The 57,671-nt window shown below is 54.5% G+C and carries 46 protein-coding genes and 1 riboswitch (2 of these 47 cut by a window edge); of the genes, 14 read left to right on the top strand and 32 right to left on the bottom strand.

Annotation, left to right across the window (positions count from 1 at the left end; translation table 11 throughout):
• Together pyk and MKZ15_RS01965 are read right to left on the bottom strand one after the other, a co-directional pair.
• Nucleotides 1–113 carry the 5' end (the start) of a pyruvate kinase gene (gene pyk, locus MKZ15_RS01970; protein WP_339819422.1) on the bottom strand. It extends 1,303 nt beyond the left edge of the window, so the window shows 113 of its 1,416 coding nt (coding positions 1–113); its start codon is at nucleotides 111–113; the stop codon falls past the left edge of the window.
• A gap of 56 nt (nucleotides 114–169) precedes the next feature.
• On the bottom strand, nucleotides 170–1,987 hold the full coding sequence (locus MKZ15_RS01965) for an APC family permease (RefSeq protein ID WP_155606832.1): 1,818 nt from the start codon (nucleotides 1,985–1,987) through the stop codon (nucleotides 170–172).
• A 158-nt stretch (nucleotides 1,988–2,145) separates the two neighbouring features.
• Nucleotides 2,146–2,321, bottom strand: a riboswitch (cyclic di-AMP (ydaO/yuaA leader).
• A gap of 261 nt (nucleotides 2,322–2,582) precedes the next feature.
• Between MKZ15_RS01965 and MKZ15_RS01960 the strand changes: the two genes are divergently transcribed.
• Complete coding sequence (locus tag MKZ15_RS01960) at nucleotides 2,583–2,915, top strand: metalloregulator ArsR/SmtB family transcription factor (RefSeq protein WP_155606843.1); 333 nt, start codon at nucleotides 2,583–2,585, stop codon at nucleotides 2,913–2,915.
• A 55-nt stretch (nucleotides 2,916–2,970) separates the two neighbouring features.
• On the opposite strand, the gene MKZ15_RS01955 is transcribed toward MKZ15_RS01960, so the two are convergent.
• The 4 genes from MKZ15_RS01955 to MKZ15_RS01940 all read right to left on the bottom strand — a co-directional run bounded on the left by MKZ15_RS01955 (nucleotide 2,971) and on the right by MKZ15_RS01940 (nucleotide 7,748).
• Nucleotides 2,971–3,315: a DsrE family protein gene (locus MKZ15_RS01955; RefSeq protein WP_155606844.1), complete on the bottom strand. Its 345-nt coding sequence runs from the start codon at nucleotides 3,313–3,315 to the stop codon at nucleotides 2,971–2,973.
• Entirely contained in the window at nucleotides 3,312–4,427 is a 1,116-nt protein-coding gene (locus MKZ15_RS01950) for a beta-eliminating lyase-related protein (RefSeq protein ID WP_339819418.1), read from the bottom strand. The genes MKZ15_RS01955 and MKZ15_RS01950 overlap by 4 nt, the downstream gene beginning before the upstream one ends.
• 112 nt (nucleotides 4,428–4,539) lie before the next feature.
• Complete coding sequence (locus MKZ15_RS01945; RefSeq protein ID WP_193416837.1) at nucleotides 4,540–6,258, bottom strand: methyl-accepting chemotaxis protein; 1,719 nt, start codon at nucleotides 6,256–6,258, stop codon at nucleotides 4,540–4,542.
• A gap of 209 nt (nucleotides 6,259–6,467) precedes the next feature.
• Nucleotides 6,468–7,748: a methyl-accepting chemotaxis protein gene (locus tag MKZ15_RS01940; RefSeq protein WP_155606847.1), complete on the bottom strand. Its 1,281-nt coding sequence runs from the start codon at nucleotides 7,746–7,748 to the stop codon at nucleotides 6,468–6,470.
• Nucleotides 7,749–8,002: 254 nt separating this feature from the next.
• On the opposite strand from MKZ15_RS01940, the gene MKZ15_RS01935 reads away from it, so the two are divergent.
• Nucleotides 8,003–8,755: an SDR family oxidoreductase gene (locus MKZ15_RS01935; RefSeq protein ID WP_339819416.1), complete on the top strand. Its 753-nt coding sequence runs from the start codon at nucleotides 8,003–8,005 to the stop codon at nucleotides 8,753–8,755.
• A gap of 201 nt (nucleotides 8,756–8,956) precedes the next feature.
• Here the strand turns inward: MKZ15_RS01935 and MKZ15_RS01930 are convergent, their stop codons facing one another.
• On the bottom strand, nucleotides 8,957–9,841 hold the full coding sequence (locus MKZ15_RS01930; RefSeq protein ID WP_193416840.1) for a LysR family transcriptional regulator: 885 nt from the start codon (nucleotides 9,839–9,841) through the stop codon (nucleotides 8,957–8,959).
• A gap of 131 nt (nucleotides 9,842–9,972) precedes the next feature.
• Between MKZ15_RS01930 and MKZ15_RS01925 the strand changes: the two genes are divergently transcribed.
• A complete protein-coding gene (locus MKZ15_RS01925) occupies nucleotides 9,973–11,067 on the top strand; it encodes a putative sulfate exporter family transporter (RefSeq protein WP_339819413.1) in 1,095 nt (364 codons plus the stop codon).
• On the opposite strand, the gene MKZ15_RS01920 is transcribed toward MKZ15_RS01925, so the two are convergent.
• Together MKZ15_RS01920 and MKZ15_RS01915 are read right to left on the bottom strand one after the other, a co-directional pair.
• Nucleotides 11,057–12,766 (bottom strand): methyl-accepting chemotaxis protein, encoded by a 1,710-nt coding sequence (locus MKZ15_RS01920; RefSeq protein WP_339819410.1) that lies wholly within the window; start codon nucleotides 12,764–12,766, stop codon nucleotides 11,057–11,059. The two genes, MKZ15_RS01925 and MKZ15_RS01920, sit on opposite strands and share 11 nt — an antisense overlap.
• 185 nt (nucleotides 12,767–12,951) lie before the next feature.
• Complete coding sequence (locus MKZ15_RS01915; RefSeq protein WP_339819407.1) at nucleotides 12,952–15,585, bottom strand: cation-translocating P-type ATPase; 2,634 nt, start codon at nucleotides 15,583–15,585, stop codon at nucleotides 12,952–12,954.
• Between the two features lie 178 nt (nucleotides 15,586–15,763).
• Between MKZ15_RS01915 and MKZ15_RS01910 the strand changes: the two genes are divergently transcribed.
• Both MKZ15_RS01910 and udk read left to right on the top strand, forming a co-directional pair.
• Nucleotides 15,764–17,866, top strand: coding sequence for a methyl-accepting chemotaxis protein (locus MKZ15_RS01910; protein WP_339819404.1), 2,103 nt, complete (start codon nucleotides 15,764–15,766; stop codon nucleotides 17,864–17,866).
• 151 nt (nucleotides 17,867–18,017) lie between these two features.
• The gene (gene udk / locus MKZ15_RS01905; protein WP_213623149.1) at nucleotides 18,018–18,641 is read left to right on the top strand and encodes a uridine kinase; all 624 of its coding nucleotides are present in this window, start codon (nucleotides 18,018–18,020) and stop codon (nucleotides 18,639–18,641) included.
• A 247-nt stretch (nucleotides 18,642–18,888) separates the two neighbouring features.
• On the opposite strand, the gene MKZ15_RS01900 is transcribed toward udk, so the two are convergent.
• From MKZ15_RS01900 to MKZ15_RS01845, 12 genes are all read right to left on the bottom strand, one after another.
• Entirely contained in the window at nucleotides 18,889–19,500 is a 612-nt protein-coding gene (locus tag MKZ15_RS01900) for a DUF2812 domain-containing protein (RefSeq protein ID WP_339819402.1), read from the bottom strand.
• A 13-nt stretch (nucleotides 19,501–19,513) separates the two neighbouring features.
• Complete coding sequence (locus MKZ15_RS01895) at nucleotides 19,514–19,834, bottom strand: helix-turn-helix transcriptional regulator (RefSeq protein WP_155606857.1); 321 nt, start codon at nucleotides 19,832–19,834, stop codon at nucleotides 19,514–19,516.
• Between the two features lie 108 nt (nucleotides 19,835–19,942).
• The gene (locus MKZ15_RS01890) at nucleotides 19,943–21,052 is read right to left on the bottom strand and encodes a GerAB/ArcD/ProY family transporter (RefSeq protein ID WP_339819399.1); all 1,110 of its coding nucleotides are present in this window, start codon (nucleotides 21,050–21,052) and stop codon (nucleotides 19,943–19,945) included.
• Between the two features lie 18 nt (nucleotides 21,053–21,070).
• The gene (locus MKZ15_RS01885; RefSeq protein ID WP_339819396.1) at nucleotides 21,071–22,171 is read right to left on the bottom strand and encodes a Ger(x)C family spore germination protein; all 1,101 of its coding nucleotides are present in this window, start codon (nucleotides 22,169–22,171) and stop codon (nucleotides 21,071–21,073) included.
• The gene (locus MKZ15_RS01880; protein ID WP_155606860.1) at nucleotides 22,161–23,657 is read right to left on the bottom strand and encodes a spore germination protein; all 1,497 of its coding nucleotides are present in this window, start codon (nucleotides 23,655–23,657) and stop codon (nucleotides 22,161–22,163) included. Before MKZ15_RS01880 ends, MKZ15_RS01885 begins: the two co-directional genes overlap by 11 nt.
• A gap of 90 nt (nucleotides 23,658–23,747) precedes the next feature.
• Nucleotides 23,748–26,720, bottom strand: a complete 2,973-nt coding sequence (gene pgmB, locus MKZ15_RS01875; protein WP_339819393.1) for a beta-phosphoglucomutase — start codon at nucleotides 26,718–26,720, stop codon at nucleotides 23,748–23,750.
• A 52-nt stretch (nucleotides 26,721–26,772) separates the two neighbouring features.
• Nucleotides 26,773–28,152, bottom strand: a complete 1,380-nt coding sequence (locus MKZ15_RS01870; RefSeq protein ID WP_339819390.1) for an FAD-dependent oxidoreductase — start codon at nucleotides 28,150–28,152, stop codon at nucleotides 26,773–26,775.
• Nucleotides 28,153–28,158: 6 nt separating this feature from the next.
• The gene (locus tag MKZ15_RS01865; RefSeq protein WP_339819388.1) at nucleotides 28,159–28,989 is read right to left on the bottom strand and encodes a carbohydrate ABC transporter permease; all 831 of its coding nucleotides are present in this window, start codon (nucleotides 28,987–28,989) and stop codon (nucleotides 28,159–28,161) included.
• A gap of 19 nt (nucleotides 28,990–29,008) precedes the next feature.
• Nucleotides 29,009–29,911 carry a sugar ABC transporter permease gene (locus MKZ15_RS01860; RefSeq protein ID WP_213623141.1) on the bottom strand — a complete coding sequence of 301 codons (903 nt, stop codon included), beginning with the start codon at nucleotides 29,909–29,911 and terminating at the stop codon, nucleotides 29,009–29,011.
• Nucleotides 29,912–30,124: 213 nt separating this feature from the next.
• Complete coding sequence (locus MKZ15_RS01855; protein WP_339819385.1) at nucleotides 30,125–31,465, bottom strand: extracellular solute-binding protein; 1,341 nt, start codon at nucleotides 31,463–31,465, stop codon at nucleotides 30,125–30,127.
• A 113-nt stretch (nucleotides 31,466–31,578) separates the two neighbouring features.
• Nucleotides 31,579–33,177: a response regulator gene (locus MKZ15_RS01850; protein WP_213623139.1), complete on the bottom strand. Its 1,599-nt coding sequence runs from the start codon at nucleotides 33,175–33,177 to the stop codon at nucleotides 31,579–31,581.
• On the bottom strand, nucleotides 33,174–35,006 hold the full coding sequence (locus tag MKZ15_RS01845) for a sensor histidine kinase (RefSeq protein ID WP_339819381.1): 1,833 nt from the start codon (nucleotides 35,004–35,006) through the stop codon (nucleotides 33,174–33,176). Before MKZ15_RS01845 ends, MKZ15_RS01850 begins: the two co-directional genes overlap by 4 nt.
• A gap of 307 nt (nucleotides 35,007–35,313) precedes the next feature.
• On the opposite strand from MKZ15_RS01845, the gene MKZ15_RS01840 reads away from it, so the two are divergent.
• From MKZ15_RS01840 to MKZ15_RS01830, 3 genes are all read left to right on the top strand, one after another.
• Nucleotides 35,314–37,068, top strand: a complete 1,755-nt coding sequence (locus tag MKZ15_RS01840) for an ABC transporter ATP-binding protein (RefSeq protein ID WP_339819378.1) — start codon at nucleotides 35,314–35,316, stop codon at nucleotides 37,066–37,068.
• The gene (locus MKZ15_RS01835; RefSeq protein WP_339822251.1) at nucleotides 37,058–38,893 is read left to right on the top strand and encodes an ABC transporter ATP-binding protein; all 1,836 of its coding nucleotides are present in this window, start codon (nucleotides 37,058–37,060) and stop codon (nucleotides 38,891–38,893) included. Before MKZ15_RS01840 ends, MKZ15_RS01835 begins: the two co-directional genes overlap by 11 nt.
• Nucleotides 38,894–39,011: 118 nt before the next feature.
• Complete coding sequence (locus MKZ15_RS01830; protein WP_155606863.1) at nucleotides 39,012–39,680, top strand: SGNH/GDSL hydrolase family protein; 669 nt, start codon at nucleotides 39,012–39,014, stop codon at nucleotides 39,678–39,680.
• Between the two features lie 58 nt (nucleotides 39,681–39,738).
• Here the strand turns inward: MKZ15_RS01830 and MKZ15_RS01825 are convergent, their stop codons facing one another.
• Nucleotides 39,739–39,951, bottom strand: coding sequence for a DUF378 domain-containing protein (locus MKZ15_RS01825; RefSeq protein WP_155606864.1), 213 nt, complete (start codon nucleotides 39,949–39,951; stop codon nucleotides 39,739–39,741).
• Between the two features lie 201 nt (nucleotides 39,952–40,152).
• Between MKZ15_RS01825 and MKZ15_RS01820 the strand changes: the two genes are divergently transcribed.
• Both MKZ15_RS01820 and MKZ15_RS01815 read left to right on the top strand, forming a co-directional pair.
• The gene (locus tag MKZ15_RS01820; RefSeq protein ID WP_339819375.1) at nucleotides 40,153–40,746 is read left to right on the top strand and encodes a hypothetical protein; all 594 of its coding nucleotides are present in this window, start codon (nucleotides 40,153–40,155) and stop codon (nucleotides 40,744–40,746) included.
• A 120-nt stretch (nucleotides 40,747–40,866) separates the two neighbouring features.
• Entirely contained in the window at nucleotides 40,867–41,856 is a 990-nt protein-coding gene (locus tag MKZ15_RS01815; protein ID WP_339819372.1) for an arginine deiminase family protein, read from the top strand.
• A 52-nt stretch (nucleotides 41,857–41,908) separates the two neighbouring features.
• Here MKZ15_RS01815 and MKZ15_RS01810 read toward each other — a convergent pair whose 3' ends face one another.
• The gene (locus tag MKZ15_RS01810; protein WP_155606867.1) at nucleotides 41,909–42,097 is read right to left on the bottom strand and encodes a hypothetical protein; all 189 of its coding nucleotides are present in this window, start codon (nucleotides 42,095–42,097) and stop codon (nucleotides 41,909–41,911) included.
• Nucleotides 42,098–42,302: 205 nt separating this feature from the next.
• Here MKZ15_RS01810 and MKZ15_RS01805 point away from each other — a divergent pair, with 205 nt between their 5' ends.
• Complete coding sequence (locus MKZ15_RS01805) at nucleotides 42,303–43,214, top strand: helix-turn-helix domain-containing protein (RefSeq protein ID WP_339819369.1); 912 nt, start codon at nucleotides 42,303–42,305, stop codon at nucleotides 43,212–43,214.
• Between the two features lie 57 nt (nucleotides 43,215–43,271).
• Here MKZ15_RS01805 and pflA read toward each other — a convergent pair whose 3' ends face one another.
• Complete coding sequence (pflA, locus tag MKZ15_RS01800; protein WP_339819367.1) at nucleotides 43,272–44,012, bottom strand: pyruvate formate-lyase-activating protein; 741 nt, start codon at nucleotides 44,010–44,012, stop codon at nucleotides 43,272–43,274.
• Nucleotides 44,013–44,026: 14 nt separating this feature from the next.
• Nucleotides 44,027–46,255 carry a formate C-acetyltransferase gene (pflB, locus tag MKZ15_RS01795; protein WP_339819364.1) on the bottom strand — a complete coding sequence of 743 codons (2,229 nt, stop codon included), beginning with the start codon at nucleotides 46,253–46,255 and terminating at the stop codon, nucleotides 44,027–44,029.
• 230 nt (nucleotides 46,256–46,485) lie between these two features.
• Here pflB and adhE point away from each other — a divergent pair, with 230 nt between their 5' ends.
• The 3 genes from adhE (at nucleotide 46,486) to mscL (ending at nucleotide 50,876) form a co-directional block, all read left to right on the top strand.
• Nucleotides 46,486–49,113, top strand: coding sequence for a bifunctional acetaldehyde-CoA/alcohol dehydrogenase (gene adhE, locus MKZ15_RS01790; RefSeq protein WP_339819362.1), 2,628 nt, complete (start codon nucleotides 46,486–46,488; stop codon nucleotides 49,111–49,113).
• A gap of 184 nt (nucleotides 49,114–49,297) precedes the next feature.
• Nucleotides 49,298–50,206, top strand: coding sequence for an EamA family transporter (locus MKZ15_RS01785; RefSeq protein ID WP_339819360.1), 909 nt, complete (start codon nucleotides 49,298–49,300; stop codon nucleotides 50,204–50,206).
• 274 nt (nucleotides 50,207–50,480) lie between these two features.
• Nucleotides 50,481–50,876, top strand: coding sequence for a large conductance mechanosensitive channel protein MscL (mscL, locus tag MKZ15_RS01780; RefSeq protein WP_213623131.1), 396 nt, complete (start codon nucleotides 50,481–50,483; stop codon nucleotides 50,874–50,876).
• 84 nt (nucleotides 50,877–50,960) lie between these two features.
• On the opposite strand, the gene MKZ15_RS01775 is transcribed toward mscL, so the two are convergent.
• The 7 genes from MKZ15_RS01775 to MKZ15_RS01745 all read right to left on the bottom strand — a co-directional run.
• Entirely contained in the window at nucleotides 50,961–52,526 is a 1,566-nt protein-coding gene (locus tag MKZ15_RS01775; protein ID WP_339819357.1) for an MFS transporter, read from the bottom strand.
• A 33-nt stretch (nucleotides 52,527–52,559) separates the two neighbouring features.
• Nucleotides 52,560–53,651 (bottom strand): TetR/AcrR family transcriptional regulator, encoded by a 1,092-nt coding sequence (locus tag MKZ15_RS01770; protein ID WP_339819356.1) that lies wholly within the window; start codon nucleotides 53,649–53,651, stop codon nucleotides 52,560–52,562.
• A gap of 84 nt (nucleotides 53,652–53,735) precedes the next feature.
• On the bottom strand, nucleotides 53,736–54,248 hold the full coding sequence (locus MKZ15_RS01765; RefSeq protein WP_193417164.1) for an NAD(P)H-dependent oxidoreductase: 513 nt from the start codon (nucleotides 54,246–54,248) through the stop codon (nucleotides 53,736–53,738).
• A 2-nt stretch (nucleotides 54,249–54,250) separates the two neighbouring features.
• Entirely contained in the window at nucleotides 54,251–54,739 is a 489-nt protein-coding gene (locus MKZ15_RS01760; RefSeq protein ID WP_339819351.1) for a flavin reductase family protein, read from the bottom strand.
• 28 nt (nucleotides 54,740–54,767) lie between these two features.
• On the bottom strand, nucleotides 54,768–56,078 hold the full coding sequence (locus tag MKZ15_RS01755) for a hypothetical protein (protein WP_204801132.1): 1,311 nt from the start codon (nucleotides 56,076–56,078) through the stop codon (nucleotides 54,768–54,770).
• 5 nt (nucleotides 56,079–56,083) lie between these two features.
• The gene (locus MKZ15_RS01750) at nucleotides 56,084–56,701 is read right to left on the bottom strand and encodes a cysteine hydrolase (RefSeq protein ID WP_339819348.1); all 618 of its coding nucleotides are present in this window, start codon (nucleotides 56,699–56,701) and stop codon (nucleotides 56,084–56,086) included.
• 28 nt (nucleotides 56,702–56,729) lie between these two features.
• A protein-coding gene (locus tag MKZ15_RS01745; RefSeq protein ID WP_213623125.1) for an LLM class flavin-dependent oxidoreductase crosses the window boundary here: on the bottom strand, nucleotides 56,730–57,671 show its 3' portion. 135 nt of this gene lie beyond the right edge of the window; 942 of the gene's 1,077 nt are visible here — the last part of the coding sequence; the start codon falls outside the window, past its right edge; the stop codon is at nucleotides 56,730–56,732.

Genomic DNA, 57,671 nt, shown 5'->3' with positions numbered 1-57,671 from the left:
CCGTGGGCCATATTCAGTCGGCCGACCGTCATCCCGCCCTTAATCATTTCCTTCAGCACGGAAACTGAGTCGCAGGCGGGGCCTAACGTGCAAATGATTTTTGTCCGCAGCACCTTGAAACCTCCTTAGGTAACGTTTAGGTTAGTATGCGTCAAGCCGCCGAAACGAATTATTTTTGCAGATGGTAAGGAACGGTTGCAATGACAATGTCCTTTTTATTGAATAAATAGGCCCGAAGCAAAAGGCTCGATTGGTTATGCAAAATATTCTGCCACCAGTGCCGGGTAATAAACTGCGGAATCAGGACGGTAATATGGTCGGTTTCTGCAGTTTTCCATTCCACCGTATCGATGAACTTCATGATGGGCCGGATGATGCTGCGGAAGCTGGAACGGAGCGTGATTAACCGAACCCCAGGGTTCCACTCCTCCCACTTCTTCTCCATGCGGTCTATTTCTTCGTCATCAAACCCGACATACACGGCAACAACGTTGTTCGTCAGCGATTTGGCGTAGCTCAACGAGTTCATCACGACGCGAGTGACGCCCGCAACCGGCACGACGATGGTGCTGCCTTTGATGCAGGGTTTTTCCGTATCCATCTGGATTCGAAGCTGGTCGGCAATATTTAAATAATGACGATGAATTTGGTAAAAGATAAACATCACCAGCGGTAAGAAGATAAATACGACCCATATATGCGAAAATTTAGTGATGATGAAGATCAGCGTAATCCCCAGTGTTGTCAGCATCCCAATCGTGTTGATGACAAACCGGAACACCCATCCTTGCGGCTTCAGCTTCAGCCATCGAATCATCATCCCGAGCTGTGACAAGGTGAACGGAATAAATACGCCAACTGCGTATAACGGAATCAAGCTCTCCGTGTTGCCATGGAACCCGAGAACCAGCAACGCCGAAGCCACGCCAAGGAAAATAATCCCGTTCGAAAAACCGAGCCGGTCCCCGCGCACCATAAACGCATGCGGCATGTACTTGTCTTTGGCCAGCATAAACGCCAGCAATGGAAAGGCTGAGTAGGCCGTATTGGCGGCCAGGAACAGGATCAGCGCCGTAATCGCCTGGATGACGTAGTATAAAGCACCCCGGCCGAAGGTCGACTCGGCTATCTGCGAGACAACGGTTGCTTTCGGATCAGGAGCGATACCGTACCAATAGGCCAGCGCACTGATTCCGATAAACATGGTGCAGAGAATGACACCCATCATCACCAGCGTAGCTGCAGCATTACGTTCGGCCGGCTGCTTGAAGTTCGGGATGGCGTTGGAAACCGCCTCAACCCCGGTTAAGGCCGAACAGCCGGAACTGAACGCCTTGAGCAGCAGGAACAGACTAATATCGGAAACCGCCGTCCCCATCTCGGGCACGCTCGCGTGAATTCCACCAGTCAAATATTTAAACAACCCCGACAGGATCAGAACAAAGATGGACGCGACAAACAGATATACCGGAACAGCCAATACGGATGCCGACTCCGTTACCCCTCGAAGATTCATTAGCGTTAATAAGGTGATCATTAGCAGCGCAATCAACACCCGTTGATCATGCAGCGCCGGGAAGGCGGATGTAATGGCATCCGTTCCCGCCGACGAGCTGACCGCCACCGTCAGAACATAATCGACCAGGAGCGAGCCGCCGGCCAGCAAACCTGTCGATCGCCCAAGGTTATCCATCGCCACGATATAAGCCCCGCCCCCGGCGGGGTATGAGAAAATCGTTTGCCGATACGACAAAATCAGAATAAGTAAAAGCCCAAGAACCGCAAACGAGATCGGGATGGAATACCAAACGGCCGAAAATCCCGCCGCCATCAAGACGATCAGAATCTGTTCCGTCCCGTAAGCCACAGACGATAACGCGTCCGAGGACAGTACCGCCAACGCCTTGAGCTTGCTCAGTTTCTCCCCTTCAATTTCGGCACTTTTCATCGGTCTGCCGATCAGTACTCGCTTAATTTTGTTCACCATGGTGATTTCCTCTCTTCTTCCCCTAAATAGCCCTATGTCTCTATCCATTCGTGGTTCTATAGGCTCCCCATTCCCGCAGAGAACAACACAAAAAGGCCGCAGGAAAGTTGGACCTTCCCGCGGCCGCTTTTTTGAAACTCAAGCGAATATCCGCGACAATTCCCTCTTTCGGACGCTTACGGAGTTAGCTGACGGATTCGGGCACGAAAGCAGCCCTACGCTCATAGCCAGGATGGCCAAAACAAGCGATTCACCCCAGAAACGAAGCCTCAAAGCCCCGTTTCGGTTGGTTCCCCCGTTTCTTACTGAATAAAGAATTCAGCGATCAGGTATTTGCCATATAAAAATTACCACTGATGAATCATACTCCCCGCCCTAAAAAGTGTAAAGATGAGTTTAAGGCGGATTGGCAACGAAATGCGATCCGCATTGTCGAGGTAAGCGTATACATCGCTCTTCTACGCTAATTATTTCGTACGGACTTGAAATTACGAGGAAATAAGACGATGGCCGATAGTGACGTGAATTATTCATATTCCCCTACTGGAATATTTGCGGCTAAATAAGTTATACTCGAAACAAGGAAGTGAGACCGATGAACACTGCAACTTTGAGCGCGCTTGCCGAACCCCATCGACTGGAAATGGTTGAACTGCTGCGATACGGCCCCCTAACCGTAGGAGAAATCGCGGATCGGCTCCAAGTCCGGCAGCCGCAGGTATCGAAGCATCTCAAGGTGCTGAATGAAGCCCGCATCGTCGAGGTTCAACCTGTTGCGAATCGCCGGATTTACCGGCTTCGGCCGGAACCCCTGCAGGAGTTGGACGAGTGGATCGCCTCGTTCCGAAACTTGTGGGAAGAGCGGTTTAACCGGCTTGACGAATACTTACAGGAAATTCAAAGCCCGGATCAACAAAAAACACCGTAAGAAAACGGCAAATGCCGTATTTCTTACGGTGTTTCTTTGATGATTTCAGCCGAGATCAAGCCAGCGTCAAGACCTCATATTGCGCAGCCAGTTCCATAAAACGCCCCATACTGGACACCTCGCCAGCTGCGAGTTGATCCTGGATGCCGTAATAGTTAACGCAGGTCCCGCAAGCCAATACCGGCACACCGCGATTCGCCAGCTCCTTCAGGTGCAACGAAGCAAACGACTGCTCCGTTAGGGCAAGAACACCCCGATTTACGCAAAATACCGCCGCCGGAAGCTGCTCCTGTTCCCGCTGCTTCAACAACGTTAGGAACGTTTCCAACAGCTGCACCCCCAGCTCCCGATCACCGTCCCCGAAGCTGTCGGTCGTTAGAAAAATAACTTTTCGGTTCAAAGCGATTCTCCTCTCAGCTTCTGATCGAGCAGTTCAAACGTCAACTGTAGCCGGTCTTTCGGCACCTCGCCATAACGGTCTCCAAGACTCACCTCGAAGGAACAGCCTCCATCCGCCTTCTCCTTGAGGCCGGCGGTTAACCCAACGCCGGTTTCCCGGTACACTTCAACAAGAGTATGCTCCAGCCGGTCCTTGGGGACATCCGCATGGACGTGGAACATGTTCGAAACCGGGACGGCCGGGACCGTCTTCATCTGATGGCATCGGTTATACCACCCTGCCAGCTCTTGCGCCTGCCGATAATATAAATCCATTTTCCCAACGCGCTGCTCATAGTAGTAATCTGCGCTGAGATAATACGGATACAAGCTGATCAGGTCACCGCCGTGACGTCTCTTCCACACCTTGGATTCCTTTGTAAACTCCGGCTCTCCGGCCAATATCGCTCCGGCGATCCCGCCGATGCCCTTGTAGAAGGAGATATAGACGCTGTCGAACAGGACGCACACTTCCGCCGCGGTCTTTTGATAGTAGGGAAGAACTTCGAACAACCGGGCTCCGTCCAGATGGAGCTTGATGTCTTTCTCCCGGCAGAACTCGGAAATCGCCACGAGCTCCTCGAACGGCGGCAACTGGCCGCCGATCTCGCGCTGGGGCAGTTCCAACAACAGGCACGAAACGTCCTCGCCAAGTTGCTGTACGTCCTCCAATCCAATAAGCCGGTCCTTGTCCGCCAGAAGAATCGGTTCGATTCCGTGCAGTTCCTTCAAGCCGTCTTCCTCATGAATCTCCAAATGGCATAAGGGGTGATAGGCTACGCGTTTCGTCCCCTTGCGATCGCACCAGATTCGCAAGGCGATTTGCTGGGCCATCGTACCGCTGGGAAAGAACACCGCCGAGGCTTTGCCCAGCACCCCGGCCATTTTTGCTTCGAATGCTTCCAGGGACGGTCCCATACCGTACATGTCGCTGTCCAGCTCACCATCGATCCCGGAAAAAGCCTGCTGCAGCACCCCCACACTTCGTTTACCGTGGCCCACCACTTGATAGACCGTCCGGTCGAAAGCCGCCTTTAACGATTTCTTATCCGATGATCCTTCGTTTCCATACATCGTTCTTCGCCGCTCCTCTCTCCAAGCTGTCTGCATAAACTGTGAATTCATGCTTATTATAGCTCGATTCGGAGCAGGAATCGATGATCGCCCAGTAGGACTTGTCTCTTCTTTACACCAATTTAAATTTCTCCACTTCTTGAATCATTTCAATCGAAAGCGATTCAAGCTCTTTAATCGCCTGGGCAATATCCTGGGTGGTGCCGTTCAACTCGATGGCCGAGGCGGAGATTTCCTCTGAAGAGGCTGAGTTTTGTTCTGCTACGGCAGAAGCCGAGCTCACGGTCAGAAGAACCCGGTTCTTATCCTCGTTGACGGTGACCACAGAACCGGTGATATCTTCGATCTGCGGCATCATTTCCCGAATGGAACGGATAATCTCCTGAATAACCTCCATCGTCGTCATGACGACCTCTGACTGCCGAGCCAGTACTTCGCCCGTTCTGGCCGAAGTTGCCGATACTCCGTCCATTTCCAATCCGATCTCCTGCAGCAGCTCGTCGATTCCTTGTGAAGAATGCTGCGTTTGTTCCGCTAATTTGCGAATTTCTCCAGCTACCACGGCAAACCCCCGGCCCGCCTCACCTGCGCGCGCAGCTTCGATAGACGCATTCAGCGATAACAGATTGGTTTGCGTGGAGATGTCGCTAATCAATCGAGTAATTTCCGTCACGCGAGTCAGGCTCCCCGTCAAGTTATGAACCTTGCTTTGCGTCTCCTCGAACGAATCGGCAATCCCCCTCACGGAGGTGACCAACTCGGCCAGTTTGCCACTGCTGTTCTGTGCTTTATCGTTCACTTGCTTTGCTGCCCCATCTACCGTCTCCAAGGAGCGGGTGATTTCGTCCAATCGGTCTCCGAATGCCTGGAAGGACTCTGTCATCGAAGCCAATTCCTCCGCTTGATTGACGGAGCCGAGAGAAACCTCCTGGATGGCCGTTGAGACTTCGCCAACGCTCGTTTTCATCGCCTCGGAGGAGGCGGTCAGCGCAATGGTTTGCTGGGTTAACTTCTGTGAATCTTGCCCAATGATTTGCAAAATCGTGCGAATCGAGCTAATCGTCTTGTTTAAAGCCCGGTTCATCATCCCGAATTCATTGCTGAGTTTGCCGTTAAATTGTATGGTTACATCGCCTTCCGCAACCCGTTCGACCCTGGAGATGAAGTCCTTCATGGAGGAGCGGATCATCAGGACGACGAGAATGGAGATGGCGCTAACGAGTAGAAGTGCCACGCCGAAAATCACGACAAAAAACCGGATACTCGCTTCATAGAGCTGTTTCGAAGCCTCGCTTTTCTCTTCAGCCACGCGTTTCTGGTAATCGACGATATTTAGAATATCCTGGGTCAATTGATTGCCTGCCTCGGCCATTTCCACGTTCGTCAAGTTCCGATCGGCGACAAGACCTTGCTTTCGTTGTTCGATCAAGGTAGGAAGATACGATACGTATTTTTCATAACTTTGAGCAGCTTTCTTCGCCAACTCTCCTTCTTCCGGGTTATCTTGGGAAGCCGCCACATTCCGATCCAGGATGGCCGAGATTTGACCGTTCAAATCCTCATATGTTTGGATCATGGCCTCATCGTAATCGCGGTCGATGATTTTCGTCACCGTATTGCGCAAGTTGCCCATGTGACCGTTCACGTCCTCCCAATCCTTCAGCTTGGGAATAATCTCAGAGGTAATCTCCTCCGTCGTGGAATTCATTTGAAAAATCGAGTTGATCCCTACAACCCCAATTGCCGTAGTGGCTAGCAGAGACAACACCCACAACATCACGACGCTATGCACGATCTTGATGTTTCTTAATCGATGGATCCAGGCGCTCAATATAACCCCTCCTATTTATTTATTTTCTGTAAAATCAAGTAGGTTGATTACTATATCGGCTAAAATCCCGAGACAATATAGACACAAAACGCCTTATTTCGACATAAAATTCATTTTATCTCCGCTATTTTCTGACACTATTCGACATTTTGCATATAAAAAAGAACGCCTGTCATCTACAAGCGTTCTTTTCATATGGTTGTTAAATATTAAAGCTTAAACACGTTCGTTAATCCGTTCATATTCTCGGACAATTCTACCAGCTTACCGGAGGTTTTCCCGATATCGCCGAAGATCTTCTCCTGTGTACCCAGCTGCCCTTGAATCTCGCCGGATACCTCTAGCCCCGACTCGATGGTGCCATTCACATCCTCCAACGTTGCGCTCATTTCCTCGAGCGAAGCCGCCTGGGTGGTCACTCCATCGGAAATCTCGGTCAGCATGGCAAAGGTGTTCTCCATGTTGTCCATGATCTGTTCGATCATCGTCTTGACGTTTCCTGATTGCGTTACGCCCTGTTGGACCTTCTCCTCGGTCTGGGCGACTGCAACCACGACGCTGCCGGTTCGAACGGTCATATCTTCGACCAAGCTGCCGATTTCCTGTAAGGATTGATTCGTATCCTCCGCCAGCTTTCGAATTTGTCCGGCGACGACCGCAAATCCTCTCCCCTCTTCCCCGGCCCGGGCTGCCTCGATGGCCGCGTTGAGGGCTAACAGATGCGTTTGTTCGGAAATTTGCTTAATAATGCTAACGACCTCGGTAATTTTCTGGCTCTGTTCTTCTAACCCGAGCACTTCGCCGCTGACGTGCTTCGTATTCGCCGCCAGATCATTAATGGCTTCAACGATGGAGTCCACCGAATTCTTTCCGTCTTCCGCGGAATCTATGACCAACTGGGCTCGCTCTGCAATTTGGTTGGCCAGTTCTGCCGTCGTCTGCGAATGGTTCGTAATCTCTGAAATGGCAACGGCGGTTTGCTTCATGCTTTCCGCGTTTTGGGTAAATACGTTCAGCAGGAGCTTGACCCCTTCGTTGATTTCATGCACTTGCCCATTGGCCTGCTCAATAATCTGGTTCAGCTCTTCCGAAGACAACGTCACCCGTTCAGAAGAGGACTGGATCGTTGCAATCAGGTGCTTCAAGTTATCTCTGGCTTTCTGAAGCGACTGAATCATCTGGCCCGCTTCTCCTTGCTGGGTCACCCGAATCTCAGCGGACAAATCGTTCTCGGCCATCGAATTAGCCAGCTTCGCCCCTTGTTTGAGCGGACGAACCAACAACACTTCGGAGATGATTACCGCGAAAATTTCAAAAACAATAAAAATGATCAATGCCTTTAACCCTAAGGATGGCGTAATCAGCTTGAAAAAATCATGATGTTGGCTATAGGATAACGTTACGACTAGAGCGGTATTTGAGACGAACATCGCCAAAAAGACGAGCACCATGATCCGCGTACGGATAGAAATGTTACGAATTCGATTCATCTTAGCATCACCTGTCTTGTTCGTAGTAGGGTATAATTGAAACTTCCTCTAGCAAAATTTGAAGCGATTCAGGAATCTCCTCCTAGTATTTAGATAGGTCATAAGTTCCAAATATTACATGTGTTGTCCATTATATAGTCCCAAATCACTACAGTCAAATAAGAGTGGATGATGGTAAACCGCTTTCAATTCTAGTAAAATGAGATGGGTTATGACATCAACGTAGAAGAATCGCAAACAGGGAGGATATCGGAATGGTCAATATGAAAGGAAAATGGGCGCTCATTACCGGAGCCAGCCGCGGAGTAGGTTATCAAACGGCGATGTTTATGGCCGAGCAGGGATGTAACCTGATCCTGCACAGCCGCAACCAGGAGCATACCCGGCAGATGGAGCAGGAGATCCGGGCATTCGGTGTCCAAGTCTACTCCGTTCAAGCTGAGCTGGCCAACCACCGAGAAGTCGTGGCGATGCTGGATGAAATCGAAGCCAACGGCACGCCGGTGGACATCGTCTTCAATAATGCTGCAGTCCAAATCGCCTACCGTACCGATTATTGGCAGACCCCGGTCTCGGATTTCGAACAAAGCTTTCTAATTAATTTCATTTCCATCGCGACGATTTGCAACCGCCTGATCCCCAAGATGGTCGAACGCGGCTTTGGCCGAGTCATCAACACCACCAGCGGGATCAAAAACGAGCCGGAGCAAGCCGGCTACGCGGCTAGCAAAGCAGCGCTCGATAAGTTCACCAAGGATTTGGCCTCTCGCCTCGAAGGCACCGACGTCATGATCAATTTGAACGATCCAGGCTGGTGCCGGACCGATTTGGGTGGCCCGCAGGCCCCGAACTCAGTGGAAAGCGTGCTGCCGGGGATCGTGGTCGGCGCTTTCGTCGACGACAAGAAGAGCGGACGCTACTTCCCGGCGCAAAGCTTCACCGGCCTGTCGCTGGAGGAAGCTATCGCGAAGGCAGAGACGTTCGAAGCGGTACCCTATACGATATAACAAGAACATCCCGCGGCGGCCCGCGGGATGTTTCTTAATTAAAGACCATTTATCGTTTACACAGGCTCAAGCTTCATATTGCCTAGAACCGGCGGCGTTCATCTCGCCGGACGTTTCCGCCGCCGTTTCGAGAAAGACCCGATGGGATGGATATGCCAACTTAATGCCTTCCTGCTCCAGCACATGCCTGTATACATTGTTCTAAAATGACCGCAGTTCCTGCGCCAGTTCCATAAACACTTCCATTGCCTTGGTGTAAAAGGGAGAGGCCTGTGTAACTAGAGAAAATTGACGGGAATACGGCAAGCCTTCCATCTCCAATAGCCTCAGTGTTCCAAGTGCCATTTCCTTTCGCACCGCCGCTTTGGACAACAGGCTAATTCCAAGCCCCGCCTCTACCGATTCCTTAATGATTTGTGTACTGCCGAATTCCATTAATCGCTCCGGGTGAAAACGATGCTGAGCAAACAGATGATCTACTGCTTCGCGTGTCCCCGAGCCAGCTTCCCGGACGATCCAGGTTTCCTCGCGCAAGTCGATAAGGCGAAGATCCCTACGCTCGGCGTAACGGTGTCCGGCAGGGACAACTACATACATCGCGTCATCGGCAATCGGCACGATCCGGTAGCGTTCATCCCGAACCTCCCCTTCAATGATGCCGACGTCCAGCCGACGGCTTCCCACCAACTCCACGATTTCCTTGGAATTACCGATGGTGATCGTCGGTTTGATTTCCGGATACCCCGCCATCATCACAGCCAACACATGCGGCAGCACGTACTCCCCATACGTATAACTGGCACCGATCGACAAATCCCCTCGCGCCGCGTGTTTCATGTCGTCGATGAGATACTGCATCCGCGCATACAACCCGGAAATTTCCCGGGCATGATGATATACGATTTGTCCCGCCGGGTTCAAGCGTACGTATTTATTACTGCGGTCAAGCAGCTTGGTTCCCAGCGCCTGTTCCAGGGAACGGATATATTGGCTAACCGCCGGCTGCGTCATATGCAACATTTCGGCCGCTCGGGTAAAACTTTGCTTCTCCGCGACAGTAATAAATACCTCAAGAGCCGGATCCATTTTTGCTTCCTCCTTATGATCAATCATCTCATTTATAATCAAATACTTATCATAATAATATATATGATTTATTTTACTTATTATTAAAGCGGATTTAAGCTAAAAGGGCAAATCAACGGAGGTGAAATCACATGTCAACTTCCTTATTACCCTCTAAAACAGTCTTGCCGACAACACCCGAAACCGCAAAAAAAGCCGAGCTCCTGTTCGGAGGCATCGGCTTTACGCTTGTGATCGCCATGCTTGGCTTTGGACTTGCTCAACTACCCGGCTTCAACCGGATCGGACAGCTTGGTTGTTCGATCTTGCTAGCCGTCCTCTACCGGCAATTCGTCGGATACCCGGAATCCTTGCGTCCAGGCATCCGGTTTGCTTCCCAGCAGCTGCTCCGTTCAGCAATCGTTTTGTTTGGGCTGAAACTGAACCTGGACGTCGTGTTGCAACAAGGCCTGCCTCTTCTGGCTCGAGATGCCGCAACCATCGCCTTTAGCATGATCGCCACTCTGCTGATCGGCAAATGGCTAAAGGCGGATCTCTCCCTCTCCTTGCTGCTGGGGATCGGCACCGGGGTGTGCGGAGCGGCAGCGATCGCCGCCGTTTCACCGATTCTCAAAGCCAAGGAAGACGATACCGCCATCAGTGCAGGATTGGTGGCTTTCGTCGGCACGCTATTCTCCTTGGGATATACGCTACTTCGACCGTTGCTTCCGATGTCCGAGCTTCAATATGGAGTTTGGAGCGGTGTCAGCCTTCACGAGATCGCCCATGTGGTGTTAGCCGCTGAGCCGGCCGGGCCAAACGCTCTGGCCGTCGCTATATTAGCCAAATTGGGCCGTGTATTTCTGCTCATTCCGCTTAGCTTCCTGCTGATGTATGGCATGAAGCGTACCGCTGGGACATTGTCGCTGAACCCAAGCGCAGCAGAAACGGCTGCCGGATTCGGACTTAAACCGAAGGCCGCCATCCCGTTCCCCTGGTTCTTGCTGGGTTTCATCTCGGCCAGCGTGATTGGCACCTATGCGTTGGGTACCTGGATCCCTGTGAAGGATGCTTTTCTTGGCGATATCTCCACTCTGACCGGATTTCTCCTGACGATGGCCATGGTGGGTCTGGGACTGAACGTCAACCTGCGCGAGCTCCGATCCAAAGCGCTTCGGCCTCTGATCGCGATGCTGATCACGTCATTACTGTTGTCCGTCGGGACCTGGATATCGCTTATACTTTAAATTTTCCGATCAGCGCCTGCAATTCCTCGGACAACTGACTGAGTCCTTCCATGGAAGCCATCATTTCCTGTACCCCGGCATATTGCTCCTCCGTATGCGCATATACCTCGCGCGAGCCGCCGGCCGTCTGCTGCGCCACCCGATCGATCGTGGTAATCGCTTGAACCACAGCCTCCGATTGGGAAGACAACTGCTCTACCTGACCGGCCACCCGGCCGATCCCGCCAGCCACCTGCTCGACGGCCTGCCGGATGCTGGTAAACACCTCGCCGGCCTGTTGGACCGTGACAATACCGGCAGCAATCTCGTGCGACCCGGCTTGCGCCGCTTCGATCACCATCTCCATCTCACTACGCACACCTTCGACCATCTCGGCCACGTCCGCCGCCGCTGCCCCCGTCTCCGCCGACAGCTTCCGCACCTCACCGGCGACTACGGCAAACCCTTTGCCGGCTTCCCCGGCTCGCGCGGCTTCTATCGAGGCGTTCAGCGACAGCATCTGCGTCTGTTTGGCGATGCCGGCAATCAGCTCGGCCGCTTCCGCGATTTGGCCGGAGCGGACGCCAAGGCGCTCGATGAACGCGCGCAGCTCGTCCATCTGCCGCCGAATCGTAGCCATTTGAGCCGCTGCCGAAGCAACGATCTCCTCGCCGGCCCGAGTTTCATTCACGGCAGCCGCCGATTGTTGACGGGCATCATCCGCCAGTTCGGCCATTTCCCGAGCTCCGGCAGCCACATTCGTCACTTGGGCCACGCCAAGCTCCACGCTTTGCACCTGCTCCTCGCTCCCGGCCGAGATTTGGCCCATAATTCCCGAAATCTCCCCGGAGGAGGCACGGAACTGCTCCGACTGGCTTCGCAACTGATCGGCAGAATCGGCGACTCGGCCAGCATGCCGTCCCAAATTGCCGATCATGTCCTGCCAACTGCGTCTCATGTGGTTAAATGCAGCCGCCAGTTCGCCAATTTCGTCGCGGTTTCTCACGACCGTCTCCGTAAGGGTCAAATTGCCTTCCGCTAGTTCACGCGCGCCACTCACCATCACCCGCATCGGTTTTACGATCTGCCGGGACAACATCACGCCGGTCAAGATCGCGAACAAGATGGCTACGGTACCGCACAGCGCCAGTATCCACATCGTCAACGTCGATTCCCTCTGGAACTCCCTTAATTTATCCTGGAGTTGGTTCTCCTGCAGCATCCGCAGATCACCCGCCCCCTGAATCATCGTATCCGACGTCGGGATCGCCCACATCAGAGCTTCCGCTTTCGCCAAATCCGGCTTGCCCGATTGGACGTAATCCCGGACCTTCACCAGCAGTCGGGCAAACGTAGCGTTGGACCCCGACAACGAGGTAGCAACCGCCCCCTGCTCCTCACTCGCGGAAGCGCTTACGATTTCATCGATCAACGCGCTCAGCTGCTTATTTACCTCCGTCAGCGCTTGCTCCTTCTCAGGCGACGGCTCTACGATATACCCGAACAGGAGGCTGTTTTGACGCTGCGTCTCGATCTCCAACTTAGCCACTTGATCCAGAGCCGCCGTATTTTGCCGAAGCAATTCGGAATAGTTATGGTCCAGCCGGTTCAAGAATACGTAAGCGACTCCGGCAATGACTCCAACCAGCAGCGATACTGTAATAAAAGCCGCCGTCAGCTTCCGTCCCAGCGAGAACGCCAGCCTCCCGTTTCGATTCATAGGAGAATTCCCCTTATCCTTCATCCCTTGTCCCCCCTTGGTTTGCTTTAACGAACAAGGGCCGCCAGACTTGTCATCTGCGGCCTATGCTCCTTCTGTATATTCACTTGTATCATCTACCAAACCATGGTAGGAGGGGAATTCAAAATTCTCCTCTGTTCTATCAAAATTCTCATATTTATGGCTTACGCCGCCTCTTTCGCCTTCCCGGCCCGCATGAATATCTTGACGATCTCATTTAGCAGCAACGGAATCAGCGCCAGCAGGATGACGAGCCCCCAATCGGCCAAGCTGAGATTTTCCACCTTAAACGCCGCAGCCAGAAACGGGATGGAGATCGAAAGAAACTGCAGCAGCAATCCGGCAACGACCGCTCCGACGAGGATCAGGTTGGAGAACAAACCGATGGCAAAAATCGATTTGGTCGCACTGCGCTTGGCAAACGAATAAAACAACTGCGATGCCGCCAGCACGACGAACGCCATCGTCCGCGCATAGGTCATCACCTCTTCGGGAATATCCGCGGAGCGTAAACCGTATCCATGCTCGCGAAGCCCCACGTAAAAAGCAACCAACGTCAGCGCCCCGATCAACAACCCGCCCAAGACCGCCTGCATGGCCGCCCCCCCGGCAAAGAAGCTCTCCTTCGGGTTGCGCGGCTTGCGTTTCATCACGTCCTTCTCGCCGGGGTCAACCCCCAGCGCAATCGCTGGAAGCGTGTCGGTGACCAGGTTAATCCAGAGAATCTGAGTCGCCAGGAGCGGCAGCGGCCAAAAGAACAGAATCGAAGCGAGGATCGCCACGATCTCGCCAAAATTGCAGGCCAGCAGGAACGTCACGGTCTTGCGGATATTGGCGTAGATGTTCCGCCCTTCCCGGATTGCCTGGACGATCGTCGTAAAATTGTCGTCCGTCAAAATCATATCGCTGGCGCCCTTCGATACGTCGGTGCCGGTAATCCCCATCGCCACGCCGATGTCCGCCGTCTTAAGCGAAGGCGCGTCATTGACGCCGTCCCCGGTCATGGAAACGATGTTGCCCTTCGCCTTGAAGGCTTTGACGATCTTCACCTTATGCTCCGGCGAGACGCGGGCGAATACGCGGATGTTGTTGATTTTCTCGGCAAACGCCTCGTCCGAAAGCTCGTCGATTTCCGCCCCGGTCATACTTTGCTCCAGGGAGCTGGCGATTTCCAGCTGTTTAGCGATCGCTACCGCGGTGTTCCGATGGTCGCCTGTAATCATGACCGGCGTAATCCCCGCCGCTTTCGCTTCGCGGATCGAGTCCTTCACCTCCGTCCGCGGCGGATCGATCATACCGACGAAGCCAAGGATCGTTAGATCCTGCTCCATTTCCTCCGGGGACAGGATACGGTCCGCATCCTTATAGGCGGCCCCCAGCACCCGGAGCGCATCGTCCGACATCGCCTCTGCCGCCTCTATGTAGCGCTGCTTCAGCTCCTCGGTCAACGGTACGGCCTTCCCGTTAACCACGGCGGAGTTCGATATTCGCAGCAGTTGATCGATCGCCCCTTTGGTATGAACACGGTATCCCTCCCGCGTCTGGTTCAGCGTGGACATCAGCTTGCGGTCGGAATCGAACGGCTTCTCGGACACCCGCTTGTATTCGGCTTCCAGCGACTTCTTCGAAATATCCTGCTGCTCGCCGTAAGCGACTAGGGCGATCTCGGTTGGGTCGCCGGTGCCCTGACCGTTCTCGTAGGTCGCATCGGAGCAAAGCACAAACGTCTTGATCATTTCGATCGGCGCCTCATCCCCCAGCGGCTGCGCGGTAAAATGCTTCACAACCGTCATTTTGTTCTGGGTCAGGGTTCCGGTCTTATCGGAACAGATAATGTTGACCGAACCAAGCGTCTCGACGGCCGGCAGCTTCTTGACGATCGCGTTGATGCGGGACATGCGGGTCACGCCAAGCGCCAATACGATGGCCACGATGGCCGGTAGCCCTTCCGGAATGGCCGCTACTGCAAGACTGATCGCGGTCAGGAACAGCTCAAACAGATCACGCCCTTGAATCAGACCGATCACGAAGATCACGACGCAAATTCCGATGGCGATATAGCCGAGCATTTTGCCGAGCTCTTCAAGCTTTTTTTGCAGCGGGGTCAGCTCATGCGTGTCTTCGTCCAATATTTTGGCGATTTTGCCCATTTCGGTGTTCATGGCCGTTCCAACGACGACCCCTTCACCACGCCCGTAGGTCACGAGCGTCGACATGAACGCCATGTTGCTCTGGTCCCCAATTGGGGTCTGAGCTTCTTCGTGCAGGTCTTCGGCGTTTTTGTCTGAGGGCACGGACTCTCCGGTCAGCGCAGATTCCTCGATTTGCAGGTTAGCACTCTCAAACAGACGCAAGTCGGCCGGGATGAACCGCCCGGCATCCAAAATGACGATATCTCCGGGAACGATCTCTCCGGAATCAATCTCCTTCACCTCGCTATCGCGCCGCACCAGCGTTTTGGGGGTGGTCATTTGCTGCAGCGCCTCGATCGCTTTCTCTGCTTTCTGCTCCTGGATGACGCCGATGATCGCATTCAACAGGACAACGGCCAAAATGATGACGGCATCCATGTACTCCCCGACGATGAGCGTAACGACGGCGGCACCGAGCAGCACGTAAATCAACATATCCTTGAGTTGGGCGAAAAACAGCGACCATAAGCTAGGTTTCGGCTTCCCTTTAATTTGGTTCGGTCCATACGTAGACAGCCGCTTTCCGGCTTCTCCCGTGGAAAGTCCGGCAGCCTTATCCACTTGCAGCTCTTGCAGGACAGCTTCCCGGGTTTTGGTATGCCACATGCAGCAGCACCTCTTTACTCAAATTTGACAGGCAATGACTTACCATTATTGTAAACCACATCCACGGGAAATTATGATGCAATCTTCTGTATATTTAGAACTTGGGTCAGCCTATTCAAATCACAGCGAATTTTGTCGATATTTGTAGAAACACCTTAGATTGGAGAGATTGAATAAAATGTTCCGTAAACTGTCATTAGCAGTCAAATTTATGACGACCGCTGGCTTGGTCGTTATCATTTCTTTATCCCTCCTGTTACTCGTCAATTTAAACCAGTCGATGAAGACCAGCATGGCCAAGGGCGAATTAGAAGCGGAGTTAGCCGGCAAACAATACGAAGCGGATTTCGAAAGAACTTTCATCGGACTCAAGGCTTCCTCGGACAGCCTGGCCAAGATGTTGGTCGAAACCGGTAAGCAAGGCGATTTGTCCCGGGAGGAAGCTATTTCCTTATTGCAAAAGGAGCTGTTAAGCCATCCCGAAGTATATGGAATCGGCATGTTGTGGGAGCCCAATGCCTTTGACGGCGCTGATACAAAGAACGTGAATCAGGCCGCATATAACGATGAGAAAGGTCGGTTTCTCCCTTACCTCTATAAGGAAGGGGATCAAGCGAAGCTGGCTCCTTTGGCGGACTACGGATCCCCCAACGAACATGAGGAATACCAAATCACGAAATCAACCGGGAAGACGGCTTACCTCGAACCTTATACCAATGAGATCGGAGGGCATCCGGTCCAAATGATGACGGCAGCCTATCCGATTCTCGATGCGTCGGGAGATTTTCTCGGCGTCATCAAAGTGGACGTGTTGATGGATTACTTGCAAACGGCGGCGGAACAATACACCCCGCTTGGCGGTTATGTCGCTTTGGTGACGGAAAGCGGTGTTTATGCAGCCAACCCGCATGACCCCGAATCGGTCCTTCAACCTTACGGCGATAATCCGGAAAAAGAAGCGCTGTGGCAGCAGGTGAAAAGCGGGGCAACCCTCAAAGGCTACACCCTGAACTCCGCGGGCCGAGAGGTACTTCGGTCATTCGAACCAGTAACCATGCCGGGGAGCGATCAAGTGTGGTATACGCAGACGGCCGTGGATAAGGATGTCATTCTGAAAGAATTCACGCAGGCCAAAACAACTTCGATCGCGATGTCCGTAGGGGCGCTAGTTGTGCTTGCGGCCATTCTCGCGTTGCTGGTTTGGCGAATGGTTATCGTGCCGTTACGCCTCTTGACGGGGAAGCTGCAACTCATGGCAGAAGGCGATCTCACGCAGAAACTGCAGGTTCGCAGCGGCGACGAGTTTGGAAAAATGGCCGGTCATTTCAATGAAATGACCGAGAAGCTGCGTGACATGTTCCAACTGGTCGCCGACTTATCCATGGCCGTCGGGGCGACGTCCCAGCAATTGACCGCCAGTGCCGAACAAACCGGCAAGGCTGCCGAGACCATAGCCACATCGATCAACCGTGTCGCCGAGGGGGCACAGGAGCAAAACGGCTATGCTTCCGATTCGTCTCAGGCCGTATCCGAAATGTCCATGGGCGTACGACGCATCGCCGACTCTTCCTCCGCGATCTCCGTTTCCGCAAGCGAAGTGACGTCGAAAACGAAGGAAAGCAGCGTCCAACTGGAACGGGCGGTGTCCGATATGAAAGAACTACAAGCGGCGACCGAAGCAACCGCCTCCTCCATCGTTCGCTTGGAAGAGCGGTCCACGGCGATCGGCGGCATGATCGAGCTCATCGCGAATATCAGCACGCAAACGAACCTGCTCGCGCTGAATGCGGCGATCGAAGCTTCCCGAGTCGGCGAGCATGGACGCGGTTTTGCCGTCGTTGCCGGAGAAATTCGCAAGCTGGCGGATCAGACCAAACAAGCTGCAGAGCAGGTTACGGAGCTGGTGGAACAAGTACGCACCGATACCAGCGCAGCGGCAGATTCCATGGCCAAAGGCAGCGAGCAGGTCGAACGGGGCGTAAGGAGCGTATCCGACAGCAACGCCATGCTGTCGCTCGTTCTCGCGGAAATCAGCAACGTCAACGACCAGTTGCAAGAGGTGTCCGCCACGGCCGAGCAGATGACCGCAAGTACGGAGCAAGTCTCCGACAGCGTGATCCGTTTAGCCGACATCGCATCGGAATCGTCCTCAGAGTCGCAAAGCGTTGCCGCGGCTTCCGAAGAGCAGCTCGCCTCCATGGAGGAGATCTCCGCTTCCAGCGAAGCGCTGAGCAACATGGTCCAGGAGCTGTTGGAGAAATTATCTCAATTCAAAATTTGAGTTCTTCGATATCCCGCCACAAATTTGCCATATTATGTAGGATCCCATTTAAGCCTTATCAAGATGAAAAAATGCCCGGGCTATGCTACAATACTGAAATGTTAAACGGGAACGTTTAGAGGGATGTATTTCTAGGAGGGTATTTAATTTCATGTTAATCATAGGTATCGCCGGCGGCACCGGGTCCGGAAAAACGACGGTCGCCCGCTCGGTTATCGGCCAGCTGGACACGGATAAAGTGACGTTCATCTCGCAGGACAACTACTATAAGGACCAGTCTCAGCTTAGCATGGCCGAACGGGAGAAGACGAACTACGACCATCCCTTCGCCTTCGACAACGAGCTGATGGTGGAGCACCTTGCCCAACTCAAGAACGGACAAGCCGCCTATGCGCCGGTGTACGATTTCACGATCCATACCCGTTCCGAGAAGACGGTCAAGCTGCTGCCGAACAACATCATCATCGTGGAAGGCTTGTTTGTCCTGTACGATGAGAAACTGCGAGAGATGCTCGACATCAAGGTGTTCGTGGACACCGATTCTGACGTACGCATCCTCCGTCGCGTGTTGCGTGACATGGAAGAACGCGGACGCTCGATCCATTCGATCCATCAACAATATCTCGCAACGGTGAAGCCGATGCATGAAGCGTTTATCGAGCCTTCCAAAAAATACGCCGACCTCATTATCCCCGAAGGCGGGCATAACGAAGTCGGCATTCAAATGCTGGCCATCCTGACGGAGAAGCATTTAACCGGCGGGTTCAAAGCCTAAAAGGGGACGACCACTGCGGTGGGTGGGTCGGATACGCGGGAAGATGCACCTGCATGTGAATTCCTGCAAAAATGCAGTTATTGTTCTGCGAAACGACCCTCAAGCACAAATAACTGCGAAAATACAGTTAATTTGGCCAGAGATGGCCCAATCCGGAATAATCCGAAGAAATACCTGCACTTTTGCAGGTATTTCTTTTGTTTATCGTGTTTCTCTTCAATAACCTGCACTTTTGCAGGTATTTTTTTTACGATTTCACCTGCCGGTACCGACTTTTAGCCAGGGCCGAGAAGATCAGATAAAGCCCGATCAGCAGCGGGAACAACAACCAAGCGAACCCACGTCCCAACGCGAACGGTGTTTCGAACAGAAACGCCTCCCAGAATGCAGCGCCCGCTTTCTCCCATAGGCCCGGGGTATAATACAATGCCTTCGGATTGGTGAACGCTGTGGCATCCACCAGTCCCGTTGAGACCATCGCCGCAAAAATCGGGATATAGCAGCAGGCGAGCGAAAACCACATCTGGGACAAGCGTTGGTAACGCCCCGCCCGGGAATCGGCGTCCGAGAAAATATCATCGCCTGCGGTCTCGTCCATCTTGCGGAAATACTGCGACCCGGACGATTTGCTGCCAGCCACATGCTTCCAGCCGCTGTCCTCAAACAAGGCCAAATAGTCCTCGAAATCAGCCCGGCTTCTAAATGGGCGGAAATCGATTTTGATCACCGCATCCTCCGGTTCGGTCCGTTCAAAGGTATAGGCGATCGACTTCCCCGCCAATGCGAATCCCCGTTTGGCCATCTCGTTCAGCCATTGCTCCTCTTTTTCAAAATCGATGAAAAATTTAAATTGTTGCATGTCATTGTCCCCCTTATTCCCAAGACATGATTTCCTTCGTGACGTTCCTCATATGGTTCATTCGCTCGTAATCCAGCCATAAAATCTCTCGGCCTTGGCCCGTGATCGCATATACCTTACGGCGGCTGTCCGCCGTGGCCACAGGTTCAATCCACTTCAGCTTCACCAGATTGTCGATTGCCCCGTACAAGGTGCCGGCCGCCATCCGTACCTGCCCGCGGCTGAGCTCCTCCACCTTCTGCATAATCAAGTAACCATGCGCCGGTTCCGCCAACGCGAGTAAAATATAGTACACCGTTTCCGTTAGGGGCAAGTGCTTGTTGTCCCTGCTCATCGGTTTCGTCCCTCCCTCTACGTACGCTCGATATATCGTACAACTGTATAGTTACACTATATATAGTTTGACTGTATATTGCAATAAAAAAATACGCACCGCCCGTCGTCAACTACTTCGGGCCGAGCGTCTGCGTTTCAATGCTTCTCGCCCAAGAGCAACGAGGAACAGCAGCGGAAGATAACCAAAGGTGAAGGCGCCGCCAACCAACGAGATGACATGCTCCATCCGCTCAATACTCACGGGAGTCCGCATCGAGAGCACCATTCCGATAATGACAAATGTGGTCGTCCCTAATGCCCATTTCCTCGAGATTTTCAGCGTCCGGGTCAAAATACGCACCGCCGCCCAGATCGACATACAACAGATGGGAAAAATAACGAGCAGCCAGTTGAAGATATAGATATAGTCAAAGCGCTCCAGGAAAGCGAAACGAATGATTTTCGAGAGAATCAAGGTCGGCCAGAGCGTGTGCTTCAATTGCCGGATATTGAAATAACTGAGCGTGGTCACAAGGATCGTCATGTAGAGCAGGGTAGTGTGAGCAACCGCGAGATGAGCCCATCTCTGCGCTTTGGCGTTATTTTTGATAAACGGATAATAGAACAACAGGAACTCGGGCCCCAGAAAGATGTAAATGGATTGGACCGCCGATTTGGCATAATCGCCTAGACCATGGTTCCAAAGGGGAAAGAAATTGAGCCAGTGGGCAATTTTCAGAGGGAAGTACAACGACGGCAGGACCAGACTGGGGATCACGACACAGAGCAGACAGATTCCGGCGACGACGCGAAACCCTCCGGATACGATATACCCGGCCACCGCTAATAGGATGATCGAAATTTGCCAAAGCGGCGCATCGGGGAACACCCACACATGAATAATTTCCCCATAGGGACGGATCTGCCCCGTGCAGATCAAGACGCAATAGAAGAACAGGATCCCGGATAAACCGTTCCCGACGATAGGACCAAACAGTTGGCGGTGAAGAGAGAAGATATCTCCTTCTTCGGCCATCCGCATCAAGCGGAATAGCATCCAAATCAACAAATGCATGCAAGCGCCGACAAACAAGACGGATACCCAGGCATCCTGCTCCGCGCCGTCTACGATCTTTTGCTGAAAATTCAACATGCCTATCCCCGTCTGGACACCATGAATGAGGAACCAGACGAGGTAACCCGAGACTTGGTTGCTTTCCTTGACGGTACCGCTCATCCGACTCCCCACCTTCTTCTAATTTCCGATGCCCGATTCTTTCAGGGTGATTTGGGTATGAAGTTCAAAGCGCATATTCGGGTATTCCCTCTTATAAAAAGCCTCCTCATCCCACGATCGGCGATGCGCCCGGACGAAGTCGCCGACGCCAAGCGGATCGACCCCCTGGTCCCGCAGCTTGTTCAGCAGCCTCGTCTCGCCTAAATCGATTTGCCGCTCCAGCATGGACACGATCTCCCTGTAAACCACCAGGTCCCGCATGTTCACGCCGCTTGGCGGTTCCTTCAACATCCCTTCTAGACGCAAGTGGATCGTCAATTTCGTCGCACCGGCATCCCGGGACAATCTTAACAACGGCCTCCCCTTGAACACGTTAAAGGCCGCCGTCCGATATCCCGGTTCTGCGGAAACAGTGACAGGAAGAATCCCACCTGTCCCTCTTCCTTTCAACATTTTGAGAAGCAGCGTCTCCTTGGCGCCAAGCACCAATTTGAGGCGGTCATCATGAAAGATACCAAGACCCGCTAGTTCGATTTTGCCGTCGTGATTCTCACTCAAATAAGGGGCAAACGGATCTCTTCCCTCTCCGTAATAATTGAACAGGAAGATCTGCAGGTTATTCAGCGGCACGTTATCGGACGTGATGTTCTGTTCGATCAAATAATAGGGCAGCGCCTCCCGGTGTTCGCCTTCCAGATTCCGGAATAACCGTTCCGGCGGTTGCTCCGATACCGCCACAATCATACTCGTACTGATCAGCGGATTCCGGCAAAAGGTGTGAATGAAATGGGCCACCCCTTGTTCCGCCATTCGCCGATCAAACACCAGCAGCCGCAGTTTCCCCAAATGGATAGGATGGGGCGACTGCATGTTCATCTCGCTGAGCAATAGCTCCATATTTTCGCCTTTTCCCTGAAGGGGCATGATCTTGTCACCACGCAAATGGTCCACGTACAATCCGACCGCCTGGTACTCCTCCTTGTCCCGGTTTACCCCAAGTACGGACAGGATTTTGATATTGTCAACGATCCGGTTTTGGCTGCAGCCAGCCAGGATCAACACCAGTACGAGGAGACCCAAAACGACAGGCATTTGATGACGCAGCGGCTTACTCAACATCGTTATCCTCTTTCCGGGAACGAGGACGGTAACGAAACGCCGACAAGGGACGAAGGAATAAGCTGCGATGGGCCATGTACTGGTAGGAGGCCCGAATGACGCTGTCGTCCAGGTTCCCCTTCCGGAACGGATAAAGCGGTACGAGATAAGGAATTCCCAGCGACTTAAGACGGATCAAATGACCCATCAGTACAAGAAAACCCGCCGTGATGCCAAACCCTCCCAAGAAAGCTGCCAACAAGACAAAAGGGAAGCGCAACAGCCGAATCGTATTGGCCATCTTAAAAATCGGAGTTGTAAAAGACGCCAATGCGGAAAGGGCAACGATAATCAGCAAAATATTACTGGTCAACGCCGCTTGTACCGAAGCTTCGCCGATTACAATCCCGCCGACGATCCCGAGGGTCTGTCCGATTTTGGAGGGCAGGCGCGCTCCCGCTTCCCGGAGCAGATCGATCGTAATCTCCAGAAAGATCACCTCCACCACCGGCGGAAACGGAACATGAATACGCGACTCAATCAGCGGCCCCAACATGCTTTCAGGGATCACCTCGTAATGAAATGTCATGACCGCCACGTAAATCGGGGTGGCAAAGATGGAGAACATCACGCTCAGCAGGCGAATAAAGCGAAAGAAGGATCCCAATACCCAAGGTAAATAATAATCCTCCGGCGACACGAAAAACCCCAGAAAGTTGGCTGGGGCCGCCATTGCGTAAGGAGAACCGTTGGAAAAAACAGCGACCTGCCCGGAGGTAATCGCATACGTGATTCGGTCGATCCGTTCGGAAGACAAGAACAACGGAAACAACGTGTTCGAATTATCCGCGAGGATCTCTTCCAGTTGGGAGGTATCGTACAACACCTCGAAATCAAAATCTTGGAGACGTTGCTTCACCGCATGGACGTACTCCGGATTGGTGACGTCCTCCAGATATACGACGGCGATTTTCGTCTTCGAACGCGAACCGACCGTCAGCGTTTCAATGATCAACCCGGGGGTTGGAAGCTTCTGCCGTAAGAGATGCAGGTTCGTATCCAAGTTCTCCACGAATCCGGCCTTGGGTCCAACCACGCTGAACTCGTTCTCGGTATCGTTGTTCTGCCGCTGCCCCAATTGACCGTTATCCAGGTTCGCCAGGATATACGTACCTTCCGCCGAACTCATCCGGAGGAGCACGCACCCCTCCATGATTTTCGCGACGGCCTCCGGCTCCTGTTCCGTTTGGTTTACCTCGGCGAACGGCAGCAAGCCTCGTATATCATCCGGGCGTACGAGTTGATCTCGATGCTTCTGAATCGCCGGCAGCAGGAAATGCGTGACTTTCTCCGCCGACACTAAGGAGCGAAAATAGGCGATTCGAATCAACCCTTCATCGTCCTCAAAGGGAGAGAATTCATGAAAATCGCTGGATTTTTGAGCCAGGGTCAGGGTTAACCGACCTGCGTGTTGCCGCCCCTTTTCGCCGGAAAGGTCCACAAACATCTCCCTCGATTTCAATGATTTTCCTATAAGGTGCCGCAGCGTGTCGGGTTTTATGCACAAAACCGGCACCCGAATGGGGTGCCGGTCACGTTAATTAGCAGCGAGATGGTACGAATCCGACAATATGGCCAGGTTCAGCTTCCTTGTAGAAGAAAATACTCGATGGGCGTTGATTAACGTCCCGGGGTCTCCGATGCCAATGGCCACCATATTGGCGCAACGGATCGCTTCCACACCGGAGGATGCATCCTCGATGCCGAGGCAATTTCTCGGGGGAACGCCAAGCGCTTCGGCCGCCCGCAGGAAAATTTCCGGATCGGGTTTGCCCCGTTCCAGCATGCCGGCATCCACGATCTCGTCGAAGTAGCCGGTAATCCCCAGCGAGGCCAGGATGGCCGCAGCGTTACGGCTTGCCGAAGCAACGGCCATGCGGATGTCGCGTGCCTTCAGCTCTTCCAGCAGCTCCCCGATACCCGGCAGCAGATGCTCCGGACGGATGCGGTGGATCAACTCCCGGTATCGTTCGTTCTTGCGCTGCATGAACCGTTCTTTTTCGACTTCCGAATAGCGGCGGTCCGAACGTTGCAGCAGAAATTCGAGCGAGGTTCGGCGGTCGACGCCTTTCAGGTTTTCGTTATACGCCTTATCGAAGGGGATCCCGAGTTCGTTCGCCAACTCCAGCCAGGCCTCGTAATGGAATTCGGCCGTATCGGTCAAGACGCCGTCCAAATCGAAGATGACTGCCTCCAGGGCCCGGTTCGGCAGGGTAACTTCTCCTTCGATCTTGACTCGGTTGCCCAAATGGCGGATGGTAAGCGGTTCGCCTTCCGCCAGCCGGTAGACGGTGTGATCCTTCGTGACCTGAACGGACAGCATGCTGCCCGCAAACCGCAAATTAAACGCATAGCTCGTCCATTGGGCAGGGATATCCGGCGCGAATTGCAGTTCTCCATCCACCTGCCGCATCCCGGCGAACCCGTCGACGATCATCAACCGGCTGCCGGCCATCGAGGCGGTATGAATCCCGTCTTTGACGTTGAGGTGGTAATCGTCCAGATCGACCCGGGCCGTTTGCTGGAAGAAGCCGTAAGCTTTGTCCATATAACCAAGTTCGGCGCCGATGATCCCGTGAATGCAGGTGGATAGGGAGGAATCATGCGTCGTCAGCGGCTCGTAGTAGTTATAGTTCCGCTGCTTCTCCCACGTCGCAAACCGCGGGCTTTGCGTATACATCGCCATGACCAAGTCGGCCTGCTTCAATACCTGATGGCGGTTGATCCGCAAGCTATGATAATGCATCATCAGCGGGTAGTTCTCTTCGGGCGTCGCCGTGAAGTCCCATACCGGCTTGTTCAAGAAGGAATCGTCCTGGCCGATCAGCCCGTTCTGCCGATGAATGTAAATGCCGGCCGCCGCTTCGCTCCACCGGGCAACCTCCTCCTCGCTAATCCCCATGGCGGCGACAAGCGCCGCCCAGCGCTCCGGACGCTCCTCCCGCAAAGCAGCCGCAACCTGCGCCGCATACTCGAGCTGATCCTTGATCATCAGGTTCGTGTAGGCATTGTTATCGACGACGGTCGTGTATTCGTCCGGCCCGGTCACGCCGGTAAAACAGAAACCGCGGCCTTCGATCCACGCCCCTGCGCCGGCGAAATAACGCGACGTTTCGAACAGGATATCCGCCCCCGCCTCATACAAAAAGGGCTTGTCTCCCGTCGCTTCCACGTACTTCTTCAACGCGTAGCAGATGTCCGCGTTGATATGGATTTGGGCCGTGCTGGCGGACGGATACGCCGAAGTTTCCTCCCCGCCGATCGTCCGCCAGGCGTAAAGCGCCCCGGCCTCGCCCATTTCCCGTGCCCGTTCCCTGGCCTTCGGGAGAATGTAATGCCGGAATTTTAGTAACTGCTTGGCGATGTCCGGTTGAACGTACAGAAAATAAGGGAGCATATAGGTTTCGGTATCCCAGAAATAATGGCCATCATAGCCTTCCCCCGTGATTCCTTTCGCCCCGATGTTGGTCCGGCCGTCCCGGCCGACAGACTGCAGCAGATGATAGGCGTTAAAGCGCAACGCCTGCTGCAGCTCGGCATCCCCTTGCACCAAGATGTCCGCAGACTTCCAGTATTCGTCCAGAAAGGCCTGCTGCGCGGCCGCCAACTCGGCATAGCCCGCCGTAAGAGCGGCTTCCAGCTCATCCGTGGCCAGCTGCAGCAGCTTCTCCTCCGGGTTATCCCTAGAGGTATAATACGCGATGAATTTATCGAGGACAACGGTGCCGTTCTCCTCCGCCTGCACGCGAAAACGCTTCTCGATCCACTGGTCCCCCGCAGCCGTTTCCAACTCGTAAGCGTGGCTGAGGGCGTGTTCGACGCCGCAGAGCAGAGCGAAATTCGTCATGCTCGTCAATTGGAGCAAAGCGCCGAACGTCCGATGCTCATACGCTTCCTTCGTTTGCAGCACTTGCCCGTTGAAGGCGGAACCCGCTCGCGGGTCGCCTCCCCCAGCCTGATTCGCCACTCGCCCATCGACCGACGACGCGAGCAGGATCTCCCCCGAGAAATTCAACGGCGTCACTTCATACCGGATCGCGGCCAAATGCTTGCGGGCAAACGAGGCAAACCGCTCGATTCGAATCCGCAGTTTTTTGCCCGTTGCCGTCTCCCAGACCTGAGTCCGGATGACCGTCCCTTTCCGCATGTCCAGCCTACGGCTGTATTCACCGATCCGCTCGGAAAACAAATTGAATTTCTCGCCGTCCACGTACAGCTCGACAAGTTTGCCGTCCGTGACGTTCAGCATCGTTTGGTGCACCCGGGGATGGCCGTAATGACGCGCCTTCGGGTATGCGATCGGGGAAGAGTCGTAAAACCCGTTCAAATAGGTGCCGTGCAGCGACGTTCCCGGTGGGCCGTCATATCCCTCCTCAAAGTTGCCGCGAATCCCGATATACCCGTTGCCGACGGCAAACACCGTCTCATCCCGCTGATTCGTCTCCGTATCGAACGACGATTCCGTTACCGTCCAGGGTTCGAATGGATAGATGATCTGACCTGACCGCATGTGCTTCTCTCCTCTCTTCTCCCGCTTCCGAGACGGGTTCTTGTTCTCAAGGCTAGGACAAAATCGCTCCGCTTTGCACCAACGTCTCCTGAAGAGCCCGGACGTCCACGTCCGCCGGCGAAATGTCCCTTGCCGCCGCCATCGCCGCGGCCGTGCCTGCGGCTTGCCCAGTCGCCATACAGCTCGGCGTCAGCCGGGTCGTTGCCAATGCTTCATGCGTCGTGGAGATACAGCGGCCCGCGATCAGGAGATTATTGATGTCCAGCGGTAGCAAGCAACGATAAGGAATGTCGTAGGCACCGTCACCGTTGATCCAGGCCGCTTGGACAGCTTTGCCCGACGGATCGTGAATGTCGATCGGATAACCGCTACGGGCGATCACGTCCTCGAAGCGGCGGCCTTGCACCACGTCCTCCATCGCCAGCGCATAGCGCCCGACGATCCGGCGCGTCTCCCGGACTCCGATCTGCGTGCCCACCTGAGTGATTTCTGCTCTGGCGAAGCCCGGAAGACAACGTTTCATGAAGTCTGCGATCATCAGCACTTGCTGGCGTCCCAGCTCCTCAGCTTCGGTCAGTTGCTCTACGTCGGTCCCGTCCAGCCCTTGCACGCGGACCATATTCACGACGATCTCGTCCTCGCCCGGCCCGGTGAAGAACAGCACCTGATCGCGGTTGATGGGCAGGCGGGCTTCCTTCCAGTGCTTATAAAAGCCCTGCACCGCCGTCAAGGGAAGCCCCACCAGTTCATCGAACGGCGTCTTGCGGTAGAATTCGTCCGGATGTTCGATCATGTACTGCTTGACGACCTGTAGATCGACGCCCTTCATGCGGAACTTCATCGTCATCGGCTGGGTTTTGCCGTCCGATTCCCGGCCCTGCCGGACGGGAGCGCCAGCGAAGTACGCCAGGTCGGCGTCGCCCGTCGTATCGACGAACTGCTTGGCCCGCAGTTCCACCGGCCCGGACTTGGTGGCCAGCTTGACGGCCCGGACCGCTCCGGCTTCGGTCACAGCTTCATGCATGAAGCTGTGGGCAAGGACTTTCACCCCGGCTTCCCGCAACATCTCCAAAGCAAGCAGTTTGTACATTTCCGGATGGTAAGGCGTCACTGTGTGTACGAACCCGCAGGTGTCGCGAACATGGCCCGGCGAGGCCCCTTTCGCCGTCAACCGCTCGACGATTTCCTGGGCGATACCAGCGATCACCTGTTTGCCCTCCGTTGTATGGAACGTCATCCACGGATACACGAGAGCAATGGTGGACATGCCGCCGAGAAATCCGTATCGCTCGACCAACACCGTCCGTACGCCCTGTCGCCCCGCCGCAAGAGCGGCGTTGATGCCCGCAGGCCCGCCGCCGACCACGACGACATCAGCTTCCAAAATATGATGCATAAGTTTCACCCTTTCTTGGACTGTCTTGTAAATCATCTGAATTCAGCCTTTGACCGCCGAACTGGCGATCCCCTCCACAAACCAGCGTTGAAAGAACGCCACCAGGAGGATCAGCGGCAGCAAAGCTGATACCGAAGCCGCCATAATTGCGGTATAGTTGGTCGTATTTTCGTCCACGAAGTTCGTAAGCGCCAACGGCAACGTATATAGCTCGTTTGTTCTCAAGAAAATAAGTGGCCCCTCGTATTCATTCCAGTGCCAGGTGAAGCTGAGGATTAGCAGGGAGACCAATGCCGGCTTGGTCAGCGGCAGGGACACTTGCCAGAAGGTACGGAACACGCCGGCGCCGTCCACCTTGGCCGCTTCGAGGATTTCGTTCGGCAAGGTACTGAAGAACTGGCGCATGATAAACGTGCCAAGCACGGAGAACATGCCCGGCAAAATGATCGCCCAGTGGCTGTCCACCAAATGCAGCTTGTCGAACAAAATAAATCGCGGCACGAGCAAAATTTGCGTCGGGATGATCATCGTAGACAGATAGAGAAGGAACATTACTTCTTTTCCCCTGAAATCTAGCTTGGCGAAGGCGAAGCCGGCCAAAGCGCTGGTTGCGATCGTGCCGAGCACGCTAATGGCCGTAATTTTGATCGAGTTCCAATAATACAGGCCGAACGGGTATTTCCCGGCCCACACTTCAAGATAGCTGTCAAAATGGAAAGTGTTCGGAATCCAGTCGATCGGCGTCTGGAACATTTGTGACTGCAGCTTGAACGACGACGAAGTCATCCATAAGAACGGCAGAATCATGCAAACGGCCAGCGTGGCGAACACAATCGTGAGAATCCACTTCATAAACTTGCGTTGTAATATCATTTCTTTCTTCCCCTCCTGTTTAGAACTCGTCCTGCCATTTCTTCTGTCCCTTCCACTGCACCAGTGTAATCAGCAGGATGATCAGGAAGAGTGCCCAGGACACGGTTGCCGCGTAGCCGACCTTATAATACTGGAAGGCCTGAATGTAGATGTAATATGACAACACCATCGTGGAGTTGAGTGGCCCCCCCTTGGTCATGACGGATACAGCGGCAAACACCTGGAAAGTCGAAATGATCAGAGTGATGGCAATCATGAAGCTGGTCGGCTTCAGACGCGGGATAGTGATGCTGAGAAATTGTCTTAGCTTGGAAGCCCCGTCCACCTCGGCCGCTTCGTACAAATCCTTAGGGATACCCTGAATCCCGGCCATGTACAGGACCATCGTATACCCCGTGTAGGTCCATGCCACCATGATAATGATTGCGGGCAGCGCCCAGTGCTGGCTGGCCAGCCATCCCGGGACGCTGCCCATGCCGAGCCCCCGCAGAAACTGGTTGATCGGCCCTTCCGACGGGTTATACATGACGCTCCACACGACGGAAATCGCCACGATGCTGCTGACGTACGGAAGGAAAAACAATACGCGCAGGAAATTCTTCAAATAGACGAACGAATTCAAGAAAACCGCCACGATCAAGCCGACGAGCATGGCAGCCGGAACGGTGACCCCGGTGAAGATGACGTTGTTCTTCAGCGACTGCCAGAAATAATTGTCCTGGAACAGCTGTTTGAAATTATCGAGCCCGATCCAATCGATCCCGTCGTACCCGCGCAGATAGTCCCAGTCCATGAACACCATGGCCAAACTGATCAATAGCGGAAACAGGATGAAGATGAAGACGCCCAAAAAATTCGGCAGAATGAACAAATATCCAGCCAAGTTATCCTTATAACGGTTTTTGCGGATTCCGTATTTCACGGTTGGTTCAGCTCCCTTCTCTCATAACCGTATAGTATGAAAAATCGCCTTCGCCCGGAATGGACAAGACTTGGCGTTTTCCGTCCAATTCTTTCCGTGAGGAAATGCCCGGAGGCAGTCAAGAATTCTCCCCTTTGTAAACAAAAAGGCAAGGATCCTGGTTCAGGTTCCTTGCCTTGCTACGCTTTGTGTTCGCTTGCCTTGTCCCGTGCATTATTTGCTTTCGGATTGGATCACCTTGTCGGCACGCTCTTGCATCGCCGCGAGCGTGTCGTCTACCGATTGCTGATCCATGAAATATTTCTCTGCCTCTTCTTTAGAAATCGTGGTGATTTGAGGGAATGCCGTCGCTTTCTCGCGAACCGCAAAGATATAATCCGCTTTCAGCACGTTACCGAGCGATTCCTGGTCGATGACGTCCTGCTTGTCGCCTACGATCAATTGGGTCACTTGGTCGAAATCGGCGGTTTTGTTCGTCGGGATGCGTCCGCCCGCAATCATGTCCATGTTGCCTTCCTGCAAGTACCAGGACATGAATTGGAAAGCTTCTTCCTTGTGGGCGCTATTATTGTTGATGGACATGAAGTCGTTCATGCCGCCGTTGTTGACGTTCGTGCCTTTTTCGTATTGCGGCGCTGGAGCGAAAGCAACGGCAAAGTCGCGCGGCCACGTGTCGGTATCCTTCAAGCTTCTCATCATCCAAGCTCCGCCGTAAACCATTGCCGCCTTGCCGGTCAGCAGCTCGTTCGCCGGATCCAGCTTATTGGCGATGCCTTCGCCCCAGCCGACCATGGCGCCTTCGTCATACAGCTTCTTCTGGATTTCCAGGCCTTTCATCATGGCCGGGTTGTTGAAGTTGGACAAGCCTTCAGCGGTATAGAAAGAATCCTTCGGCTGGCTAGAAACCAGCGTAAACTTGCCGATCAACAGATCCGCGCCCGGCGTGACGAACGCGCCTTTGCGGTCGTCCTTGTTCAGCTTGAGCGCCAAATCGGCAAATTCATCCCAGGTCCAATCCGTCGGTACGGGCTGGCCGATTTCATCCAGAGCGGCTTTATTCAGTACAACGAAATCGATATTTTTATAGCCCGGCAGGTAGTGGGTTTGATCGTTGAATTTCAGCAGATTTTCGCTGCCGATCACTCCGTCCACGTCGAAGCCCTGCGTGCTGATCATCTCGTCCAGCGGAGCCGTCATGCCCGAATTTTCGCGGCGGAACAAGTTGTTCTCTCCATAGCTGAAGAAGATATCAGGTGCGTCGCTTTGCATCATGAGCGCCGTATCCAGCTTGGTGTTGCCGGCGTCGTCGTTGATGTAACGCACGTATTTCACTTGAACGTCAGGATGGGCAGCGTTCCATTTGTCGACCACCGTCTGCGGACCGTTCTCCTCCGGAACCGCCCCCCAAATCGTCAGGTTAACGACGTCGCTGTCGCCGTTGCTCCCTGCACCAGCCGCGTCTTTGTTCCCGTTCTCATTGCCGTTCGAGCAACCGGTAACCACGATCGTAGCCGCCAGCGCCATGGACAATATGCCTTTAAACCATTGCTTCATTCTTAAGTCCCCCCAGGTAGTGGATTGTTTCTCTTGCTATGAATAAGGTAACAAAGCCCGTCCGGGGAGAACATGGCCTAATCCTCGGCAAAACAGGGTAATTCTTATCGAATCTATTTTCCCAGGTATAATCGACGGAATTCCAACGGATACACCCCTTCCATGCGCTTGAATTGTTTGCTGAAATAATTGGAATCTCCGTACCCGACCATCTCGGAAATTTCATAGATTTTATAGGTTTGGTCCTTTAGCAGTTCACGGGCGCGGTCCATACGAATCCGGGTGAGATGGTCCATGATCGTATGCCCGGTTTCTTTCTTGAACAGGATGCTCAGATAGTTCTCCGTGAAACCCACGGCTTTAGCTAATTCCGACACCTTCAGCGGCTGGTTGAACTGCTTGCCGATCGTCTCCAGCACGACCTGGATCTCCGGGCGGACCTGCTGATGGGACAGTGACTTAACATATTCCAGATACACGGGCATCCAGCCCCTGCACCACAAGTAGATGTCCTCCAGCGTCTCCAGGCTACGAACGGCATGATACGGATACATTTCCTCGTGCAGCGGGGCCGAATACAAATCCCCGCCGAGCCGGCGGGCGAAACCGTCCATCAGATGGATCCAGTGCACCCAATTCTCCCGCTCCACATCCGGGGGCGGTTTGGGGCCGGCAAGGACGATGCGGTACCAGCCGTCCAGGTAAGCTAGCAACGCCGACTCGTCGCGGATGTCCAACAGCCTCTCCCACTGCTCCTGAAGCCATGGCGCCGGAATCTCATCCGGTTCGGCATAATCGATGCGGTCAAAATACACCAGCGCCTCCGGCCCGGTGTAAAAACGAAAGCCGAGGGCCTTCTCCGCTTGGTCGTAGGCGTGGTGCAGGTCCAAGATATCCTCGAACGGACTGGATACCCCCACGCTGACCGACAGCTTGAGGAAGGTGGCGACGGCATCTTGCATATCCCGAATCAGCACTTCCTGATAGCGATCGGTCAAGATGGTGAACAGGCCGCCACCCATGTCGATCAGCTCGCCATCGGAGTATTTCTTGAATACCTCGCCAAGGACATTGGCGACGGTGTAATGCAGCAAATGCTCGCTCCGAAAGTTGTTTTGCTCTAGCACCTTCGGATACTGGTCCAACCGGAGGTTGATTACGAGAATGGGCGGCGTGTAAGCGCGCAGGCCGAATTCCTGCATGATTTCCTCCACCTCGGCTCGCGTCCCCTGCCGCTTGACCAGGAGTTCTCTCAGTCGCTTCTCCTTGGCTTCTTTGCCGTATCTGCTGACTTTGACTTGCAGCCGCGAAGCCTCCAGGAACTTCTCTGCTTCCTGGCGGATCGTCTCTTTCATGGAGTTCAGCTTCTGCAGCAGCTCCGAAGGCTCCATTGTCAGCTTGAGGATATAATCGGCTGCTCCGAGCCGCAGCGCTTTCTGGACGTATTCGAAATCGTTGTGGTTCGAGAGGATCAAGCACCTCGTCTGCGGCGAAAGTCTGCGGATTTCCTCCATCAGTTGCAGCCCGTCGCAGCCGGGCATGCGGATGTCCGTCAGGACGATGTCGCAAGGGGTATCCCGGAGCAACCGCAGCGCTTCCTCGCCGTTGGCCGCTTCCCCAATCAATTCAAAGCCGTTCTCTTCCCAAGGGATGATCGTCTTCAATCCGATTCGCACAAGGATTTCATCGTCGACAATCAATACTCTGATCATGAATCGTTCTCCTTTCGTTCGGCCGTCCGAGGGAAGGAGACCTCATCCGCAAGGGACGGGTTATCCAACCTTGGTAGCAGGACCTCCACAATGGTTCCTTCTCCGATGACACTGCTCATCCGCAGGCCAAATTCCCGTCCGAAATGCAGTTTGATCCGCTCGTTCACGTTATGGATACCGATGCCGCTATATCGAGCGTGTTCCTGATTCAACTGGCCGGATAGTTCCCTTAGCTTCCCCTCGGCGATACCTATCCCGTCGTCGGATACGGTGAGCTCCAGTCCTTGCTCCGTCTCTTCACCTCGAATCCTGATGGTTAGCGGCGTCCGCCCGCCATGAATGATGGCATTTTCGACGATTGGTTGCAGGGTAAATTTCAGGATCGCGTTGGACATTAACTCGTCCCGAACATTGATCTCAAACTGCACATTGTCATGAAAACGAATTTTTTGCAGGTCAAGGTACACCTTCAGATGGGTCAATTCCTCCTCCAAGGTGACAACCTCCTGCTGCGTTCTCATCGTATATTCCAGCAGGCGGCCCAAGTTGGTGATCATCCCGCTGACATGGTCTGCACCGGACAAAGTAGCCATCCATTTGATGGAATTCAGCGTGTTGAACAGGAAATGCGGGTTGATCTGCGCCTGCAGAGCCTGAAACCGCGCTTCCTCTTTGCGCTGCTGCTCCTTGGATAATCGCGTGATCAACTGCTGCAGCCTCTTCAGCATTCGGTTGTAGTGCTTTCCGACGATGGCGACCTCATCGTCTCCGCGCACCTCCACGTAAGCTTGCAAATCCCCATCTCCCAGCCGGTTCATCGAGCGGACCAATTGTTGCAGTGGCTTCGTGAAGCGAATCATAAAATAGATAAAGACGATCGAGAACAGAAAGGAAACGCCGATCAGCCATAGGATCGATTGATTGCGCAGCCCCCCGAGCTCTTGCCAAAACAGCTTCTCCGGAACAAGCTGAATCACGCGCCAACCCAACCGGGGGATTTCCCGACTGGTAACGGAATAATCCCCTATCGAATCATTCGTACCCGCGTCCGGTTGCTCGTCGGCCACCTTTATATTCTGCAGCAGCCGCGCCGTTTGCTCCACGTTCAAAGGCGAGCTACCGCCAAGTAGGTTGCCCTGTCCATCGGTCAGCAGAAAGCTGCCGCCCCCTTTCGGTTGCGTACCGAAAAAGACGGATCCGGGAATGCCGATCATGAGCAAGTCCGCGCCTTCCCGCTGACTGCCCCCGATCCACCGGCTTAATGTGAAATAAGGCTCGTCCACTCCGGTGAGCTTCCCGATTTCCCCGGCATACGGATATTGCCAGACCGGCCAACCTTTTCGCGCGATCGCCGCCTCTGTCCAGGACTCCTTCTTCAAGGCTTCGAACAGCGCCTTCTCCTTGCTGCGGTTATTGGGCCCGGAAGCCGTTGAATGCACGTAGCCTCGGTCGTCGATTACCGCAATGATCGCATCGCTGCCCAGCAGAATGTCGCGGATATTGACCAGCTTCTGTTGAATGTTGTTATAGCGACGCAGTGATAAATAGCTCGTCTCCCAATCGTCGTCAGACTCCAAGAATTCAATGAATTCCGGATCGTTCATGATCAGGTTCGAAGCCTTTAGCACGCGTTCGGTCAGATCGTCCATATTGCCGACCACTTGGCGATGCGCTTCCTCGTTGCCGCGACGGGCCTCGTCCATCACGACTTTGCCCGAAGACATATAGTAGTTGTAAAAAATCGTCCCGATCGGAATCACGATGCAAACAAAAAAAGAGACCAAGATTTTCCCCCGAATCGAACGGGGAAGAACATTTAGTCTTTTCATATTAGAAATGACCTTCTTTATTCATGGGTTATGAATCTACGATAGCATATCGAATGCCTTTGAAAAGGGTGGATAGTTGACATCTTCCTGCTATTTCTTTGTTATATGCCCTCGTATTGTAGCATAGCCTAACGGCGTTTCCCTAACCGCCTCCATTTTAGTAAGCCTCCCTGTATAAATATGCAAAATAGCGCGTCCAACGGTTTGATGGATGAAGCGATTCGCAGTATGATAAATCATGTTGAGAACGGATACAAGGAGGGTGGAAAGAAACGGCTAACTTTTCTGGGAGAGGACGGGATGCCCGATGCGGGGAAAAACCTTGCTGCTTGGCCACATCAAGTCGCATATACCGCTGTACTTGACAGCAGTGTTGTGCCTGACGGCCGCCAATGTGACGTATTCGTATTTTCCGAAGGTACTGGGGGATTTCACGGACCACCTCCAGCAAAGCGGGCTGACGAGAGGTGGAGTAGGCCGGTACGCGCTGACTCTGGCTGCCATCGCCGTCGTCTACGGCCTATGCTTCGGAATCGGGCAGTACATCAACCATCGCCTGGGCCGGATGTTTGAATTTCGTGCCCGGAGCCAGCTGTTCCGGCATTTTACTCAATTAAGCGAAGCGTTCTTCTCGAAACACGGGATCGGCAAGCTGCTCAGCTACGTGATGAATGACGTCACCGGCGTGAGGGAGTCGATCGCCAACGGGTTGAACCAAATGACCAATGCGTCGGTGTTGTTGATCTCCGTCATTACGATGATGACGGTCAGCGATATTCCGGCGCTTTTGATCGTGGTTTGCGTCTTGCCGCTGCTCGCCATTCCGTTTATCGTGATCGGGTTCGGCCCTAAAATCCGCGATAACTCGCGGAAAGTGCAAGAGTCGCTGGCGGCAATGACCGAAGCGGCGGAAGAGCAGTTTGAGGGAATCAAAGTGACGAAAAGCTTCGCGATCGAAGAAATCGCCCGCGAAAGGTTTGGGCAAACGGTCGACCGCATCCTGGGCAGCCAGTTGTCGCTGGTGCGTATGAGCTCGCTGTTCCAGGTGCTGCTGCCGTTTACCGGTGCAATATCGATGGCCGTAGCCATCGCCTACGGCGGCCTGCTCGTCGCGCGCGGCGAGCTGTCGCTCGGCAATTTCGTTGCCTTAACGTTGTACTTGCGGATGATCATGAACCCGCTTCGGCTGATCGGCAACGTCATCAACTTCATGCAGCGCTCACGGGCTTCGCTGGATCGGCTGAACCGGCTGCTGTCCGTGAAGCCGGACATCCGCGACGAAGACGGGGCCCTGCCGATGCCGGAAGATCTGCAAAGTCTTTGCATCGACATCCGCGGATTGACGTTCACCTATCCAGACGCCGTACGCGAGTCGTTGCGGGACATCCGTCTCCGGTTGCAGCCCGGAGAAACGCTGGGCGTCGTAGGCCGGACCGGCAGCGGGAAAACCACGCTCGTCAAGCTGTTGCTGCGGGTATACGATCCGCCTCGCGGCACGGTCTTCATCGGCGGCCGCGACATCCGATGCCTCACGCTGGAGAGTCTGCGCACCCGCATCGCTTATGTACCACAGGACGGCTTCCTGTTCAGCACAACGCTTCGCGACAACATCGCCTTCTTCGACCGGACGTCAGAGCTGGGCCAAGTCGAGGAGGCCGCTAGGTTGGCCGATCTCTATGACAACGTCGCCGGCTTCCCGAAACGGTTCGACACCGAGCTCGGCGAACGCGGCCTGACGTTGTCCGGCGGCCAGCGCCAGCGGACCAGCCTGGCCCGAGGGCTCATTAAGGACGCTCCGATTCTGCTGCTGGACGACAGCGTTAGTGCGGTCGACGCCGTGACGGAGACGCGAATCCTATCGCGTTTGCGCGAGGCCCGAAAGGGGAAGACCACCCTGATCATCGCCCACCGCATCAGCGCCGTCAAACATGCCGACCGCATTCTCGTATTGGAGGGCGGGCGGATCGCCGAAGAAGGAACACACGAGCAGTTGCTTCAAGCCGGGGGCTTGTACGCGAGAATGCATCACCTCCAGGAAGGAGGCGATAGCGATGCCGTCTAAACCGGAAACCGCGGATAGCCGCAAAAAGTACGAGGTTACCCCAGAGCAGCGGCGGAAGGCATTTACGGCTTTGCTCGGTTATGCGAAACCGCATCGAAAAGCTTTTCTCGCCGTATTCGGCTTTGCCTTCCTGGCGATTTCCGCCGACTTGCTGCAGCCGTTCCTGATCAAATATGCCATCGATGAGAAGGTGCTATTTGGCGCCCACGGCCCAAGCATCCTGCTTGGCCTGGCCCTGGCCTACCTCCTGCTTGAGGCGGTCAGCGGCGTCTTCTCCTATTGGCAAGCCAATCTGCTGCAACGGGCCGGGCAAAGCATTGTCGCCTTGCTGCGCAAGGACCTGTTTAAGCAGATTACGAGGCAGTCGATGTCCTTCTTCGACCGCAACTCGGCCGGCGGTCTTGTTACGAATGAATCGAGTGACACGGAAACGATCAACCAGTTCTTCACCCAAGTGCTGCTGAGCTTAGTGCGCGACGGATTATCGCTCATCCTGGTTGTCGTATTCATGTTCGCGCTGGACGTCCAGTTGGCTTTATATTGTCTGGTTCTCTTTCCGATCATTACCGTGATTGCCATCGCCTTTCGCAAGTATTTGCGCACCAGCTACCAGCGGGCCCGCTCCTTGCTGTCCCGGCTCATCGCATTTACCGCCGAGAATCTGAGCGGCATGAGCCTGATTCAATCGTTCCATCAAGAGGGGGAGCAGTCTTCCCGCTTCAGGGAGCGGAACACCGCGTATCTGCGGGCCAATCTGCGGGAAGTGCGGGCGACGGTGCTGTTCAACCGCTCTTTCGATATTCTCGGCAATTTATCGGTGGCCTTCGTGGTCTGGATCGGCGGCTTCGCGGTGCTGGGTCACCGCATCGAGTTCGGTGTGCTGTACGCCTTCATCAGCTACATCCGCCAGTTCTTCCAGCCGATCAACCAAATCACCCAGCAGTGGAACACGCTGCAATCGACGATCGTGTCGGTGGACCGGCTGTGGCGGATCTTCGCCGCCGAACCGGAAGTCCAGGACCCTGCGCCGGAGAGGGCCAAGAAGTTGCCAACCCGGACCGTGCGCGGGCGGATCGATTTCAATCACATCCGCTTCTCGTACACGGACGGACAGGAGGTGCTGCACAACCTCGACCTCCACGTACGGGAAGGCGAGTTCATCGGCATCGTCGGCACGACCGGAGCAGGCAAGAGCTCCCTGGTGAACCTGCTGACGCGGTTCTATGACGTGGACGAGGGCAGCGTCGAAATCGACGGCACGGACATCCGTCGCCTGCCGCAAGCCTCGCTGCATCGCATCGTCGGACTGGTACAGCAGGACCCGTTCCTGTTCGCCGGGTCGATCATCGACAACGTCCGCCTCTTCCGCGAAGACATCCCCCGCGAAGAGGTGATCCGAGCCTGTCGGCGCATCGGTGCCGATGCCATGATCGCGCGGCTGAAGGACGGCTACGACACCCGGCTGTCCAACCGGGGCAGCGGGCTGTCCGCCGGGGAGCGCCAGCTGATCTCCTTCGCGCGGATCCTGGCCTTCCGGCCGAACATCCTCATTCTCGACGAGGCGACGGCCAACCTGGATTCGCAGACGGAGCAGCTGATCCAGAACGCGCTGAACGTGGTATCCACCGGACGGACGACGCTGGTCATCGCGCACCGGCTGTCCACCGTTCTGCATGCCGACCGCATCCTCGTCATCCAGGATGGCCGCATCACGGAACAAGGCACGCACGAAGCGCTGCTTGCCCGCGACGGTTACTATGCGGAGCTGGTACGCCACTCGCGGCAAAGCCGCGCGGAGCCGCAGAAGCTGGCGCAGCGGCGATAATAAGAACTGGAGGGCTGGCCCGTTCAATCGGGCCGGCCCTCTTTTGGATAAACTGCACCTCCCCACCTCGTTCGCAATACTATGGTTGTAAAGTCTATCTTGGGTGGGTGACCTGCAGATGATATACACCGCGCTGGGGGATTCCATTACGTTTGGCGACAATGCTTCCTCGCCGAAGTTGGCATATCCTCATTTAACCGTAACGGCTTATAATCGTTCAAACCCCCGTACCATTAAGGGTTATGTATTAGCTCGGTCCGGTTGGACCAGCAGCAATTTACTGGATGCCGTCCTGTGGCAGGGCTCGGAGATGATCAAGCGCTCTTCCGTCGTCTCGGTCTGGATCGGCGGCGTGGACTTGGCGAATGCGGCCATTACTCCGCTTGTGAATGGCGGTCCGTTTCCGAATATGGCAATGCTCGTGCAGTTTCGCCGGAATCTGAACGCCATCCTGGGGCAAATCCGGAAGACCAGTTCAGCCCGGATCGTATGCTGCACGCAGTACAATCCGTTTCCGAACAGCTCGATTGCGGTTGAGTGGATCGGCCGCCTGAACCAAACGACCCAAGGCATCGCCGCCGCATACGACGCCAAAATCGCCCCGGCGCATAAGTGGTTCGAGGGCAAACAGGCGGAGCTGATCGATGGTTACCGGGAAGGGCAACTGGAGGACATCCTTGGCGGGACGCTTCCGATTCATCCAAACGACCGAGGCCACCGGGTCATTGCGAACGGGCTTTCGCCCTATCTTTTTCCCAAATCAAACGTCTCTTCGAAAAAAAAATAAACCGGGACGCGTATTCCGCATCCCGGACTTGTTGCATACCCGCACGGACTCCTCCGGCCTATCTGGCGACTTCGTCTTCCGTGACGTCGTTGAAGAATTTAAACGCGTAGATGGCGCAAATGCCAACGATGGTATAGATTACTCGCGATAGGGTCGCGTCTTGGCCGCCAAAAATGCTTGCCACCAAGTCGTATTGAAAGAGCCCTACCAATAGCCAGTTTAACCCGCCCACAATCAGTAAAGTGAGCGCTACAACGTTCAACGTTTTCATTCCGGGCCAACTCCTCGGTCGAAAAATTTTTATTCATTAGTTAAATTTCCATGTTGCCCAAAATTTATGCAGGCCCCGGCAAATATCACAAATCGTCCAAAAAACTAAGGAACAAGCACAGGCAGCACGCCAAAATCCGAGTAAGATATATCGAGCAAAACGTCTACCCGAAAAAATCTCAAATACTGAGGTGATCCTAGCATGGCAAGTTCGGCAAACATTCGCAATCGAGCGAAGCAGCTGAAAGGCCAGCCGGTTCGCGTTCTTATGCACGATGGGCGTTCTTATATCGGATGGATCGCCGGGCTGGATTCGAGCGGCCTGCTCCTCTCCGTGCCCCCGCGCGGCAAGAAGAAGTCGAAGAAAAAGGCGGCAGCACGCAGCAAAAAAGCCCGGGTATCGGCCTTCCAGCCGCTATTCGGCGGAGGTATACCCGGATATCCCGGTACAAGTGCCGGCATCCGGCCCCCGGTTGCTGGCTGGGGCTTTGGCGGTGGGCCGGGGTTTGGTTACGGCTCCTTTAACGGAAATCCGGGAAGACCGGGAGCCTATGGCTTTGCTGGAGGCCCGGGGCCGGGAAGACCAGGATTCACCGGCTTTGGCGGCCCAAGCGGAAGTTCCGGCGGACCGGAGGGGCAGGCTCCGGAAGGCGAATCGCCGGAAAGGCCTCGCCGGGCTGGAATTTTCGGTATGGTGCAAAAGGTGCAGAAATACATGCCCTTGATGAAAATGGGCTACAACGCCATCAAATCGATCATTCCCTTGTTTAACGGCATCAAAGCCTTGATGGTCTAAACGGTAAGGCAGTCTTCCCTTGGGAGGCTGCCTGTTTTTTCGCGAGGTTCAATGGGAAGGATGGCATTAAGGGCTATCAAGGACTATCCCTTATCCTCAGATTCGGAAAGGAGCACCCGCATGTCGTCTTCTTACCCTTATTTATCGCGAAAAATGGTCGATACCCCGTTTCATGATCCGGAACTCCTGGAGGCGGTCTGGAAATCCCGCTGGGGCACCGAGAATCCGATCGGCCCGATTCGCCTGGTGCTCATGCACGCACCGGGGGAGGAGGTATTGCAGCTGCATGACTCGGCCGGCGCGATTGAATCCGGCCCCGTTCTGCTTCAACATATCCGGGGGAAGCTTAGCAAAAACAACGGCACCGCAGCCCCAAAGCTCAAGCGATTGCAAGCTCAGCATCAAGCGTTGGCCGCCGCCCTGGAGAAGGAGGGCGTTCGTATCCTCTGGCTGGATAAGCCGGACAAGCCCTGGCCGGAAACGATGTATACCCGCGACTTAGGGATGGTCATTCCCGGGGGCGTTATTTTGTCTCGCCTTGCGTTATACGTCCGATATGGGGAAACGCCGCTGGCCGCCCGTACCCTCGGTGCGGCCGGCGTACCGATCCTCGGCATGATTCAAGGCAACGGCTTTGCCGAGGGCGGCAGCTTTATCATGCTGGACCCGCAAACGGCGGTCCTTGGCCGGTCGGAACGGGTGAATACCGAGGGAATTGATCAGGTGCGTCATCTTCTTTCGCTACAGCAGATCGACCTCATCGTCATCGACCTCCCCGCCTCGATCATCCATCTGGACGAGGCGTTTCTGGTGGTCGATCGCCGCAAAGCACTCGTGAATATCGCGTTGCTCCCGTATTGGTTCCTGGACGAACTGCATCGACGCGGTTTCGAGCTGCTGCACGTGGATCCCCGCGATCCGACCTTAACCATCAACGGTTTAGCGTTGGCCCCCGGGAAAGTGCTGTTTTCCGCGGACGGGAAGCATACCATCGACCTGCTCTCCAGCCACGGTATTCAGGTCATTCCCGTCGAAATCTCCGAAATCGCCAAGATGGGCGGCGGTATCCATTGCTGTACCCTGCCGCTGATTCGGGAACCCTTGCTATGAATCGAGTCGGGGATAAACAAAAAAAGAGACGCAGGGCGCGTCTCTTTCTTACCTACTTACGGCGGTTCTTCGCGAACCGGGTATACACAATCAAGGCGGCAAGCATCATCGCCACAAACCCGATGTTCCCCGCAGCTTCAGGCGTCATTCCAAACAAGATGCAAAGGTTGGTGACCAGGCCATTCGTCAGCAGCGCGATTAAAATCAAAAATATCGGACGCCACAAGTTATATCCTCTCATTCAGCGACACTCCCGCTCTCTTCATAATCGAACCTATGATTTCATATTAGAAGCATTTTAACATAACTAGAGAGCGTTTGCATTTTCGCATGGGAGGTACCGGCGTCAACCGAGTCGAAAATAGAAAGGGATCCGCGGGTTACCCCACAAAAACGCAACCGCGAACAGGTCAAAACCTCCCTTCGGGGATTAAGATGAGGTTGTTATGAGAACCAATACCAAGATCGACTGGCATCGAAAAGTTGAAGAAGCGATCATGCGCATTCTAGGTGCCTTGGATGAGCCGCTGAACTTCCGGCAAATCTCCAAAGAGCTCCATTCGTCGCCGTATCATTTCCACCGGAAGTTTCGCGAGTTGACCGGAGAGAACGTACATGAATGCCTAAAGCGGCTGCGTATGGAAAGGGCGATGCACCTCCTGCGGAATACCGATAGGGGGATCCTGGATATCGCGCTAGACTCCGGATATGAAACGCCGGAAGCGTTCACCAAGGCGTTCAAGCGCATCTTCGGACTGACTCCGACCGATGCCCGGAAGCTGCCGAGTTGGGAAGGCGCCGTATTCTCTTCCGTCGGCCTGCATTACAACGAAAGCCAGCCGTCCCATTGGTTCTACCTCAATCCTGAAGGAGTGAATCGATTGGAAACGAAAATCGTCGCTTTTGACGCCAAACGAATTGTGGGTGTGGAGAACGTAGGAGATTATTGGGGACTGCCCAAAGCCTGGGAGAAGCTCCACGCCGTCTTGAAAGAGCATCAACTGTACCCGCAAGCCCAAGAATGGATGTCGGTATTTCCTGACCATGCAGACCATATCCCGATGCCGGAGAAACGGTCTTATGCCGCCATCGCCGTGGGCGCAGACTTCCAGAATGAAGCCAACTATGGGTTGATGGAATACGTGATTCCGGCAGGCTTGTACGCGGTGACGGTCCACTTCGGCTCGTCCGAAGAAATCGGCCCGACCTGGGATCGCTGGATCCAGGAATGGCTCCCGGACAGCGGCTGGAGGGCCGATCCTACGCGGCCGAACTACGAGTGGTATCAGAACCAGTGCGTCCCGCCGGAACTGCAATTAACATTCTTGTGCACGCCGGTGATCAAGATCGAACAATAACTACAGAAATCCCCCTTAACATGTGTCGTTAAGGGGGATTTCTTAGGGTTCCCTCACTCACTCCGCGCCTAAAATTTCCTTTGCCCTCCGAATCGTCTCTTCATCCGGAGGTTTGGTGTGAAGGAGCGGGTATTCGATGCCCATTTGCTCATATTTATAAGTTCCCATCTCGTGATAGGGCAGGATTTCCACGCGTTCCACGTTGTTAAGGGTTTTGATGAATTCAGACAACTTGCGCAGGTCCGCTTCATCGTCGGACAGTCCCGGAACCAGAACGTGGCGGATCCAGACCGGCACCTTGGCGTCGGAGAGAAACCGGGCAAACTCGAGGATATGCGCGTTAGGTTTTCCCGTCAATTCCAGATGCTTCTGCGGATCGATCTGTTTCAAATCCAACAGTACGAGGTCAGTGTATCGCATCAATTGCTGCAGCGATTCAAAAAAGTGCGCTTGTTTCGTAAAGCAACCGCCGGAGGAATCGATGGCGGTGTGAACGCCCAACTCCTCCTTAAGCGTCCGAAATAAAGCCAGCAGAAAATCGACCTGCAGCAAAGGCTCTCCTCCGCTGACCGTGACGCCGCCCCCGGAGAAACGCATGAACGGAAGATAACCTCGGATCTCGTCGACCAGCTCCCGAACGTTCACGATACGCCCTTTACCGATCGCCCAGGTGTCCGGATTATGGCAGTATTGGCAGCGCAACAAGCAGCCCTGCAGGAAGATGACATAGCGGATACCCGGCCCGTCGACCATGCCGGACGTTTCAATGGAATGAATGCGGCCTTGCTGCTGCTCCATGGGCGTCTCCTCCGTCAGATTTTTTCGTGGAACGTTCGGTTGATGACGTCGAGCTGCTGTTCCCGCGTGAGTTTAATGAAGTTTACGGCGTATCCCGAGACGCGGATCGTCAATTGCGGATACTGCTCCGGATGCTCCATCGCATCCAGCAAGGTATTTTTGTCAAACACGTTGATGTTCAGATGGTGGCCGTCCTTCGCCGCATATCCGTCCAGGATCGCCGTCAGGTTGCGGACGCGTTCCTGCTCGCTTTTGCCCAAGGCGCCCGGCACGATCGAAAAGGTGTTGGAAATCCCGTCGAGCGCATACTCGTAAGGCAGCTTGGCTACCGAAGCCAAGGAAGCGATAGCGCCTTTCTTGTCACGGCCGTGCATCGGGTTCGCTCCCGGCGCAAAAGGCTCGCCTTGCTTCCGCCCATCCGGCGTATTGCCGGTCAATTTCCCGTAAACGACGTTCGATGTGATGGTCAGCACCGACATCGTCGTTCGGGATTGGCGATAGGTCTGGTGTTTTTTGAGCTTGCGCATAAAGCGTTTGACCAAATCCACCGCGATCTTGTCGGCTCGGTCATCGTTATTCCCGTAAGCCGGGTATTCCCCCTCCACGACGTAATCGACGGCGATCCCGTCCTCGTCGCGGACCGGCCGAACGGTGGCGTATTTGATGGCGCTCAGCGAGTCGACCGCCACCGATAAGCCGGCGATCCCGGTCGCCATGGTACGCATCGTCTCCTGATCGTGAAGCGCCATTTCCAACCGTTCGTAGCAGTATTTATCGTGCATGTAATGAATAACGTTCAGCGTATGGATGTACAGCTCGGCAAGCCACTCCATTACATGATCGAATGCGGCCATGACCTCGTCGTAATCCAGTTTGTCCGAGCGGATCGGCGGTATCGGCGGCGTCACCTGCACTTTCATTTTCTCGTCGACGCCGCCGTTGATCGCGTAAAGCAGCGCTTTGGCGAGATTCGCACGCGCGCCGAAAAACTGCATTTGCTTGCCGATCCGCATCGCGGAAACGCAACAAGCGATCCCGTAATCATCGCCGAAATGCGGCCGCATGAGATCGTCGTTCTCATACTGGATCGAGCTGGTCTGAATGGTCATGCGCGCGCAGTATTCCTTGAACTTCTGCGGCAGCCGGATGGACCATAACACGGTCAGGTTGGGCTCCGGCGACGGCCCCAAAGTTTGCAGCGTATGCAGGAAGCGGAACGTACTCTTGGTAACCAGCGGTCGCCCGTCCAGCCCCATGCCACCCAGCGACTCGGTTACCCAGGTCGGATCGCCGCTGAACAGCTGGTTATACTCCGGCGTTCTCGCAAATTTGACCATCCGCAATTTCAAGACGAAATGGTCGACCAGCTCCTGCGCTTCTTGCTCCGTAAGCCTTCCCGCTTTCAAATCGCGGGCGACATAGATGTCGAGAAACGTGGAGGTCCGGCCCAAGCTCATTGCCGCCCCGTTCTGCTCCTTGATCGCGGCCAAATACCCGAAATACAGCCACTGAAAGGCTTCCTGCGCGGTGGTGGCCGGCTTGGAAATATCGTAGCCGTAACTTGCGGCCATTTCGCGCAGTTCCCCAAGCGCGCGGATTTGCTCCGCGATCTCCTCGCGCGAGCGGATCACGTCTTCGCTCATCGGCCGCTCGTCGAAGAAGGAAAGCTCATCCTGCTTGTTTTTCACCAGAAAATCCGTGCCGTAAAGCGCAACCCTCCGGTAATCGCCGATGATGCGCCCGCGCCCGTACGCATCCGGAAGCCCCGTAATGACGCCGGATTTCCGCGCCAGCTTCATTGCCGGGGTATAGGCATCGAATACGCCTTGGTTATGGGTTTTCCGGAAAGTGGAGAAAATGCGCTCGATCTCCGGATCCAGCTTGAATCCGTACGATTCGCAGGCGCTTTCCGCCATCCGGATTCCGCCATAAGGCTGGAGCGCACGTTTGAACGGTTTGTCCGTTTGCAACCCCACGATCCGTTCTCTCTCTTTGTTCAAGTAACCGGGGCCGTGTGAAGTGATGCCGGATACGATCCGGGTATCCATATCCAGGACGCCGCCTCGTTCCCGCTCTTGTTTGGCCAGTTCCATAAATTGCTTCCAAAGCTCCTTCGTCGCTTCCGTGGCTTCCGTCAGAAAAGAATCGTCCCCCTCATACGGTTCATAATTGAGCTGAATGAACTGGCGAACGTCGACTTCTTCCTGCCAGGTTCCCGGTGAAAAGCCTTCCCAAGCCTGCATTCGTCGTTTCCTCCTTTTGCGTACTATCCTCATGATTGGGATGCGTATAGTATGGTCTGGCCGCATCGAGTTCAAGGAGGTTCATCAATGGTTTTTCTGGCGGATTCCGCCAATGGATGCAGGGGATAATAATGCGCCGTCCGGTAAAACTGTACTTGTTTATCTCAAAAAGGGTCTGGTATGTAATCAACCATAATTTTTCAATAGTTGGAAGACGAGGAGGGAAATGAATGGCGGCCAAACCAAGCCAAGCCGAAGAGAAGGATATAGTAACAGACAAGAAAACCGCCGCGTTGGAGGAAGTCAACCGTCTGGTTGCCCGCGCTAAGGCGGCCCAAGAGAAGTTCCTGCAAATGAATCAGGAGCAGGTCGACCGCGCGGTACAGGCGATGGCGCTCGCCGGATTGGACAAGCACATGCTGTTGGCCAAAATGGCCGTGGAGGAAACCGGACGCGGCGTTTATGAAGATAAAATCACGAAAAATATTTTTGCGACCGAATACATTTACCACAGCATCAAAAACGATAAAACCGTTGGCATCATCGAGGAAAATCCTTATGAAAATTATCAGCGCGTGGCCGAACCGGTCGGCATCATCGCCGGCGTAACGCCCGTAACCAACCCGACCTCCACCACGATGTTCAAAACGCTGATCGCCACGAAAACGCGGAACCCGATCATCTTTGCTTTCCATCCTTCCGCGCAAAAATGCAGCAGCGAATCGGCGAGAATTCTGCACGAAGCCGCCGTGGCCGCGGGTGCGCCGGAGCATTGCGTGCAGTGGATCGAACACCCGTCGCTGGATGCGACGCAGCTGTTGATGAACCATCCCGACGTGGCGCTCGTGCTAGCGACGGGCGGTTCCGCCATGGTCAAGGCGGCTTACAGCACCGGCAAACCGGCGTTAGGCGTCGGACCGGGGAATGTGCCTTGTTTTATCGAGAAAACGGCGGATCTCCGCCAAGCCGTTACCGACCTGATCCTGTCCAAAACGTTCGATAACGGCATGATTTGCGCTTCCGAGCAGTCCGTCATCATCGAAGAACCGGTGTACGACACGGTCCGCAAAATGATGATCGACAACGGCTGCTACTTCTTGAACAAGGCGGAAACCGAAGCCGTCTCGAGCTTGGTGATCACCGGGGAGCGTTGCGCCGTCAACGGCGTCATCGTCGGACAACCAGCCCATAAGATCGCCGAGATGGCCGGCTTGCAAGTGCCGAAACATACGAAGATTCTCGTTGCCGAGCTAAAAGGCGTAGGGACGGACCACCCTCTGTCCGCCGAAAAACTAAGCCCTGTGCTGGCCTGCTATAAGGTAAAAACGGCGGAGCAGGGCATCGATCGGGCGGCGGAGATCGTCACTTTCGGCGGGCTCGGTCACTCATCGGTCATCCATTCCAAGGATGAGAAAGTAATCGAAGCGTTTGCCGACCGCCTCAAAACTGGACGTGTCATCGTCAACTCCCCTTCGACGCATGGGGCGATCGGGGACATCTACAACACGAACTTGCCTTCGCTGACCCTGGGTTGCGGTTCGTACGGGCATAACTCGACCACATCCAACGTAACGGCGGTCAACTTGATCAACGTCAAACGCGTCGCCTATCGGACGGTGAACATGCAATGGTTCAAAATCCCGCCGAAGATTTATTTCGAAAAGGGGGCCACCCAATATCTTGAGAAAATGCCGGGCATCTCCAAGGTGCTGATCGTCACCGACGAAATGATGCTGAAGCTCGGCTACGTGGAGAAGGTTGAATACTACCTGCGGAAACGATCCAAGCCAGTGATGATCGAAATCTTCGCCGACGTCGAGCCGGATCCCTCGGTCGAAACGGTGGAACGCGGCACGCGCATGATGGAGAGCTTCAAGCCGGACTGCATCATTGCGCTCGGCGGCGGATCGCCAATGGACGCGGCCAAGGCGATGTGGCTGTTTTACGAATATCCAGACACCAGCTTCCATTCGCTCAAGCAGAAATTCCTGGATATCCGAAAACGGATCTATAAGTATCCGCGATTAGGGGAAAAAGCGACGTTCGTAGCCATCCCGACGACTTCGGGAACCGGCTCGGAAGTCACCTCGTTTGCCGTCATCACGGATAAGAAAGAAGGTCATACCAAATACCCGCTGGCCGACTATGAACTGACGCCGGACGTGGCGATCATCGATCCCGAGTTCGTCTTCTCCCTTCCGAAAACGGCGGTGGCTGACACCGGGATGGACGTGCTCACGCACGCGATCGAGGCTTACGTCTCCGTCATGGCCAGCGATTATACCGACGGCTTGGCGCTGCATGCCATCAAGCTCGTATTCCAGTACCTGGAACAGTCCTTCCATACGGGAGACCCGTTGGCACGGGAGAAGATGCACAATGCTTCAACGATTGCCGGCATGGCGTTCGCGAACGCTTTTCTCGGCATCAACCACAGCCTGGCGCATAAATGGGGCGGCGAATACCACACGGCACATGGCCGGACAAATGCAATCCTGATGCCGCACGTCATTCGGTATAATGCCCAGAAACCTTCCAAATTCGCCTCATTCCCGAAATACCGTTACTTCGTCGCCGACGAGCGGTACGCGGAAATCGCCCGAATGCTAGGGCTCAAGGCGGGAACGACCGAGGAAGGGGTCAACAGCTTGATCGAGGCCGTCCGCAAGTTGAATCAGTCGCTGGGCATTCCGGAGAAATTCCAGGATCTCGGTTTCGACCCGGCCGATTTCGAATCGAAGGTGGACTACCTGGCCGACCGGGCTTTCGAGGATCAGTGCACGACGGCCAATCCCCGGATGCCATTGGTTGAAGAACTCGCTGATATTTACCGGAACGCGTTTTACGGAAAGTTCTAATTTTCGGCACCCAGGCCCTCCTATGCTTACGGTTCTTCGAGTGAAGACCGACCTCGTAAGCTTGGAGGGCTTTTTGCTTGCAATGTCCACCCTTACGCCTCTAGGTAAACTTTGTCATAGACACTCCCGGCAGTTCGTTTTTTATAATCATTAGGGTTCTACATAAACGGGAGGATTTACATCTATGTGGTTTCTATTTGCTTTATTGACATCTTTGGCTTGGGGTGGCGCCGATCTGTTCTACAAAAAAGGCAGCGACAGCGCGGACCGATACAGTCATCTGAAAATCGTGGTGATGGTTGGACTCGTGATGGGGATTCACGGTACGGCTTACCTGATGATTAAGGGGCTTTCCTTTGATCCGATGGATATGATACGGTACTTGCCGGTCTCCGCGCTGTATATCCTATCGATGGCGATCGGTTATTTCGGGCTCCGGTACATCGAGCTTTCCATCGCTTCGCCGGTGCAGAACTCGTCCGGGGCCGTGACGGCGATCCTGCTGTATCTGTTCTTTCCCCATGACCTCGGCTGGGTCGAAATTGCGGGGGTAGCGATCATCACCCTCGGCGTAGTGGGGCTGGCGGTTCTGGAGAAGCAGGGCGAACGGGTCGCTCTCAAATCGGGGACAGAGCGTATCGATGCGAAATATCAAATCGGCGTAATGGCGATTACCTTTCCGCTGCTCTACTGTCTGCTTGACGGATTAGGTACGTTTGCCGACGGGATTTATTTGGACGAGCTGAAGCTGATCGGGGAGGACGCCGCGCTGCTGGCTTACGAGTTCACCTTCTTCCTGTGCGCTGCGGTCGTCTTTATCTATTTGGTCGCGGTCAAAAAACAACGGTTCAACTTCTGGGGAGAGCGCGTCAAAGGCGTTGCCGCGATCTTCGAGACGGCGGGCCAGTTCTTCTACGTATTCGCCATGGCTAGCAATGCCATCGTGGCCGCGCCGCTGATCGCTTCGTACAGCGTATTCTCGGTAATTTTGTCCCGCCTGTTCCTCAAGGAACGACTCAGCCGGCTGCAATACGCCGTCGTTGTGCTTGTTCTGGCGGGGATTGCGCTGCTCGGCTTGGCGGACGAGCTGTAACGGACCGTAATGATCTTATTGGCCTATTTCCCGGGTATTTCCCAGCGTAACGGACTCCACGGGTCTTATACGGCCTGCGGAGCTGCATGTCACGGTGATTTTCTGGAAATAGCGTCCTCTCCGTCCGTTACGGTCACGATGCATCCGCTCGTCTCCCATTAGCGTCTCTGGTGTCCGTTAGACAAGCCCGGCTCATGACATTTCCTCACGATGGACTACCCTAGGCTCACTCATGTTATACTGCTACTAATATGCCGAAAGCGAGGTACCCATCATGTGGAAAGAATTCAGAGCCTTTGCGCTCAAAGGAAATGTGCTTGATCTCGCCATCGGGGTGATTATCGGCGCAGCCTTCGGAGGGATTGTGACCTCTTTGGTCAACGATATCCTGATGCCCGTCGTCGGTTTGTTGGTTGGCGGCATCGATCTGAAAGAGATGCAGTTTCAATATGGCGACACCATACTGAAATATGGTGCTTTTCTGCAAACCGTCATCGACTTCTTTATCGTCTCCTTCTCCATCTTCCTGTTCGTCAAGGGAATTAACAAACTGAAACGCAAAGAGAAAGAGGAGCCAAAGACTGAAGCCCCACCCGCCCCTTCCAAAGAGGAAGAGCTGCTGGCCGAAATTCGCGATTTGCTGAAGCAAAGAGCATTGGAGGAGAAGTAACTCCAACCGAAGCATCAAAGCCCGAGCCGCAACTGAAGCGTTGCGGCTCGGGCTTTCTTCGAATGACGGATTCTTGCAACTTGGCTAACGGATGGTTATCGCGTCAGCTTTGGCCGGCGCTGCTTCCAGCGGCGGAGGCAAAACCTCTTGCCTTGACGACCCCGCCCAAAACGCCGCGATGAAGCCGATCGCGGCTGCGCCTGCCATGAACCAGAAACCATATTGCACGGCATCCCCCAGCATTTGACGCATCAACTCCAGTTGCTCCGCCGGTAAACCGGCATGGGAGTTCAATGCGGCCAACGGGTCGGTGACGACCCCAAGCTCGCCAGCCACTCCCGACAAATCCCCCGAGTGGTGCTCCAACAGGACGGACAGCCTCGCGTTGATTAGAGAGGTTAGTACCGCTGTGCCGAAGACGCCGCCGATGGAGCGAAAGAAACTAACGGACGAAGTCGCGGCTCCTCTAACCGAATCGTCTACCCCCATGCTGACCGCGGTTTGCCCCACCATCATCATCATGCCGATGCCGAGGCCGATGAGCATCATCACCAGGCATAAGACGACATAGCTCACGTTAACCGGGAGGAAAATCATCATCAGGAATCCTGTACCTGACAACAACATTGACAAAGCGATATTAAAGCGCCAAGTGAAGCGTTGAATGAGCGCTCCGCACAAAGTTGCACCAAACATGACGCATAACATGAGCGGGGTTAATGCGCCGCCCGTCCCGGTCACGCCGCCGCCTAGACTGCCCTGCACGAATAACGGAATATACACCAGCGCCCCGTACATCATGATTCCCTGCATTAGGGTCGCGACATAGGTGCTCGCCATCACTCGGTTTCGGAACAAGCGAAAAGGAATAACCGGCTCCTTCTCTCGTAATTGACTAAGGACGAACCACGCCGCGGCGATTCCTCCGACGATTAGCAAGCCGAGGATTGGCAGGGAGCTCCAAGCATATTGCACGCCGCCCGTCTTCAAGGCGAGCAGCAACGATAGAGTACCCAGAATCAGCAAACCGGGACCGACATAACCGATCGATGCGTCCGGCTTCGGCGTTGCCGCGTTTCGAGGGAGCAGCTTCAATATAATCACGAAGATGACCAGTCCCAGCGGCAGATTGATGTAGAATATATATCTCCAACTCAACAGCGACGTAATCAGCGCGCCGACCGTCGGCCCGATCACCGAGGAGAGGGCGAACACGCTCATGTATAGAGTCTGGTATACGCTGTTGCCGTTTCGCGGCATCAGGCTGAAGACCACCGTGAAGGTGATCGGCATCAGAAGCCCTGCACCGATTCCTTTAATGCCGCGGAAAATGATGAGCTGCAGCATCGACTGGGCCGACCCGCAAAGCACGGACCCGATCACGAATATCGTCAACCCCAACACCAGGAACACCTTTCGTCCGTATAGGTCGGATAGTTTGCCGGCGATGGGAGTCATCGCAGTCGAAGTCAGCATGTATATCGTAAATACCCAGGACATCTGAGTAAATCCTTCCAATTGAGTCACAATCGTCGGCAATGCGGTAGAAACGATCGTTTGATCCAATTGCGTTAAAAGTATGCTTAACAGGAGTCCGGCAAACAGCCAATGAAACCGCCTGGCCGTAAGCTCCCCAAATCTGCTTTCCATTCCGCCATCACCCGCTTCATTACGCTAGGTACGTCAAATGCCGGCCATTTTCGCGCAGCGGTTCAGATAACCGTGCACGGTATGTTCCGAAATTCGCGATACCGCAAAACCTCCATAACGATTGATCTGTTCCTCCAGCACTCGCTGCACGGCATCGGATGCCGCCCCTTCCCTCTTCGTCCAGATCCCCACGAACCGGTCGGCAATGGCCCCGGAGTTGGTCTCCCAATAGCGCAGCAATTGTACGATATCTTCCGATAACTCGCCGTATTTGCTGGAAACCGCCACAAAGAGAAAATCCTCGCTCCCATCCCGGTCCCGCCATCCCTCCAAGCTGCGGATAACGTTTACGGTACAACCGTTCCATCCCTGCATCGCCTCAAGGATGGCGGAAAGCTCTCCATCCTGTTCCGCCTCGCCGGCGGCTGGATCGAAGAATACGCAAATATTGCGGCCCTTCCCGTCGGAGGCGTCATTTTCCTCCTTGACCGGATTGTGCATCAGCAGGCCGTGCTGCGCGATTCCGATCATTTGATCGGCAATGACTTCCTGCAGTTCTTCCTTCGTACCCGTATATCCCGTAATCATCGCAAGGGAATCCGTATCGCGATAATAGAATTGATTCATCATCCCCCAGAGACAAAACAGAACGACCTGAACGTTAACGTGCGGATTGAGGATACCGGCCCGCTTCCACTCCTTGAACATTTCGTTCTTGTCGAAGAAGTCCTGAAACCACTTGGAGGAAGCATACCGGTCGAACAGTTTTCCGCCCTCCAGGGATTCTTTATGAAAGATTTTATACAAATTTGGAATTTTGCATTTAATGTCAAAATGCGTCTTGATATATTGTTTCAAGACAAGTTCCGGATGAACGTTCTCCCACGATTGTCCTTCAACATAGCTTTCCCATTGGCTAAACAGGCGCATCAACACAGCCTGGTACAACTTCTCTTTGGTGTCGAAATAGTAGTGTACGAGTGCCTGGTTGACTCCGGCCTTCGCGGCGATATCGCTGATGCGCGTTGCGGAGTAACTGCTGTTTGCAAACAGCTCCTCCGCACAGTTTAGAATCCGTTCCTGCACGTTGGTCTTCTGCTCATCCGATTTCGTCATTTGAGACATATCATGTCCACCTTTCTAACTTGGAAGAATATTCGAGCTGGAGCTACTGGGCGCTTCCGTCAAGAATACTCCTCCGAAGAAAGCTTACAGCAGGGATTTCATGACAGGCTCAGTACTCCTTATCCATTCCTCGATCGCATTGCGGCCGCGATCCCCCTCGGTATCGAGGACATACAGTCCTCGCCCCGGACAAATCGCTCCCAATTCCGCAAGTAAAGGCTTCAAGTGAAGCTCGACCGCCAATTGATGCTGATACCCCGCCCCGACCATCAGCGGATAAGCCAGTTTCCCCGACAGGGCGTTCATCGGGAGCAAGTCCATGAATAGTTTAAGCAGCCCGGTGTAGGTCGCTTTGTACGTAGGGCTTGCCACTACAAGATAAGTGGACGCTTCCACTCGGGCTTGCAGCGATTGGATCGTCTCCTGATCCCATTGTACTAGAGCAGATGCATATTCCGCCAAATCGATGACTTCATGCGTCACCTCTGTGGAAATATGCCGCTTAAGTATATCACGAAGCAGCTCGGCCGTTTGTTCGGCGAAAGCAAAGGTTTTCGAGCGGGGCTTCGGATTGCCTACAATCGTCGTGATTTGCATGGTTACGCACCCGCCTTATCCAATGCCGCATATTTCCCGCGATAAAATAGCAGCGGTTCCGCCGCCCCTCCCGGGGTATGGATATGGAGTCCCCGGCCCAGCAGGACCAAATGATCCCCGCCTTCCAGCATGTCCTCGACAACGCATTCCACGCTCGTCAAGCAGCCTTCCAGCACCGGTAGGCCGGTCTCCCCGGCATGATAGGCAATCCCCAAAAACTTCTCGTTACCGCCTTTCTTGGCGAATTGCCGGGAAATCGATTCCTGGGATTTCTCCAGGATATTCACGCAATACTTCCCCGTTGCCGCCAACTCCGTTAGTGTGGCGCTATGGCGGTCAACGCAGATCAACACCATCGGTGGGTCAAGCGACAAGGAAGTAAAAGCGTTTGCCGTCATGCCCAGCGGATTCCCCTCTTGGTCCAACGTCGTGATGACCGTGACCCCCGTGGCAAATTGCCCCATCGTATTTCTCCAAACCATCGGATCCATTTTCGCTTCCTCCGTTCACCGGGCCGCTTTAACTCGGCCCGTTACATATTTTCCATGCGGTAAAGGCATAAATCGCCGCCGCGTCCACCATATCGTCAAGCGTCGGTCTAAATCGAGCAGGACCGAAGGTCGCCGACGGGATACCGTACATGTTGAACACATTATGGTCCCGCCACATACTGGAGTAGGCTGGATGCGCAATCGGTAACCGGCCACGGCCGGCGGCTTGGCTCCCCGCCTCGATGGCTTCGGCCAATGGGGCAATCTCCTCATCATTCGCCTCGTACCCTTGCCGATACACAAGGGGCAGAACTTGGCCCAGCAGGTTAGCCTCATGAAGGAGTCGTTCCAGCCCTCGCTGAATCGGCCCGATCGATTGCTTTGCCGTGAGATTGACTTCGATATAGATTGAACAAACCTCGCTGCCAGCCCCCATAATATGAGGGTCGCCGCCACGGATCGCGGAGATTTGCGCTTTCGGGACCGAGGTCCCTCCGTTCGCGCTGTAGGTGTTCTCCTTCTCGTAAGCCATCGCCCACTCCTGGATTTTACCGATCAGCACCGCCGCCTTCACCAGCGGATTCGGATGCCTTACCAGCTCCGAAGAATGCTCCAATAGCGGCGTAAACACTTCTTCGCCGTATAGATCAATCCGGTAGAGCGCATGACCACAAGACATCCAAGTCATGCCGAAGTCGGTACCTTCCGCCGCAATCGCGTAATCTGGGGCAACGCCGCCGTGAGACAACAAATACTGGGCCCCGATCTCTTTCCCTAGAAACTCGCTACCGCGGAATTCCTCCACCTGCTCGGGACCGATCTCCCCTGGACAAGCCGTAACGTACAAGCGTCCTTTGAGAGAGAGCCCTGCTTTTTTCAACGCTTTGGCAGCCATTAGCGTGCAGGTCATCGGCCCGCGATCGTTCTCGACCGGCCTGCCCGAGAACACGCCGTCTTCGAACTTTGCCTCCAGCCATTCCGGGCGTTCCACAGTTTCCGGCCGGTAACGCCACTGATCGCGTTCGTTATATTGCGGGGCTTCCGTATCCAAATGACTGGTGAGCAACAGGTTTTTGCCTTCTCCCGGCGCCGCTCCGCCGAAAGTCCCAATCACGTTAAAGCGATTCTCGACCATCCCCGCTTTACGCGGATTGAAACCTTCCTCCTTTAACCAGTTGTATACATAATCTCCCGCTTCCTTCTCATAACCCGCAAGGCTGCGGATATTGCCAAGCTCCAGCAGGAGCCGGGTTAGTTCTTCTCCGTCGATGTGGCTGCGGATGAGCTGCATAACCTCACGATCGCGGTCTGTCAATGTTTGCCCTTTCAATAGGCTCATTCTACCTACGCCCCCTTCCAATCGGAGAGAACCTGCTCCGTGGAAAGCACGGTTGCGAAATTCATCCCCAGAATTCGGATGGACATGTCATGCATGTTCTGATCATACGCCGCGCAGGCGTCCTCAACGACGAAGATCCCATAGTCTTTCATGAATCCGTCCCGAATCGTGGAGTCCACGCAGCATTCGGTCGTGACGCCTGTAACCACCAGTTTGTGAACGTCCAGCTGCTGCAGCAGCAACTCTAGGCGAGTGCCCACAAAAGCGCTGTAACGCTGTTTCTCGACCGCATAATCCCCGGGGCCGGGAGCGATCCGGTAATCCTCGCTGCCAGGGGTCCCCCGCCGGCAAACCGCAACCACTTCCTCCGGATCGAACCCCTGCAGCGCATACCAAGCTTTCATGGCCCGGGAATCGGTCTCCGCATCCGTAACCAGACGGATGAAGATGACCGGAACCCGATGATCATGCGCACCCTGAATGAGTTCCTCGATACGATCGACGGCAGGGTCAACTGATGACAAATCGGCGCCAAAGTCCGCCATTTTCCCGTCCGTCCCGCAGAAATCCCGCTGCACGTCCACAATCAACAAAGCCGCATGATCATTCAGCCCCATCCCCATTGCGCATCCATCCTTTCTAAAGCCTTGCCTATTTGACGGCGAAGGTTCCTCTAAGTCTCGGCAGCACCTCTTTGCCGAAGATCGTCAGGTCTTCCACGTAGTCGGGGAAGGTCAACATCATTCCGTCGATGTTCGTTGTCTCGATGATTTCCTGGATTCTGCCTTGGATCGTGTCCACGCTGCCCGCGATCGTCTCCGTCATGAAGGCGCTCTTGGCACGGTGCACCATCGAATTCTCCCGACCGTCAGGCTCAAGACCATAGCTGCGGAGCATTCCTTTGATCGCGCCGAAATCCGCCCCTTCCTGGTACGTTTTGATTCGCTCCTCCGCGTGCTCGTCCGTATCCCCGGGCACAATGGTAAACATCGCGTAGGTTTTGATCGTCTTGTTGCGTTCGGCCGCCATCTCCTTAGCGCGTTTGCTTACTGCGGCGAGTTCTTCCAAATCCCGGCCGCCGATAAAGCAAGCATCCCCTTCGTCAATCGTAAAGCCCATGCCTTTCTCCGATTGGCCGGCACAAATGATTTCCGGTCTCGGCTTTTGCAGCGGCTTTGGCAAGGACTCGCATTCTTCCAGGTGGAAGTATTGTCCCTGATGGGTGACCTTCTCCTCGCTCCACAGCCGCTTCACGACCTGCATCCATTCCTTCGCCAAATCGTAGCGCTGATCGTGGCTCAACTCCTCCGGCCACATGCCCATTTGCTGAAATTCCCCGGCGAAAGAACCGGAAACGACGTTCATGCCAACCCGTCCGCCGCTGATTTGATCCAATGTGGCAAACATTTTGGCAGCTACCGCTGGATTGAACAGGAGCGTATGCACCGTCGCATAGATTTTCACCCGGGTCGTCGCTTCCGACAGCCCGGCCATCATCGTCATCGATTCTAGGGACGTCCCCCAATGGTTGGTCGTACCGCCGTATCCTTTCCATTTCGCCATCGACATGATGAAATCCAAACCCAAATCCTC

Source organism: Paenibacillus sp. FSL R7-0216 (genome assembly GCF_037969915.1).
Lineage (GTDB): Bacteria > Bacillota > Bacilli > Paenibacillales > Paenibacillaceae > Fontibacillus > Fontibacillus rhizolycopersici.
This window is presented reverse-complemented; position numbering and strand designations above follow the sequence as displayed.

Coding starts and splice junctions, on each gene's coding strand:
- MKZ15_RS01935 (WP_339819416.1), top strand. CDS start 8,003: ATGGTCAATATGAAAGGAAAATGGGCGCTCATTACCGGAGCCAGCCGC.
- MKZ15_RS01760 (WP_339819351.1), bottom strand. CDS start 54,739: ATGGATCCGATGGTTTGGAGAAATACGATGGGGCAATTTGCCACGGGG.
- udk (WP_213623149.1), top strand. CDS start 18,018: ATGTTAATCATAGGTATCGCCGGCGGCACCGGGTCCGGAAAAACGACG.
- MKZ15_RS01930 (WP_193416840.1), bottom strand. CDS start 9,841: ATGGATCCGGCTCTTGAGGTATTTATTACTGTCGCGGAGAAGCAAAGT.
- pflB (WP_339819364.1), bottom strand. CDS start 46,255: ATGCAGGCTTGGGAAGGCTTTTCACCGGGAACCTGGCAGGAAGAAGTC.
- MKZ15_RS01885 (WP_339819396.1), bottom strand. CDS start 22,171: ATGTTGAGTAAGCCGCTGCGTCATCAAATGCCTGTCGTTTTGGGTCTC.
- MKZ15_RS01950 (WP_339819418.1), bottom strand. CDS start 4,427: ATGTATGGAAACGAAGGATCATCGGATAAGAAATCGTTAAAGGCGGCT.
- MKZ15_RS01765 (WP_193417164.1), bottom strand. CDS start 54,248: ATGCAAATCACGACGATTGTAGGCAATCCGAAGCCCCGCTCGAAAACC.
- MKZ15_RS01810 (WP_155606867.1), bottom strand. CDS start 42,097: ATGAGAGGATATAACTTGTGGCGTCCGATATTTTTGATTTTAATCGCG.
- MKZ15_RS01925 (WP_339819413.1), top strand. CDS start 9,973: ATGTCAACTTCCTTATTACCCTCTAAAACAGTCTTGCCGACAACACCC.
- MKZ15_RS01840 (WP_339819378.1), top strand. CDS start 35,314: ATGCGGGGAAAAACCTTGCTGCTTGGCCACATCAAGTCGCATATACCG.
- MKZ15_RS01865 (WP_339819388.1), bottom strand. CDS start 28,989: ATGATATTACAACGCAAGTTTATGAAGTGGATTCTCACGATTGTGTTC.
- pgmB (WP_339819393.1), bottom strand. CDS start 26,720: ATGCGGTCAGGTCAGATCATCTATCCATTCGAACCCTGGACGGTAACG.
- MKZ15_RS01920 (WP_339819410.1), bottom strand. CDS start 12,766: ATGAATCGAAACGGGAGGCTGGCGTTCTCGCTGGGACGGAAGCTGACG.
- MKZ15_RS01940 (WP_155606847.1), bottom strand. CDS start 7,748: ATGAATCGAATTCGTAACATTTCTATCCGTACGCGGATCATGGTGCTC.
- MKZ15_RS01835 (WP_339822251.1), top strand. CDS start 37,058: ATGCCGTCTAAACCGGAAACCGCGGATAGCCGCAAAAAGTACGAGGTT.
- MKZ15_RS01880 (WP_155606860.1), bottom strand. CDS start 23,657: ATGTTTGTGGACCTTTCCGGCGAAAAGGGGCGGCAACACGCAGGTCGG.
- MKZ15_RS01960 (WP_155606843.1), top strand. CDS start 2,583: ATGAACACTGCAACTTTGAGCGCGCTTGCCGAACCCCATCGACTGGAA.
- MKZ15_RS01855 (WP_339819385.1), bottom strand. CDS start 31,465: ATGAAGCAATGGTTTAAAGGCATATTGTCCATGGCGCTGGCGGCTACG.
- MKZ15_RS01965 (WP_155606832.1), bottom strand. CDS start 1,987: ATGGTGAACAAAATTAAGCGAGTACTGATCGGCAGACCGATGAAAAGT.
- MKZ15_RS01890 (WP_339819399.1), bottom strand. CDS start 21,052: ATGAGCGGTACCGTCAAGGAAAGCAACCAAGTCTCGGGTTACCTCGTC.
- MKZ15_RS01895 (WP_155606857.1), bottom strand. CDS start 19,834: ATGAGCAGGGACAACAAGCACTTGCCCCTAACGGAAACGGTGTACTAT.
- MKZ15_RS01775 (WP_339819357.1), bottom strand. CDS start 52,526: ATGGAAAGCAGATTTGGGGAGCTTACGGCCAGGCGGTTTCATTGGCTG.
- MKZ15_RS01870 (WP_339819390.1), bottom strand. CDS start 28,152: ATGATTTACAAGACAGTCCAAGAAAGGGTGAAACTTATGCATCATATT.
- MKZ15_RS01805 (WP_339819369.1), top strand. CDS start 42,303: ATGAGAACCAATACCAAGATCGACTGGCATCGAAAAGTTGAAGAAGCG.
- mscL (WP_213623131.1), top strand. CDS start 50,481: ATGTGGAAAGAATTCAGAGCCTTTGCGCTCAAAGGAAATGTGCTTGAT.
- MKZ15_RS01900 (WP_339819402.1), bottom strand. CDS start 19,500: ATGCAACAATTTAAATTTTTCATCGATTTTGAAAAAGAGGAGCAATGG.
- MKZ15_RS01910 (WP_339819404.1), top strand. CDS start 15,764: ATGTTCCGTAAACTGTCATTAGCAGTCAAATTTATGACGACCGCTGGC.
- MKZ15_RS01915 (WP_339819407.1), bottom strand. CDS start 15,585: ATGTGGCATACCAAAACCCGGGAAGCTGTCCTGCAAGAGCTGCAAGTG.
- MKZ15_RS01820 (WP_339819375.1), top strand. CDS start 40,153: ATGGCAAGTTCGGCAAACATTCGCAATCGAGCGAAGCAGCTGAAAGGC.
- MKZ15_RS01830 (WP_155606863.1), top strand. CDS start 39,012: ATGATATACACCGCGCTGGGGGATTCCATTACGTTTGGCGACAATGCT.
- MKZ15_RS01815 (WP_339819372.1), top strand. CDS start 40,867: ATGTCGTCTTCTTACCCTTATTTATCGCGAAAAATGGTCGATACCCCG.
- pflA (WP_339819367.1), bottom strand. CDS start 44,012: ATGGAGCAGCAGCAAGGCCGCATTCATTCCATTGAAACGTCCGGCATG.
- MKZ15_RS01825 (WP_155606864.1), bottom strand. CDS start 39,951: ATGAAAACGTTGAACGTTGTAGCGCTCACTTTACTGATTGTGGGCGGG.
- MKZ15_RS01850 (WP_213623139.1), bottom strand. CDS start 33,177: ATGATCAGAGTATTGATTGTCGACGATGAAATCCTTGTGCGAATCGGA.
- MKZ15_RS01845 (WP_339819381.1), bottom strand. CDS start 35,006: ATGAAAAGACTAAATGTTCTTCCCCGTTCGATTCGGGGGAAAATCTTG.
- MKZ15_RS01785 (WP_339819360.1), top strand. CDS start 49,298: ATGTGGTTTCTATTTGCTTTATTGACATCTTTGGCTTGGGGTGGCGCC.
- MKZ15_RS01755 (WP_204801132.1), bottom strand. CDS start 56,078: ATGAGCCTATTGAAAGGGCAAACATTGACAGACCGCGATCGTGAGGTT.
- MKZ15_RS01750 (WP_339819348.1), bottom strand. CDS start 56,701: ATGGGGATGGGGCTGAATGATCATGCGGCTTTGTTGATTGTGGACGTG.
- adhE (WP_339819362.1), top strand. CDS start 46,486: ATGGCGGCCAAACCAAGCCAAGCCGAAGAGAAGGATATAGTAACAGAC.
- MKZ15_RS01770 (WP_339819356.1), bottom strand. CDS start 53,651: ATGTCTCAAATGACGAAATCGGATGAGCAGAAGACCAACGTGCAGGAA.